The sequence below is a fragment of the Gammaproteobacteria bacterium genome (assembly GCA_017999615.1).
In the GTDB taxonomy this organism is placed as follows: Bacteria; Pseudomonadota; Gammaproteobacteria; order JAABTG01; family JAABTG01; genus JAGNLM01.
The window spans coordinates 345,468-402,795 of sequence record JAGNLM010000001.1 but is presented as its reverse complement, the minus strand read 5'-3'; the positions used below and the strand labels follow the sequence as shown (position 1 = coordinate 402,795).

The following is a 57,328-nucleotide window of genomic DNA, read 5'->3' as shown; positions in this document are numbered from 1 at the left end:
TCAGCGTCGGACCCGCCGCCGGCTCCTGGCCGAAGGTGAAGACGACGGAGAACACTACCACCCCGGCCAGCAGGGAGACGACGGTGTCCATGACCGCAACGACCGCCGTGATGCGGGGGATGCTCTCCCCCCGCGTGAGGTAGCTGCCGTACGTGACCATGGCGCCCATCCCGAGGGACAGGGAGAAGAACGCCTGCCCCGCGGCCTGCAGCGCCGAGGACCAGGTCAGGTCCTCGAAGCGAGGGCTGAACAGGAACGCCACCGCGGGCTCGAAGCCCGGCATCCCGAAGGCTCTCACCACCAGGAAGAGGAGGAGCAGGAACAGCGCCGGCATCATGATCCGGTTGGCCCGCTCGATCCCTCCGGCCACTCCGCGCGCCACGATGACGACGGTGAGCGCCATGAACACCGTGTGCCAGAACACCATCGCCCAGGGGCTGTGGAAGAGCTGCTCCAGGTAGCCGCCGACGGCGCCCGCGTCCCGGCCCGTCAGCTGCCCCCGCAGGGCCTTGACCAGGAAGTCCAGGACCCACCCACCCACCACGCTGTAGAAGGAGAGGATGAGGAAGGCCGTGACCAGGCCGAGCCACCCCGTGACCTTCCAGGGGGAGCGTGGGCGGTCCAGGGCCTCGAACGCCTGGACCACGTTGCGCTGGCTCTCCCGGCCGATGTAGACCTCCGCGATCAGGATCGGCAAGCCGACCCCGAGCACGCAGAGGAGGTACACCAGCACGAAGGCCCCGCCTCCGTTCTCGCCGGTCATGTAGGGGAACTTCCAGATGTTCCCGAGCCCCACGGCGGAGCCCGCCGCGGCCAGGATGAACCCCAACCGGCTGGTCCAGTGCGCACGCGCTGCCACGTTCTCTTCCCCCGATGCGAGCCCTTCTGGCGCCACCCGGGCGGGCGCGCCCCCCAACTACCCTAGCAGGCGGGCGCCAGCGGTCAATTCCCGGCCCTACTCCCCCACGTGGAGCAACAGGTCCCGGTCCCGGGCGACCTGGAAGGCGTGCAGGAAGAGCCCCCAGCCCGCCGCCAGGTACACCGCGCTCAGGACGACCGCCTGCCAGAACAGGTCGACGCGGAAAACCCCGTCGATCAGCACCGCCCTCATCCCCTCGAAGACGCTGCTCGAGGGCAGCGCCCAGGCCAGCGGCTGCAGCCATTCCGGCAGGTTGGAAATGGGGTAGTAGACCCCCGTGACGGGGGCCACCGCGAAGATGATGGCCCAGGCGAGGTTCTCCGCCCCCAGGCCGTAGCGCAGCACGAAAGCCACCACCACCAGACCGACGGCCCAGCCCATGACGAGGAGGTTGGAGAAGAAGGCGAGCAGCGCGAGCCCCATGGAGAACACCGAGTACTGGTACAGCACGGCCGCCAGCACGGACGCCACGCCGACGCCGATGAGCGTGCGCAGCAGGCTGATGACGAGCAGGGCCAGCACCAGTTCGGAGGGCCGCAGCGGGCTCGTGAACAGGTGGCCCAGATTGCGCGAGTACATCTCCTCGAAGAACACCACCGAGACCCCGAGTTGGGCCCGGAACAGCACGTCCCAGAGCAGGACGGCCGCGATGAACAGACCTGCGGCCTGGGCCACCCAGGCGCTCTGCGCGGCCATGAACTGGTTGATGAGGCCCCAGAGGATCATCTGCACGGTCGGCCAGTAGGCCAGCTCCAGCACCCGCGGCCAGGAGCCCCTGAGCAGGTAGCTGTAGCGCAGCACCATCGCGTACACCCGCCCTGCGGAGGCGAGCCCCGGCGTCACGTCCGGTCCTCCCGGCGGGCGATGTCGAGGAAGACCTGTTCCATCGTCCCGAGACCGTAGCGGCCGAGGAGCTCGGCGGGGCTCCCCCGCTCCACGATCCGCCCCTGCTTCATCACCAGCACCTGGTCGCAGAGACGCTCGACCTCGACCATGTTGTGGGAGGCGAGCAGCGCGGTCGCTCCGCTCGCGCTCAGGTAGTCGAGGAGGTAGCCCCGCAGGCGGTCCGCCGAATCCGGGTCGAGGGACGCCGTCGGCTCGTCCAGCAGCAGGAGATCGGGCCGGTTGAGGAGCGCCTTGGCGATCGCCACGCGCGTGCGCTGCCCCGCCGAGAGGGACCCGTAGGTCCTGGTCAGCAGCTCCCCCAGGTCGAGGTCGGCGGCCAGCTCGCCCAGGCGCCGCCTTCGGTCCGGGACCCCGAACAGGCGCGCGTACACCTCCAGGTTCTGGGCAACGGTCAGGCGCTGGGGCAGGTCGACGTAGGGCGAGCTGAAACCGATGCGGGGCAGCACCCGGTAGCGGTCGGCGAGCATATCCACCCCGAGCAGCCGGACCGACCCGGAGGTCGGGAGGAGCAGCCCGAGGAGCATCGAGATGGTGGTGGTCTTGCCGGCGCCGTTGCCCCCCAGGAGGGCGCAGACGGAGCCCCGCGTCACCCGGAAGGAGATGCCGTCCACGGCCGTGACCGCACCGAAACGCCGGGTCAGGCCCTCGACCCGGATCGCATCCTCCGTCTCCGTGCGGCCCTTCGCTGGGACGACACCGCCCTCCCCCGCGGCGGCGTTGGCGGCCCGCCCGGGCGGGGGCAGGGGCTCGACCGCTGCCGGGGACGTCACGAGCGGCGCATGCGCTCCAGGATCTCGACCAGCGCCCGACCGTCCCCCGCCCCCAGGCCGTGCCCGTCCCGGACGTCCACCCGCAGGGAGCGCCCGCGCAACGCAGGCACCTGGTTCATGTCCTGGCTGCCGGTGGGCACGACCATGTCTCCGAGGAAGCTGTCGTCGGAGCGCACGACCGAGACGTAGTGGACGGCCGGGTGAGGCTGGCGGTTGAGCCAGAACAGGATCCCCTGGGGATTCTCCCGGGAGAGGTCACGGTAGAGCGCCTGGGACCGGTTGAGGGTCCCCGCCCCGACCATCGGGGCGAACCAGGCGAGCGGTGTCTGGCCGATGAGGGAGCCGATCTCGGCGGTGTCGGTGCCGAGGTGCGGTGTTGCGATGGTCACCAGCCCGTGGACCCCCGCCTGGGGGTTCTGCACCAGGTACAGGCGGGCCACCAGCCCTCCGGCGGAGTGGCCCACGAGCACCAGCCCCTCGTTGGGGTGCCAGGAGCGCACGTGCCCCAGGTAGGCCGTGAGCACCTGGGCCTGCACGGCGAGCGCGGCCTCCGTGGGCAACGCCACGGTGTAGAAGGTGCGCGGGGCTGCGGCAGGCTCGGGAGGGGGCGTGGGCCCGCGGGGACCCCAGGTCAGGTCGCCACCGTCCCGCCAGCCGGAGCGCGACAGGGCCCCGGTCACGCCGCTCACCCTCCAGTCCTGGGGCCCGCTCAGATAGCCCGGGATCAGGACGACCACTTCGGCCGCCGCGCGTCCCAGGGGAAGGAAGGCGGAGACCACGGCCACCGCCAGCACGAGCCACCCGGCCCGCCAACCCCGCAGCGGCTTCCTGGGCGGGGCCGTGACGATGCGGCCCTCAGGGCGATGGGCGCCGGGGCGCCCCCCTACGGATTCCTCTTGCATGGCTTGACTCCGACCGGTCGTGAACGCGCGTTCCGGCCGGAGGCACACGCAGCCACCGGCCGCAGCCGGCTCGTCCCCGAAGGCACCGGGGCGAGCGAGGGAGACATGATAGCCCAGACGGGGGACCCCCACGTGTATCATGCCGCGACCTCGTGAGCCGGGCCGCCTGGGCGGACCCGGTCGGCCCGTCCCGCGACCCGGAGCACCGCCGATGGAACTGCTGTCCACGCTGCTCGACTTCATCCTGCACCCCGACCACCACCTGAGCTCGCTCCTCACCCAGTACGGGGCCTGGGTCTACGGGATCCTGTTCCTGATCGTCTTCGCCGAGACCGGCCTGGTCGTCACGCCTTTCCTGCCGGGCGACTCGCTGCTGTTCGTGGCGGGCACCCTGACGGGGGCCGGGCAGTTGGACGTGCGGGTGCTGATGGCCGTCCTGTTCCTGGCCGCGGTGACGGGCGACAACCTGAACTACTGGGTGGGACGCTGGGTCGGCCCACGGGTCTTCAGCCAGGGCTCCGGCCGATTCTTCCGCCGGGAGCACCTGGAGAGGACCGAGCGCTTCTACGGGCGCTACGGCGGGCGCACCGTGATCATCGCGCGCTTCGTGCCCATCGTGCGGACCTTCGCGCCCTTCGTGGCCGGGGTCGGACGCATGCCCTACCTCCGATTCCTCGGCTTCAGCCTGGTCGGGACCCTGCTCTGGGTGGGCGGCTTCGTCGGTGCCGGCCACCTCTTCGGCAACCTGCCGATCGTCAAGCAGAACCTGAGCGTCGTGATCCTGGTGATCATCGTGCTCTCGGTGATGCCGGGCGTCGTGGAGTACTGGCGGGCGCGGCGCGCGAAGCCGCAGGCGGCGCCGGCAGGAACCGCGCCGGAGTGAGGGCGCGGGGGCGACGGGGGGCCTCGCCGGGCGAGAAGTCCTGACGAGACCTCTGCCGGTTCCGGAGACCGCGGGGCGTCAGCGCCCCGCCGCCTTCGGCCGCGCCGCCGCGAACTCGATCATCCGCCGGGTCGCACGCAGGGCTCCGCGGCGGACCTCTTCGTCGACCTGCACCTCGTTCTCTCCGGTCTCCAGCACGCGGGCAAGGTTCTGCAGGCCGTTCATGGCCATCCAGGGGCAGTGGGCACAGCTCACGCAGCCCTCCGAGGTGGGCGCCTCCAGGATCCGCTTGCCCGGGGCCGCCTGGCGCATCCGGTAGAAGATGCCATTGTCGGTGGCCACGATGAGCGTGGGGTTTGGCAGGCGAGCTGCCGCCTCGACCAGTTGACTGGTGGAGCCGACGACGTCGGCGAGCGCCACCACGCCCTCCGGCGACTCGGGGTGGACCAGCACCGCAGCCTCCGGGTGCAGCGCCTTCAGGCGAGCCAGCGCCTCGGCGCTGAACTCCTCGTGCACCACGCAGGAGCCCTGCCACACCAGCATGTCCGCCCCCGTGACGCGCTGGATGTAGCTCCCCAGGTACCGGTCGGGGGCCCAGACGACGCGCTCGCCCCGCTCGTGAAGGTGGCGCACCACGTCGACGGCGATGGAGGAAGTCACGACCCAGTCGGCGCGGGCCTTCACCGCGGCGCTCGTGTTGGCGTAGACCACGGCCGTGCGGTCCGGGTGGGCGTCGCAGAAGGACGAGAACTCCTCGGCCGGGCAGCTCAGGTCGAGCGAGCAGTCCGCCTCCAGCGTCGGCATCAGGACCCGCTTCTCGGGGCTCAGGATCTTGGCCGTTTCGCCCATGAACCGGACCCCGGCCACGACCAGCGTCGAGGCGGGGTGGGTGTGCCCGAAACGGGCCATCTCCAGGGAGTCCGCGACCCGGCCACCCGTCTCCTCGGCCAACTGCTGCAGGTCGGGGTCGGTGTAGTAATGGGCGACCAGCACCGCGTCGCGGTCCGCGAGAAGGCGCTTGATCCGCTCCGCCAGCCGCGCCCGCTCGAGCCCCGTCAGACGGGGCGTCGCCGCCAGCACGTCGGCGGTGCGCGGGTGGTCGCGCACGGGGCCGCCCGGAACGATGACTTTCTTGGCCATGGTCAGTCGGGAGTCACCACCTTGGAGTAGACCACCTTGCCGTCCCCGGGGCCGTAGAAGCCCGGCAGGTAGGCCGCCTGCACGAAGCCCATGGACTCGTAGAAGCCCCTCGTGGGCCGGTACTGCCCCCGCGAGGAGGTCTCCGCGTAGAGCGTGCCTCCCCCCGCCGAGCCCACCAGGGCCTCGGTGCGGGACAGGAGGAGCGCGCCGAGCCCGTGGCCCTGCCGACCGGGGGCAACGGCGATCCAGTAGAGGTCCCAGCTTGCGGCAGTCCCGGAGACACGCCCGTAACAGGAGTAGCCCACCAGTTCCCCGCTGTCCTCGGCAAGGACGAACTCGTAGCCCGACACGGGCCCCCGCCGCAGGCGCTCGTCCACGAGCTCCACCGCGATGGCCACCTCCTCCTCCGAGAAGAAGCCCGTGGCCGCGACCAGCGAGCGGACGGACTCAAGGTCCGAAGGGAACAGGGTCTCGCGAAAGCGCACGTCGGGCAACCGCTGGGCCGGTGGCCTCCGGGGGAGTCCGGCGCGAGCTTCCCCCGTGGGGGTGGTGTCCCCGCGGATTGCCGCCGCACCCGAGAATGCGTCCGCCACGATCCGCCCCACGACCTCGTCGTACCCGATGCCGGCCTCCTCCGCCATCGCCGCGAAGCCCGCCTCGGGGGAGATGCAGGGGTTCGCGTTCACCTCCAGGACCCAGGGCCGTCCGGCCTCGTCGACACGGAAATCCACCCGCGCGTGGCCCCGCAGGTCGAACAGGCGCCAGCACGCGAGCGCGATCCGGCGCACGTCCCCCAGAAGGGCCTCGTCCCCGGCCGGGAAGTCGAAGATGCGCGGCGTGTGGCCGTACTCGAACGAGCCTTCGTGCCACTTGGCCGCGTAGCCCACGATGCGCGGTTTCCCGGCAGGCCAGTCCTCGAAGAGGATCTCCCCGATCGGCAGCACCTGCGGGCCACCGGGCCCCGCCAGGAGGGCGACGTTGAGCTCCCGCCCGGCGACGAAGCGCTCGGCGTACCACTCTCCGCCCCGCTCCTGCGCGCGGCGGGAGAGCTGCTCCAGCGCGGCGTGGGCCCCGTCGACGATCGAGTCTTCGTCGATGCCGATCGACCCGTGTTCCCACACCGACTTGACGATCCAGCGCCCCTCACCGTCCGCGGGTGCCCGCCCATCCGGGGTGAGCCAGGCGGGGGTGGGAAGCCCGGCGAGCGCGAGCAGGCGCTTCGCCAGGGCCTTGTGGGAGGTGTTCAGGAGCCCGCCGGTGGCGGCCCCCGTGACCGGAAGACCGAGGGCCTCCGCCAGGCCGACGCCGAAATGGATGAGAGACCCCCGCCCGTCGATGGCCTCGACCAGATTGAACACGAGGTCCGGACGGGATGCCTCGAGCTCGGAGCGGGCCGCACCCAGGTCGAGTGTCAGAGGCAGCGCCCGGGGACGATGCCCCAACGCCGTGAGAGCCCTCATCACCCCTTGTGCCTGGACCAGCGTGTCCTGCTCGTCGAGCGGCGCCCCCGGGGCGACTGCCCCGTGCATCACGACGACCGACAGGCCCCCGGCTACGGGCACCTGACCCGCTCCTGCGCGGACTGCACGATGCGCCCGATGAGTCCCTGATAGCCGAGCCCCACCCGGCGGGCGAGGATGGCCAGGTCGGAGCGCACGGGGTGCAGGCCCGCCAGGGGGTTCACCTCCAGGAAGCAGGGCCGCCCGCCGGCGTCGAAGCGCAGGTCGACCCGTCCCGCGTCGCGCCCCCCGAGGGCCCGCCAGGCAGCGAGCGCCACCTCGCCCGCCGCCCGGGCATCCGCATCTCCGGCGACGCGGTAGTCGACCAGCGCCTCGTAGTGTTCCTTGTTGTGGTACGAGTAGATGCCGCTCTCGGCACCCGGGCCCAGCAGCACCTCGAGCACCCCGAGAACCTCCGCGCGCCGCCCCGTGCCGAGGATACCGACCGTGAGCTCGCGCCCGGGGAGGTACTCCTCGACGAGCACGGGCTGCCCGAAGCGCGCCAGGAGGTCCCGGCACACTGCGCGCAGCGCATCCGGCCCTGTCACGCGCGAGGCCGGGGTCACCCCCTTGCTCGAGCCCTCGGCGACCGGCTTGCAGAAGAGCGGGAACGGCAGGTCGACCCCCTCCACGTCCCTCTCGTCCTCGACCAACCGGAAGTCGGGGGTGGGCACACCCGCGTCGCGCACGACGCGCTTGGTCATGCCCTTGTGCAGCGAGAGGGCGAGCACCAGGGGGTCGGAAAACGTGTACGGGATCCGCCAGGCGTCGAGCAGTGCCGGAACCTGGGATTCGCGCCCGAGGCCGTAGAGGCCCTCGGCGATGTTGAACACCAGGTCCCAGCGCTCCCCGGCCAGCAGCCGCGAGGCCAGGGCCGCCAGGTTCCCGACCCGCACCGGGGTGTGGCCGAGGGCCGCCAGGGCCTGCGCGATGCCGTCGATGGTCTCGGGGCGATCGAACTCGGCCGCCTCCTCCTCGCTGTGCCCGGCGGCCAGGTAGTCGTCCCGGAGGTCGTAGGTCAGCGCGACGCGCATCAGCAGGCCACCGGCAGCGACTGGTCCGGGTAGCGGTAGGCGCGGCCCTCGTAGTTCAGGAGCAGCAGGTCGTCCCCCTCCCTCCCCAGGACGTAGTCGGGGAGCAGGGGCACCTTGCCGCCACCGGCGGGGGCGTCGATGACGTAGGTCGGGACGGCGTAGCCGGTGGTGTGACCGCGCAGGCCGCGGATGATCTCGAGTCCCTTCGCCACCGGTGTGCGGAAATGGGCCGAGCCGCTGATGGGGTCGCACTGATAGAGGTAGTAGGGCCGGACCCGGGTCCGGAGCAGGCCCTGCACCAGCCGGCGCATGGTCTCCACGTCGTCGTTCACGCCCTTCAGCAGCACCGTCTGGCTGCCCAGCGGAATGCCCGCGTCGGCGAGACGCCCGCAGGCCTCCTGCACCTCCGGCGTCAGCTCGTCGGGGTGGGTGAAGTGCAGGCTCATCCACAGCGGGTGGTAGCGGCGCAGCATACGGGCGAGGGCCGGCGTGACCCGCTGGGGCATGACCACGGGCGCCTTGCTCCCGATGCGCACGAACTCCACGTGCGGGATGCTCCGCAGCCGGGACAGGACCCACTCCAGGCGCTCGTCTTCCAGGGTGAGCGGGTCACCGCCCGAGACCAGGACGTCGCGCACCTGCGGCGTCGCCTCGATGTACGCGAGGGCGCGCTCCAGGTCGCTCTTGTGCACGCTCCTCTCGCCGGTCGCGCCCACCATGCGCGAGCGCGTGCAGTACCGGCAGTAGGTCGAGCAGAACCCCGTAACCAGAAAGAGGATGCGGTCGGGGTAACGATGCACGATCCCCGGCACCGGGCTGTGGGCGTCCTCGCCGAGCGGGTCGTCCGCCTCTCCGGGCGTGCGCAGGTACTCGGCGCCGCTCGGCACCACAGTGCGGCGCAGAGGCTGGGCGGGGTCGTCCCCGGACAGCAGTGCCGCGTAGTACGGGGTGATCCCGACCGGCAGGGGGCCCGAGTGGCGGCCGATGGCGTCCGCCTCGTCCGGGGACAGGCGGACGAGGCGAGCCAACTGTTCCGCCGAACGGATCCGGTTGCGATTCTGCCAGTGCCAATCGTTCCACTCGCTCGTCGTCGTCGAGGGGTAGAACCGCTTGCGGAACGCCCGGCTGCGCTCGCTCACCACGAGACGCGGCACGGCCCGCCGCTGGGGAGCGGCGAAGTCCGGAAAGAGTGCGAGCGGAATCGGCGATGCGGGGGACGGGCGGGAGAACTGCGGGGTGCGCGAGAACGCGCAGAGACCGGGAGGCTCTTCGTCCTCTGCCCTCTCTTCCGCACTGCCGAGAGCGATGTGATCGGTCATGGAAATCCCCTCACGGTGCACGAGCCCGAAGCCACCCGGGGTAGCCGCTTTGCGGGCCGGTGGCGGCCTCGCGCGGCGGCCCCTCGCGGGGCCAGGTTGGCGCGAGATATTAGGACCTCCGGAGCAGATAGCAAGGGCTGGGAGAAATTTTTTTTAGCCCCCTCCGAACCGCGGGAATCGAGGGTTCGAGACGCGGCCGTTCCGGCCGTTTCGGGGGCGGGCCGAGGCACCGGAGTCTTGTGACGACGGAGCGTCCGCGTATCATCCAAGCCCCCTTGCGTCGGGATGCGCCGATGACCCCGGAGACCACTGCCCGCCTGCTCATCACCTGCCCGGACCGACCGGGGATCGTGGCCGCCGTCACCACCCTGCTCTACAACCACGGCGCGAACGTCACCGCCCTGGACCAGCACTCGACCGACCCGCAAGGCGGGACGTTCTTCATGCGGCTCGAGTTCCACACCCCGCACCTGGACCTCTCGCGCGCCGCCCTCGAGCGCTCGTTCCACGACCGGGTCGCGAGCCAGTACGAAATGCAGTGGACCGTGACCTACGCGGCCCCGCCGAAGAAACTCGCACTGCTGGCCTCACGCCACGACCACGCGCTCCTCGAGGTGCTCTGGCGGTGGTCCCGCGGCGAGCTCCCGGCGACCGTCACGGGGGTCATCAGCAACCACCCGGACCTCCGCCCGGCGGTGGAGTCCTTCGGCGTCCCCTTCCACCACGTCCCCGTGACCCCCGCCACCAAGCCCGAGGCGGAGTCGAGGGTGCTGGAACTGCTGGACGGTGAGGCGGACCTGGTGGTCCTCGCCCGCTACATGCAGGTCCTCACGCCCGCGTTCGTGGGCCGCTACCCAAACCGGATCATCAACATCCACCACTCGTTCCTGCCGGCCTTCGCGGGCGCCGACCCCTACCGTCAGGCGGGCGACCGCGGTGTCAAGCTGATCGGGGCGACCGCCCACTTCGTCACCCCGCAACTGGACGAGGGCCCCATCATCGAGCAGGACGTCATCCGGGTCTCGCACCGCCACAGCATCTCGGACCTGCGCGAGCTCGGGCGCGACATCGAGCGCACGGTCCTCGCGCGGGCCGTGAAGTGGTTCCTCGAGGACCGCATCATCGTGCACGGGAACAAGACGGTCGTCTTCTCCTGAGGACCGGCACGCCGGGGTGGTGGCATCCCGGTCACAGGCCGTCCTGGCCCCGCCCCCGCCCCCGCCCCCGCCCCCGCGAGCGGTACGCGAGCCCCAGCAGGACCAGGCCGGCGGCGGCCATGGGCAGGCTCAGGAGCTGCCCCATGGTGAGCCAGCCGCCCGCCAGGTACCCCAGGTGGGCGTCGGGCACCCGCACCAGCTCGATCAGGGAGCGGAACAACCCGTAGAGCAGGAGGAAGAGCCCGGAGACCGCCATGGTCGGCCGGGGCCGGCGGGAGAAGGCCCAGAGCACCGCGAACAGCACCAGGCCCTCCAGGAAGGCCTCGTAGAGCTGGGAGGGGTGGCGCGCCACGCCGCCCGCCGCGTCGCCGGGGAACACCACACCCCAGGGCAGGTCCGTCGGCGCGCCCCACAACTCCGCGTTGACGAAGTTGCCGATACGCCCCGCCAGCAGCCCCGGTGGCACCAGGGGCGCCAGGAAGTCGGTGACCCGGAAGAACCCCTGGCCCTGGCGCCGGGCGAACAGCCAGGCGGCGAGGAGTGCCCCGATGAGGCCACCGTGAAAGGACATCCCACCCTGCCACACCTTGAGCGCGTCGAGCGGTGAGGCGGCGTACTGGGGAAGACCGTAGAACAGGATGTATCCGAGCCGCCCCCCGAGAACGGCGCCGAGGGCGCCGTAGAACACCAGGTCGTCGACCATCGCCGGGGTCCAGCCCCGGCGGGGGTCCCGCGCCCGCCACCGGCCGAGGGCCCACGCCGCCCCGAAGCCGACGAGGTACATGAGCCCGTACCAGTGCACGGGGAACGGGCCCAGGCGGAAGGCCACGGGGTCGATGGCGGGAAAGGCAATCAAGGTCGCTCTCCTCCGCGGCCGGGGCTCACTCCCGATAGGCCCTGACCGTCACACACTTCAGGTAGGCAGTCTCGGGGACCGCCGGGTGGATGGGATGGTCCGGCCCCTGATGCCCGTGTTCCAGGATCTGCAGGTTGCGGTCGGCGTGCCGGGCAGCCCGGTAGAGCAGGTCCACCAGGGTCTCCCGGTCCAGGTGATACGAGCAGGAGCAGGAGACCAGGACCGCGTCCGGGGCGAGGACCCGGAGGGCCAGGCGGTTGAGCCGCTGATACGCCTCGAGACCCGCCTCCCGGTCCTTCACCCTCTTGATGAACGCGGGTGGGTCCACCACCACGACGTCGTAGCGCTCACCGGCCTCGCGCAGGTCCTTCAGCCGGTCGAAGGCGTCCCCCTGAAGGGCCTCGACGCGCTCGGCCACGCCGTTCAGCGCGGCGTTCTCGGCCAGACGCTGCAGGGCCTGCGCCGAGGCGTCCACGCAGGTCACCCGGGACGCTCCCGCGCGTGCCGCCTGGACACCCCACGCCCCGTCGTAGCTGAAGACATCCAGCACCCGCGCACCCCGCACGTACGCCGCCAGCCGCGCCCGGTTCTGGCGCTGGTCCCAGAACCAGCCGGTCTTCTGCCCGTGCAGGGGAGAGATGCGGAAGCGCGCCCCGTTCTCCTCGATCGTGTGCCACTCGGGCGCCTGCCCCACGGGCACTTCGACGCTCTGCTCCAGCCCCTCGATCGCCCGCCCGGGAGCGTCGTTGCGCAGGACCACGGCGCGGGCTCGGGTCAACTCCGCGAGCACCGCGACCACGTCCGCCCGCAGCCGGTCCATCCCCGCCGTGCCGAGCTGGGCGACCAACACGTCGCCGTAGCGGTCGGCCACCAGCCCCGGCAGACCGTCCCCCTCGCCGTGAACGAGCCGGTACTGCGGGCTCTCGAAGAGGCGCTCACGCAACGCGAGCGCCCTTGCCACCCGGCGCGCGAGCAGCGCACGGTCGAGCGCCTCGCCCGCGCGACGGCTGTAGACCCGGGCGCTGATCAGGGTGCGCGGATTGACGTAGGCCATGCCGAGGAGATGACCGTCGTTCGCGCGCACCTCGGCCTGCTGCCCCGGCTCGAATACCGCGAGGGGACTGCGCTGCACGTCCACCTCGTTGCTGTAGACCCAGGGGTGACCGGCGCGCAGACGACGGTCCTCGCGCCTTTTGAGGAACAGGGCTGGGAAGCTCAAGGGGAGTCTGCTCGGTGCCGAACGAGGGGGCTGATGGTACCGGAGGGGGCGACGGCTTGTCGAAGCCCCTGACCCCTGCGTCCCGCTAAACCCGGTGACCGGGCTCGCCGATACAGCGGGGAATCGGGGCGGGCCGTGGGCGCTCGGCGCCAGCCTCCTCCGCGGCCGGCGACGCCGGCGCGCCGGCACGTTGGGGAAACAGATCGGGACCAGAATGCACACCGCCCCCGCCATCGACCACGCCGCCGAGCTCGGTTTGCGCGTGCGCCAGCTGAGCGATCTCCCGCCGCTGTCGCACGTGGCCCAACGACTGCTCACGATCCTGGGCAACGACGACGTGGAGGTCGGTGCCCTCGCCCACACCATCGAGCTCGACCCTGGCCTGACCGCCCGGGTCGTCGGCCTGGCCCGCTCGGCCTTCTTCGGCTACACGGGCAACGTGTACACGGTTCGCGAGGCCATCGTGCGCGTCCTCGGCCTCGAGACGGTCAAGAGTCTCGCCCTGAGCCTCGCCCTGTCGGGGCAATTTCACGTCAGCCCCACGATCGGGCTGGACCTGGGCCGCTACTGGGTCACCGCCCTGCTCACCGCGTCGAGCTCCCGCGCCCTGGCCTCCCGGGTGGGCGTCCCCGGAGGCCCCGACCCGAACGCGGCCTACCTCTCCGGATTGCTGCACAACCTGGGGCTCTTGGTCATGGTCCACCTCTTCGAGGCGGACATGGCGCGCGTCTTCTCCCTCGCGCCGGGTGCCACCGACTCGAGCCTGGCGGCGGTGGAGCGCACCGTGGTGGGCGTCGACCACCACCGGGTGGGCGGCTGGCTCGCCGACCGCTGGCACCTGCCGCGGGAGGTCGTCGTGGTCATGCAGCATCACCACGACACCACTTACCGCGGCCTGCACTGGCCCTGCGTGCGGCTCGTGGGGGGCTGCGCACGCCTCTGCCAGTGGTACCTGGACCACCCGACCGAACCGCTCGAGGACGCACACCTGCGCGAGGACCTGGGCATCCGCCCGGACGGACTGGAGGCGCTGAGGTCCCTCATCTCCGAGCGGGCGGACGCCGTCCGGGACCTTGCCGGGACCCTCGCGAGGCCGCACTGAGCCATGGGCTCCGCACCCTTCGTGCACGCCGCCCGGGAGCTGCGCCAGCGCTTCCTGTCGATGCTCGACTCGCTCTCGGCGGTGCGCGCCCTCGCGGAGCTCGACTGCTGCCGGGGCAGCGACGTGGGCCCGCTGCTGGTGGGGGCCCTCGAGGCGCTCATGCAGCACCAGGACTTCGCCCGTTGCTCGGTGTTCCTCCTGCAGGACGGGGCCCTGGTCTGCGCCGCTGGACGGGACTACATGGAGGGGGCGCTGGAGAGCACCGAGGGGCTGCCCCCCGAGCGCAGCTATTCACCCCGAACCTTTCGCATCGGTGAGGGGGTCGTGGGCCTCGCCGCCGAGACGCGCCAGACCCAGGTCTGCTCCGACTGCGCAGCGGACCCCCGCTTCCTGGCGCTGTCGGGCCAGCGGGGAGCCGCCCAGGGCTCGCTGGTCTGCGCGCCCATCCTCGCGGGGAGCCAGGTCCTCGGGGTCGTGAACGTCTTTCACCCCCGGCCGCAGCATTTCCAGGAGTGGCATCTGCAGGTGATCGCGGTGTACTGCGCCGTCCTCGGCCACATGCTCGCTAGCCACCGGGCCATGCACGGCCTCGAGGACGTGGTCGCGGAGCGCACCCGCCAGCTCGAGACCGCGCTGGTGGAGGCCGAGCAGCTCCGGCGACGCTACGAAGAGCTCTCGACCGTCGACGAGCTCACCGGCCTGCACAACCGGCGATTCTTCTTCGCCGAGGCGGAGGCCGCTACGGCGCGCGCCCTGCGTCACCGCCACCCGTTCTGCATGTTGCTGGTCGACCTGGACTTCTTCAAACAGATCAACGACTCGTTCGGTCACGCGATTGGTGACGCCGCCCTGCGCGACCTGGCCGCGGCGCTGCGCCGCCACACCCGCGAGGGCGACATCCTGGCCCGGTTCGGGGGCGAGGAGTTCGTGCTCGCCCTGCCGAACACCGATCTCGAGGGGGCAAGGGTGCTCGCCGAGCGCGTCCGCACCTACGTCCGGGGCCTGCACTGGGAGGCCGAGGGCATCAGCTTCGGCCTGACGGTCAGCATCGGCCTGTCCACCCTCGACCACGACGGCCGCTACCAGGGACGCCCCCTCGTCGACCACCTGCTGCGTCAGGCGGACAAGGCGCTCTATTTCTGCAAGTCCAATGGGCGCGACCAGGTCTCGGCCCACGAGGACATTCCGGAGCGCCAGCGCGCCGTCGCCGGCCGCTGAGCCCACTGGCTCCGGCCCTCAGGCCTCCTCCCGCCCGCTCCGGACGTCGCCGCCCAGCACCCGGGCGAGGTGGCGCCCGGTGTGTGAGCCCGGGTGCCGGGCCACCTCCTCGGGTGTCCCCGCCACCACCACCTCTCCGCCACGAGCCCCTCCCTCGGGCCCGAGGTCGACCACCCAGTCCGCCGTCTTGATGACGTCCAGGTTGTGCTCGATGACCACCAGGGTGTTCCCGTGGTCGCGGAGCCGGCCCAGCACCTCGAGGAGCTGGGCGACGTCGTGGAAGTGCAGCCCCGTCGTCGGCTCGTCCAGGATGTAGAGCGTGCGGCCGGTGTCCCGCCGGGAGAGCTCCCGGGCGAGCTTCACCCGCTGGGCCTCGCCCCCGGAGAGCGTCGTGGCACTCTGCCCGAGCCGGATGTACCCGAGGCCCACCTCCACCAGGGTCTGCAGCTTGCGCGCGACGAAGCTGACGGGCTCGAAGAAGCGCCGGGCCTCCTCCACCGTCATCTCCAGGACCTCGTGGATGTTGCGCCCCTTGTAGCGCACCTCGAGCGTCTCCCGGTCGTAGCGCCTGCCCTTGCAGACGTCGCAGGGGACGTAGACGTCGGGGAGGAAGTGCATCTCCACCTTGATCAGCCCGTCTCCCTGGCAGGCCTCGCAGCGCCCGCCACGCACGTTGAAGCTGAAGCGCCCGGAGGAGTAGCCCCGGGCACGGGCCTCGTGGGTTCCCGCGAAGAGATCGCGGATCGGGGCGAAGAGACCGGTGTAGGTCGCGGGGTTCGAGCGCGGGGTCCTCCCGATGGGGCTCTGGTCGATGGCGACCACCTTGTCCAGCAGCGCGAGCCCCGTGACCTCACGGTAGGGCGCAGGCGACGCGTTGGCGCCGTTCAGCTCCCGCGCGACGATGGGATACAGGGTGTCGTTCAGGAGCGTGGACTTCCCCGAGCCGGAGACCCCGGTGATGCAGGTCATGAGGCCCACCGGGAGACGCACCGTGATGTCCTTGAGGTTGTTGCCCCGGGCGCCGCCCAGGCTCAGCCACTGCGCGGGGTCGGGAGGCGCCCGGCGCGCGGGGACGGGGATGCGCCGGGCCCCGCTGAGGTATTCGCCGGTGAGCGACCCGGGCGTGCGCTCCACCTCGGCGGCGGTGCCCTGGGCCACGACCCACCCGCCGTTCACGCCTGCCCCGGGGCCCATGTCGACGACGTGATCGGCCGCCCGGATGGCCTCCTCGTCGTGCTCCACGACGATCACTGTGTTGCCGAGGTCGCGCAGTTGCTCGAGGCTGTCGAGCAGCCGCCGGTTGTCCCGCGGGTGCAGGCCGATGGAAGGCTCGTCCAGGATGTACGTGACCCCCACCAGGCCGGCCCCGATCTGGCTGGCCAGCCGGATGCGCTGGGCCTCCCCACCCGACAGGGTCTCCGCGGCGCGGTCCAGGGTCAGGTAGTCGAGCCCCACGTCCACCAGGAAGCGCAGCCGGTCGTGGACCTCCTTCAGGATCCGGCCCGCGATCTCGGCCTTCTGCCCGGGGAGCGCCAGGCCCTCGAAGAAACCCCTCGCCCCGGCGATCGCCAGGGAGGTGACGGCGGGCAGCGTCCTGCCGCCCACGAACACGTGCCTTGCCGCCACACCCAGGCGGCTGCCCTGGCAGGCGGGGCAGGAGCGCTCGCTCAAGAACCCGGCCAGCTCCTCGCGGATGACCGCGGACTCGCTCTCGCGGTATCGGCGCTCCATGCTCGGGAGGATTCCCTCGAACGGCTGGGTCTTGTGGTGCGGGCGCCCGCGCAGTCCCTGGAAGGTGAAGGTGAGCACCTCCTCGCCGCTGCCGCGCAGCAGCACCTCCCGGACCCGCTCCGGGAGCTCGCCGAAGGGCAGGTCCAGGTCGAACCCGTAGTGACCGGCCAGGGCCTCGAGCATCTGGTAGTAGTAGGCGTTGCGCCGGTCCCACCCCCGCACGGCACCGCCCGGCAGGCTCAGCTCCGGGTGGGCGACCACCTTCTCGGGGTCGAAGAAGGTCTGGACCCCGAGGCCATCGCAGACCGGGCAGGCCCCCGCCGGGTTGTTGAAGGAGAAGATCCGGGGCTCGAGCTCGGCCAGGCCGTAGCCGCAGACCGGGCACGCATAGCGGGCCGAGAAGACGAGCTCGGGGCGCTCGGGCTCGTCCATCCACGCGACCCGGGCCCGCCCGTCGCCGAGCTCCACGGCGGTCTCGAACGACTCGGCGAGCCGCGCCCGCAGGTCGGCGCGGACACGGAAACGGTCCACCACGACCTCGACCGTGTGCCGGCGCTTGGGGTCGAGGCCAGCGGGGTCGTCGAGCTCGCGCACCTCCCCGTCGACCCGCGCCCGCAGGAATCCCTGGGCGCGCAGGCGCTCCAGCATCTGGGCGTGCTCGCCCTTGCGGTCATCGACCACCGGCGCGAGCAGCATCAACCTGGCCCCTTCGGGGAGACCGAGAACCTGGTCCACCATCTGGCTCACCGTCTGCGCGTCCAACGGGGCCCCGTGCTCCGGGCAGCGGGGCTCGCCGACCCGCGCCCAGAGCAGGCGCAGGTAGTCGTAGACCTCCGTCACCGTGCCCACCGTGGAGCGCGGGTTGTGCGAGGTCGACTTCTGCTCGATGGCGATGGCGGGCGAGAGGCCTTCGATCAGGTCGACGTCCGGCTTCTCCATCACCGACAGGAATTGCCGGGCGTAGGCCGAGAGCGACTCCACGTACCGGCGCTGCCCCTCGGCGTAGATCGTGTCGAAGGCGAGCGAGGACTTGCCCGAGCCCGAGAGTCCGGTGACGACGACGAGCCTGCCCCGGGGCAGGTCCAGGTCGACGTTCTTCAGATTGTGGGTTCGCGCCCCCCGGATGCGGATGGTGTCCATGCGTCTTGCGGCTCTGGGCAAGCTGTTAATATTACCGCCCCCTCGCCCCCCGCGCTCACCATGGAATACTCCGTTCCGAGCCCCACCGCGGCCGCCACCCTCGACGGGCCGGAGCGCCGCGCGGCGTTCAGCCTGGCGGCGATCTACGCCATCCGCATGCTCGGCCTGTTCCTGGTCCTGCCCGTCTTCACCCTCCACGCCCAGGACTACCCGGACTACACGCCACTGCTCGCCGGGCTCGCGATCGGCGCCTACGGGCTCTCCCAGGCCCTGCTGCAAATCCCCTTCGGGGTCCTGTCGGACCGCCTGGGCCGCAAGCCCGTCATCACCGCCGGCCTGCTGCTCTTCGCCCTGGGCAGCGCATGGTCCGCCCTGGCCGGCAGCGTGCTCGGGATCCTGGTCGGCCGGGCCCTCCAGGGGGCGGGCGCCATCGCAGGGCCCGTGCTCGCGCTCGCCGCGGACCTGACGCGCGAGGAGCACCGCACCCGGGTGATGGCCACCATCGGCGCGAGCATCGGCCTGTCGTTCGCCGCGGCGCTGGTCCTCGGGCCGGTGATCAGCCGCCACCTCGGGCTGGCGGGCATCTTCTGGGTGACGGCGGCCCTCGCCCTGGCCTGCCTGGCGCTGTTGCACCTCCTGGTGCCGACCCCGCGCGTGAGCCGCGTGCACGGGAACACCGAGCCGGTGCCCGGGCGGCTCGCGGGAGTCCTGCGCGACCCGGACCTGCTGCGGATCGACGTGGGCATCCTCGCCCTGCACTTCGTCATGACCGCGCTCTTCGTGGCGCTGCCCCTGCAGCTGCGCGACGAGTTGGGGCTGGCCGCGGACCAACACTGGAGGGTCTACCTCGCGGTCCTGGCGCTCTCCATCGCGCTCATGGTGCCCGTCGTGGTCCTCGCCGAGCGGCGCCGGCGCACCCGGGAGGTGTTCCTCGGCGCCATCACCGCCGCCGCGCTCGCGCAACTGGCGCTGCTACTCCCCCATGGTGGCGTGCTCCCGCTCGCCGCCGTGCTGGTCCTCTACTTCGCCGCCTTCAACGTGCTCGAGGCCACCCTGCCGTCCCTCATCGCCCGCATCGCCCCGGCCGAGAGCAAGGGCAGCGCCATGGGTGTCTACGCCACCGCGCAGTTCCTCGGGGCCTTCCTCGGTGGCGCGGGGGGCGGCGCGGCCCTCGGCCTCGGCGGGCCTCCGGCCGTCTTCGCCCTCTCGGCCATGGTCCTCGCGGGGTGGCTCGCCGTGGCCGTGGGGATGCGCGCGCCGCACCGTCTCTAGTCCCGGGCCGCGGAAGACCGCCCCCTCGACTCGGGGCCGATGGGTGATATGCTTGCCTCGCGGCGCGACCGCGGGACATCCACAGGGAAGTCAGAGGAGGATCTGCAATGGCGCGAGGCATCAACAAAGTCATCCTGATCGGAAACCTGGGTGCCGACCCCGAGGTGCGCTTCATGCCGAGCGGGGGGGCGGTGGCCAACGTGCGCGTCGCCACCAACGAGACCTGGAAGGACCGGCAGAGCGGCGAGCAGCAGGAACGCACCGAGTGGCACCGGGTGGTCCTGTTCGGCCAGCTGGGCGAGCTCGCCCAGAAGTACCTACGCAAGGGCAGCCGCATCTACATCGAGGGCCGCCTCCAGACCCGCAAGTGGCAGGGCCAGGACGGACAGGACCGCTACGCGACCGAGATCGTCGCCAACGACATGCAGATGCTCGACCGGCGTGAGGGCGAGCCTGGCGGGGCCGGGTCTCAGACCGGCGGTGAGCCGAACACCTTCGGGGGACCCCCTTCGTACGGGGACGAGGGCACCCCGTCGCCGGCCCGCGAGCCTCGGGGGGGCGGACGCACCCAGTCCCGGGCGCCGGCGAGCGCGCCCCCGCCCGAGACGGACCCGAACGACGACATCCCCTTCTGAGCCCCAGGAGCGCGGTGTGCCCGCGCGGGGCCGACCCCGCGCGGCTCAGCGCACCAGGATGTAAACGGAGGTCGCCCCCCGGCGCATCCCGAGAAGGAGCCCCGACCCGCTCTGGCGCACGAGCCGGGTGAAGTCCTCCAGACCCTCGACCGGCGTGCGGTTCACGCTCGTGATGACGTCCCCCTTGCGCAGCCCGAGCTCGGCCGCGGGGCTGCGCCCCTCTACCCCGAGAACGCCCACCCCCTTCTTGCGTCCCTGCTGGGGCGACTCCAGATCCCCGAAGGTGGCACCCGCCAGGTGCGGGTGCAGCGCGTCCCCGGCAGCGGCCTCACGGCTCGGCTCGGCGACCCGGATGGTGACCGAGCGCACCTTGCCCGCACGCTGGAATTCGACCCGAACCTCCTGCCCGACACGCAGCAGGCCGATGGCGTTGCGCACGTCGGCGGCGTCGCGGACCTCCCTGCCGTTGATGGAGACCAGGGCGTCCCCCGGCTTGAGCCCCGCGCGGGCGGCGGGCGAATCCTTCGCCACGCCGGTCACGACGGCACCCTGTTCCCTGCTGAGGTCGAAGGCGCCCGCGAGGGCCGGCGTCAGGTCCTGCACCGTCACCCCGATCTCGCCCCGGCGCACCGCGCCGTGGGCGACCAGGTGAGCCATCACGTCCCGGGCCATGTTGGCGGGGATGGCGAAACCGATGCCGACGTTCCCCCCGTTCGGCGCCAGGATGGCGGTGTTGAGCCCCACCAGCTCCCCGCGCAGGTCCACCAGGGGCCCACCGGAGTTGCCGGGGTTGATGGAGGCGTCGGTCTGGATGAAGTCCTCGTAGCCCTCGATGCCGAGGCCCCGGCGGCCGAGCGCGCTGACAATCCCCGAGGTCACCGTTTGACCGAGCCCGAAGGGGTTGCCGATGGCGACGACGAAGTCCCCGACCCGCAGCCGGTCGGAGTCCGCGAGGTTCAGAGCCGTGAGGTTCTCGGGCGGCACCTGGACCACCGCGATGTCGGTCTCCGGGTCCGAGCCGACCAGCTTCCCCTCCAGCCGCCGGCCGTCCTGCAGCGTGACGGCGATCTCCTGGGCGTTGTCCACCACGTGGTGGTTGGTGAGGACGTAACCCCTCCGGGCGTCGACGACGACCCCGGAGCCGAGACTCTGGCTGCGCCGCTCCTGGGGCCGGTCGGGCACGTCGAAGAAGCGCCGGAAGAACGGGTCGGAGAGGAGCGGGCTGCGCTGGGCGCGCACGGTGCTCCGGGTCGAGATGTTGACGACGGCCGGGGTGACGCGCTCCAGCATCGGGGCGAGGCTCGGCAGCCTCTCCCCTTCCACCATCGGGGGCAGGGCGGCCGGGACGGACGTGGCGCCCCAGGCCAGGGCGAGCGTAAGCAGCACCCGGGCGAGACGCCGGCCCCGCCCCACCGCGACTCCGCGCATGCCCGTCAGGCGCCGCTGTCGACCTGGATCCGCCGCGCGCGGTACCGGCCGTGCTTGGGCAGCGTGACCTGCAGGACGCCCGCGCGGTAGCGCGCCGCAGCCCGCCCCGCCTCGACGCGGAACGGCAGCGGGATGCGCCGCTCGAAACTGCCGTAGGCGCACTCCATCCGGTGGTAGCGCCCCTGGCGGCTCTCCCGTTCCACCTGCTTCTCGCCGCGCACGACCAGCGTGTCGTCGACCACGGAGATGTCGAAGCCGTCTGCGTCCATGCCGGGGACCTCGAGGCGTACGATCACGGCGTCGTCGGATTCCCGCACCTCTGCCGCGAGGAGCGCCCAGTGGGCGGCATTGACCGCCACCAGGTCACTGGCCGTCTCCACGGAGTCCGCCGACCGCACCGGGGTGAAGTGCGTCACCGCCTCGGCCGCGCGCGCGCGCAGGTGCTGCCAGCCCTCGGCCACCGACTCCCACGCCCGCCCCAGTTGCCCCTTCAGCTGGTCCAGTGTGCTCATCTGCTCTCCTCCGCGTCAGACCCCCATGCCGGCCCGCGGGTCGAAGGGGATCTCTCTGGCCATCCGCTCGTAGAACGCCCGCACGGCATCGCTGTCGGCCGGGGGCACCACGATCTGCAGCACCACGTACTGGTCACCCGGCGGGTCCCCCGGGAGACCCCGGCCCTTCAGCCGCAGCTTGCGCCCGGTCTGCGACCCGGCGGGAACCAGGAGGTCCACCTTGCCGTCCAGGGTCGGCGCGGGTACCCGCGCGCCGAGGGCCGCCTCCCAGGGTGCCACGGGAAGGTTCAGGGAGACGTCCCTGCCCTCGACCCGGAACAACCGGTGGGGAAGGATGTCGACCTCGAGATAGAGGTCCCCGTTCTCGCCGCCGCCGACCCCGGGACCGCCCTGCCCACCCAGCCGGATCTGCTGACCCTGCACGACCCCGGCCGGGATCTTGACCTTGAGCGAGCGGCTGCGGACGCCCCGGCCCCCGAGCGCCGGGTCCGTGACCTGCAGCTGCAGGGCACGGGTGGAACCGCGGAAGGCCTCCTCCAGCGTGACCGCAATCCGGGCCCGCTCGTCGGAACCCCGCACGCGCACGGCGCCCCCCCAGCCGCCCGCGCCCCTGCGGGCGCGACCTGCGCCGCCCGCCGCCGCACCTCCGAAGAGCGACTCGAAGAAATCGCTGAAGCTGCGGGCGCCCCCTTCGCCGAAGCCGGCGCGCCCGAAGTCGAACCCGCCCTCCGAGCCCCACCCTGGCGGAGGCGTGAATTCCTGCCCGGACTTCCAGCTCGAGCCCAGGCGGTCGTAGGCCTCCCGCTTCTTGGGGTCCCTCAGGACCTCGTAGGCCTCGTTGACCTCTTTGAAGCGGGCCTCGGCGTCCGCCTCCTTGCTCACGTCGGGGTGGTATTTTCGGGCGAGCTTGCGGTACGCGCGCTTGACCTCGTCCCCGGTGGCCTCGCGGCCCACAGCGAGGATCTTGTAGTAGTCCTTGAACTCCATGGTCCCCCGCACCGCCGGGCGAGGGGCCCGGCGGTCGAGCACCCGCCGGGCCCTGCCGGATTACTCCGCGACCGATATCTTACGCGGCTGCACGCGCTCGTGCTTGGGGATTGTCACCTCCAGCACCCCGTTCTTCCCGCGTGCGGAGACCCGCTCCGGGTCCGCGCTGTCGGGGAGGCTGAAACGCCGGTAAAACGTTCCCCGCGCGCGCTCCGTGCGCTTGTAACCCTCTCGTTCCTCCTCGCTCTCGAGCTTGCGCTCGCCGCGGATCGTCAGAACGCCGTTCTCCATCGTGACCTCGATGTCCTTCGGGTCGACACCGGGGACGTCGGCGTAGAGCACGAAACGGTCGGTTTCCTCCCGGATGTCCACGGCGGGCATCCAGTGGCTCGTCACGACGGTCGAGCTATCCTCACCCGCCGGACCGACCCGGGATTCGAACAGACGGTTGATCTCGTTCTGGAGTTGGTTGAACAAGCTGCCCGGCTCGTAACGGATGACGGTCATCGCATTCCTCCTTCTTCGCTTCCACCTGTCGCGTCAGCGCGACGCCTGATCCGGAGATGGGGCCCGAGGGACGGGTTTCAAGCCCCCGCCCGGGGGGGTGGGGTCGGCGGCGGGCGCGGCTCCTTGCCAAGGGGATCCATAAATGTCAGACTGCCTGCCGGAACCGTGTGCAGTCCCGGCACCTTTCCGTACCCAACACACGATTACGTGATCTTCGAGATCGGGAGAATTCATGAAGAACTTCGCGAAAGTGGCCGCGCTGGCGGCCGTGCTCGGTGCCGCGGTGCTGCCTCTTCAGTCCCAGGCCTGGGGTGGTCCGTGGGGCGGTGGTGGCCCCTGGGGCAACAGCGGTTACGGCGGTGGCCCCTGGAGCGGCCTGACCGACATGTTCGGTGACATGGACGCCAACGTTTCGTCGCGCGGTTGGGGCCGCGGCTCTGGCTCCGGCTATCCGTATGCCAGTGGCTCTGGCTATGGCTACCCCGGCTACGGCTACGGCGCCCCCTACGGCTACGGCGCCCCCTACGGCGTACCCTACGGCGCGCCCTATGGCATGCCCGCCGCGCCGGTTGCCCCGGCTGCCCCGGCTGCCCCGAGCAAGTAAGTCCTGCTGAACCGCGGGGGCTGGCGGCGACGCCGGCCCCCGTTTTTTTTTCTGAGGCCCGGCTACCCGCCCTGCCCCACCCGCTGCCGCAGGCCCAGTCCCAGCCGGCAGATCGTGTGCGCCAGGAGCTCGCCGGCCACACGGTGCCCCTCCCGATTCCAGTGCCCGATGCCCGGCAGGGAGTTCGGAAAGCCGTGCAGCCAGGCCCCCGAGAGCGTCGCGAGCCCGGCCAACTCCCCCGCGAGCCCCAGCGCCGGGAAACCCTCACGCTCGGCCAGCGTGAGCAGCCGGCGCTCCGGATAGAGCAGGTCCGTGCTGCCGTGGACCCTCGCAAATTCTGCGCGAAACCACGCGTCCGGGTGTACCTGGGCACCCGTGCTCAACGTGGCGAGCAGAAAATCGGCTCCCTCGGCGCGGACCTCCCGTGCCGTCCGGGCGACGAGTGCCTCCGTCACCGCCCAGGCCTCGGCCCACGAGGGGTCCCCCGGCTCCCGGTAGACCCGCTCGTCCACTCCCGGCTCGTCGAACGGACCCTTCGGCCCACCCCCCGTGCCGAGCCGCAGGCGCGCGAGGTCCCAGGCCTTGACGGCGGCCTGTGCCAGGCGGGAGTGCCTCACCAGCCATGACCACGCCTGGCCGGGGGGGGACACGCGCCGGCGGTAGTCGGCGCCTTGCCGGAAACCCTGGTCGAGCGTGAGCTGACTCTGGTCGAGGCGGAAATACGGGCGCAGGGGATCGGCGTCGAGCGCCCGCACGTTCTCCACCAGGTCGTTGCCCGGGAAGAAGGCCAGAACCACCAGGTCCGGCCGGAAGGAGCGCGCTCGCGACCGGAAGGTCAGCAATTCCTGGGCCGTTCCGTAGCCGCTCACCCCGAAATTGATCACCTCCACCGTACGGCCCTCGAGGGCCTCGCAGCCGGACAGGGCCCGCTCCAGCACCGCGGGAAAGGTGTCCTCCAGAGCCACCTGCACGGCCTCGGCGAACGAGTCCCCGAGCACCGCGACGCGCAGGCTGCCCGCCGGCTTCTCCTGAGGGCGCTCCGGACTCCGCAGGCCGGCTCCGTTGATCCGCACGAGCGCACGGCCTTCCACGTCCTGCCACGCCACCGCCCCCGCAGGCGGCGCCCAGCCCGTCACCGGGTGCGGGTGCCGCGCCAGGGCCCAGTAGTAGGAGAAGTCCGCCGCCCGAAGCAGACCCTCGCCCACCGCCAGCCCGACCGAGAGCGAGAGCGCGACAAGCGCGGCGGGCACCGCCCAGCCGGTCCGCGGCGTTTCAGGACTGTCCTGGCTTGTGGCGTTCATGGGCGACACCGGCCGCCGGTCGCGCCCACACCCGGTAGGGCTGCCGGACCAGGGAAACGTTGTAGTACCGGGGGTCGTGCGAGACCTCCTCGCCCAGCCAGGGTGGCCGCTCGAAGGGCTCGTCCGGCGTCCCGAGCTCGATCTCGGCCACCACGAGGCCGGCGTTCTCGCCCTCGAAGACGTCCACCTCCCAGAGGTGGCGCCCGTGGGGCACGTGGTGGCGCGTCTTCTCGATCAGCGGACGCTCGCAGAGCAGGTCCAGGATCTCCTCGGCGTCCTCGAGCGCAATGGGGACCTCGTACTCCCTGCGGCTCACGTCCAGCGTCGCGCTCTTGATGTTGAGCCAGGCCCGTTCATCGGCAACCCGCACGCGCACCGACGCGGTCTCGATCCCCGGCAGGTACCCCTGGCGCATGCGCACGGCATCGCGCACGCCGGCGCGCCAGGCCTCGCTCGTCACCAGGAACTTGCGTTCGACCTCCGTCCCCATAGCCACCCCTTCACGCTCTCGCGGCGTCCCCGGAGGAGGATAACGCGAACGGGACGCGGCCCGCGCCCCGGTCAGCCGCGCTCCGGTGGACGGCACACCCCTCCCGTCAACCCCACGCCCGCCAGCCGAACACCCGTCAACCGCACGTCTTGCCGTCGCGCCGTCGCCCCACTACATTGGCGCACCCGTCGCGGGCCGTCCCGGTCCGCGCACCGCGCCGAGGCGCCCTCCACCGAGCCAGACCCGCCGTGAGCACGGCCGCCGTCTCCCGCCCCCGGGGCTTCCGACTGCCCGCTTCCCTGCGTGGATGGGACGGTGCGAGCCGGGCCCTCCTGCTGCTCGTCCTCGCCGTCGTCCTGGTCACCTTCACCGATTACGGCGTCACCTGGGACGAGCCCCGGCAGAACCGCTACGGTGAGCTCGCGCTCGGGTACTACTGCAGCCGAGGGGCGGACCACGCCGTCTTCTCCTACTTCGATCTCTACCTCTACGGCGCAGCGTTCGACCTGCTCGCGGCGCTGGTCAACACCGTCTCTCCGCTCGAGGTCTACGAGACCCGCCACCTCCTGAACGCCCTGGTGGGCATCGCCGGCCTCGCCGGGACCTGGCGGCTGGCTCGCGAGCTGGCGGGACCGCGCGTCGGCTTCCTCGCCCTGACCCTGCTCACGGTCACGCCCGACTGGTACGGGCACATGTACAACAACCCGAAGGACATCCCGTTCGCCGCCGCGATGACCTGGGGAACCTTCGTCCTGCTGCGCCTCGCGCGCCAGCTTCCGCGGCCTGCTCTGGGGGCGGCGCTCGGCTTCGGAGCGCTCACTGGGCTCGCCGTGGCCACCCGGGTCGTGGGCGGGCTGCTCATCGTCTATGCCGCGGTCGTGCTCGGCGCGTGGGCGGCCGGCCGCGTCCGAGCCGATGGCTGGGGGCCAGCCGCACGCTCGGTCGGCAGAGCGGCACTCCCCTTCGCCCCCGCCGCGGTCCTCGCCTGGGGCGTGGTCCTCGTCTTCTGGCCCTGGGTCCAGCAGGCACCCATCGCGAACCCGCTGCTCGCCGTACGCACGTTCTCCCACTTCCCTCACAACACGACCTTCCTCTACGCGGGGGAGCTGGTCCGCAGCACCGACCTCCCCTGGCACTACCTGCCGGGGATGTTGCTGGTGCGCCTGCCGCTGCCGGTGTTGGCAGGGCTTGCGCTCGCCCCCCTGGCCGCCTGGCTGCGCCGGCACGACGACGACGTCCCCTGGGCGGGGTGGGCCCTCCTCACCCTTGCCGTCGTCCTCCCGCTCGCCCTAGTGATCGGCACCGAAACCGTGCTCTACGACGGGCTGCGGCACTTCCTGTTCCTGGTGCCGTTGATGGTAGTCGGCGCCGCGGCTTCGCTCGACTCCCTCTGGCAGAGGGTCCCCAGGCGGCGGGTCCGCGGTGGACTGGTCGGACTCGCCGTCGCGTGGCTTGCCTTCCAGGTCGGGGAGTTCGTGCACGTACACCCGAACCAGTACATCCTCTACAACCCTGTCGCCGGGGGCATCACGGGGGCGGTAGGGCGCTTCGAGCTCGATTTCTGGGGCAGCTCGCTCAAGGAGACCACCGAGCGCCTGGTCGAAGAGGTCGTCGCCGCACAAGGCGAGGCGGTGCTGGACCGTCCCCTGGCCGTGGTCGTCTGCGGCCCCGTCGACAGCGTGCGGCCGTACGTGCCGGAGACCTGGGAGGTGCTGGACGCTCGCAGCGCCCGGTCGGGAGACCTGTTCGTCGCGCTCGCCAAGGTGAGCTGCCGCCTGCACGGCCACGCCAGGGTCCTGGTACGCACGGAAGAGGAGGGCGCGGTCCTCTCCATCGCCGGCACGCTCGATTAGCGCCCGGCCACTCTCCGGTCTCTCCGGCACTACCTGCACCGGGCGCCTCCCGGCCTACAATCTCCTCATGATGCCTAGACCCTCCCGCCTGGCCGATGGACTGCTCACCGGCGCGGCCCTCGCGACCCTGGCGCTCTGGCTCGTGCGGGCGGTCGTGCGGGTCGACCAGAGCTGGGACACCTGGATGTACCACCTTCCTTTCGGCGCCCGCCTCTGGGGCGTCGTCCCCGAGGCCGCCTTCGGCATGCCGGCCTACCTGGAGGACCGGTACGACGGGGTACCCCTGCTCGGCGAGTGGGTGCAGGGGCTGCTGCTCTGGGGCACCGGACGCCCGGAGACGGCGAGCCTGCCCGCCCTCGTGGGCCTGCTCCTGTTCCTCGCCTTCCTGCGGCGGCACCTAGGGGTCCCCTGGCACCTCGCCCTCCTCGGGCTCGCAGCCATCCCGCTGGTCCACGTCCACGCAACCGCCGGGTACGTGGACCTGCCGTCCAATCTGGCCTTCTCCGTGCTGGTCCTGGGGACCTGGCTTCTCTACGTGCGCCCCGGGTACGCGACGCGGCGAAATGTCACCCTGCTGGCACTCGCCGCGGCCCTCGCCGGAAACATCAAGTTCCAGCTCGTTCCCCTGCTGCCCATCCCCCTCGCGCTCATCGGGGTGCGCCTGCTCTGGCTCGCCCGGGAGGACGTGCGCGGGGGGGTGGCAGCCGCCGGCGGTGCGGGGCGCGTCGCCGCCGCAGCGGGACTCGCCCTCGCCCTCGCCTTCGCGGTCCCCCTGAAGAACCTGCTCGTGCACGGCAACCCGGTGTACCCCATCCGGATGCAGGTGATGGGCATCACCCTGGAGGGGCCCGAGGTGCTGCCGGCAGAAAAGGAAATGGCCTCGATCCACTTCGTGCCGGTGTACCTGGAGGAGGCGCCGCCCGCGCAGCGCTGGCTCTACTCCCTCTTCGAGGTCGGCATTCGCCCCCTCACCGACCCCCGGCGCTGGACCGTGGACCAGTTCATGCCCCACGGGTCGACAGGAACCATGATGGGGGGCTATTCGGCGCCCTACGTGGGCTTCAGCCTCGCCCTCCTCGCCTACCTCGTGCTCCGGCTGCGAACGCGGGAGGCCTGGGGCGCGGCGGCCGTGATGCTGATCGCCTCCCCGGTCGCCGCCCTCGTGCCCCAGTCGCACGAGCTGCGCTACACGATGTTCTGGATGATCGTGCTCGTCTCCCTGAACCTCCACCTGGTGGGCCGCCTGGAGGCCTCGGCACCCGGTGCCCGGGTCAGCCCGCGCAGCGTCGGCCTCGTTCTGCTCGCGGCCTTCGCCCTGACGGTGGCGGTCACGCGCGGGGCGTACCTCGACCCGCGTCCCTACCCGGTCGAGCGCCTGGTGGAGGTGAAGGTGGACAAGGCGATCCTGGCCAAGATCGGCGACGGAGACCGGGTCTGCTTCAGCCACGAGCCCTGGACGTTCCTGTACACGGCCCACTTCCACCCGCCCCGTCACTACGCGCTGCGGGAACGCTCCCGGGCCGAGGACTGTGGCGGTTACCGCCAGCTAGGCCTGGCGAAGTTCGGACCGGACTGAGGGACACGAGAGTCCGCTCGGCGTGGGGGCGTTCCCCTCGATAGGCTGGCCGCAAGAGACCGGAGGTGAGCACACGTGAGGAGATCTCCATGGCCTGCCGCGGTCGCGGCGGGCGTCGGCGTAGCCGGGGCCTGGCTCGCGCTGGCCTTCTTCGTGCGCTTTCGCTACATCGAGGCCCAGGGGCTCGTCGCCCACTGCGTGGCGAGCCCGGGCGAGGCCGTCTGCCTGTTCCGGGAGGCGATGGGGAAGGCGATGCACTTCAACGTGCTGGGGCGCACCGCGCTCGCCCTCGCGGTCCCCGCGCTGCTGCTCCCCGGGCGTACGGGCCGGGGGCTCGCTTGGCTCGCGCTCCTGGCGGCGCTGGTCGCGCTGGTCTTCTACAACGCGAGCCTGGGGGCGCCGGCCGCGGTCCTCGCGGTGCTCAGGTTGGCGCGGGCGAGCGCCGCCCCGGCCATAGCAGCGCCAGGGCCAGCAGCAGGCTGACCGCGACCCACGCCATCGCAGGTCCGTTCACGAAGGTCTCCCGGTACACCACGACGGGGGCGGCGAGGGCCAGCAGGGCCCCCAGCCAGCGCAGTGGGGGCCGCGCCGGTCCCGTGCCACCGGCCATCCTCGAGGACAGGAACCCGAGCGCGGGCACCAGATAGACCGCGAAGGGAAAGTCCCGGTAGCGCGGCTCGAAGGCGAGCTGCAGCGCCACCACCGCGGCCGTGAATCCCAGCGCGAGGAGAAGGCGGCCGGCGTAGCGCTCCGCCAGGCCGAGGAACGCGGCGCGACGGACACCCGCCGGCGCGACCAGGCGGAGGACGAAGAGCAGGGTCGCCGCGAGGGACAGCGCCGCCTCGGCACCGACCCACGCCCACTCGGCGCCGTTGCGCGCCGCCACCGTGCCGTACTGGAGGTGATAGGCCACGAGCCCCCCGCCGGCGGCCGCGAGCAGCGGTGCGAGCGTCCCCCAGGGCGAGCGTGGCGGTCCAGCCAGCAAGAGGAGTCCCGCCGCCAGCACGCCCGACAGCGCGAGCCAACCCCGCCAGCCCGGCAGGTTGCTGACCGGGCCGGAGAGAACCCCCTTGTCGACCCTCTCAGCGTCAAACAGCCCCCAGTAACCCCCGACAGCCCCCTCCTTCTCCCGCTTCCAGGGCTGGTCGAAGGCCTCGATCAGGTTGTACGACCAGACTTCGGCCTCGGCCATGGCCACCAACCCCCGCACGAAGCGGGCCTGGTTCTCCCGGCTCGGACGCGCCGTCTCGCGCTGGCGCCCCTCGCTGGGCCACCCGGTCTCGCCGATCAGGATGGGCTTGCCCGCGAAGCGCCGGCCCATCTCCTCGCGCACCCGGCGGACCTGGGACAACGCGCGGTCGATGCCCGAGGGCTCGTCTTCCCAGTACGGCAACAGGTGGATGGTGACGAAGTCCACCGCCGGTGCGACCTCCGGGTGGGCGTTCCAGAACTCCCAGACGTCGGCGTAGGTCACGGGCTGGGGCACCCGCGCCTTGACCTGGCGCAGGAGCTCTACCATCTGCTCCCCGGTGCGCTCACGGCGCAGCAGCACCTCGTTGCCCACGATCACCGCCGACACCGTGTCCGGGTACCGGTTCGCGAGCGCCACGAGCCCCTCCACCTCCCGCGCGCTCGCCTCACGGTCCGGGCCGATCCAGGCCCCCAGGAGCACCTCGAGGCCCTGCTCGGCCGCCACCTCCGGGATCAACTCGAGGCCGGCGACCGAGTAGGTGCGCACGCACCGGAAGTACCTCGAGAGCAGCGCGAAGTCCCGGGCGACCTGCTCGCGGCTGATCACGAAGGGCTCCAGCGGGGACTGGTGGCGCAGGAACGGCGTGTAGGAGACGCACTGCATCTTGCCGTCCGGGAGGGCCGCGTCGGGCACGCCCAAGGGGCGGCCGAGGCCGTACCAGGCCAGGGCTGCCAAGCCAGCCGCAACGACTACGGCGAGTGCGTAGGCCGTGGCGAGTCGCCTTCCCCGGGTCGAGAGCCCCACGGAGGCCAGTGCGCCGGACGACGTACTCATGACCAGTTCCTCGCACCGACCCGCACACCCGCCCCCGCTCGGGGCACCCCTGAGCCCCAGTATCCCGAAACCGCACCGGCGCGAGAAGCCCCGGTCCCGGACGCGACGCCCTCCCGGGACCGGCCGTGGGTCAACGCAGTTGACGGTCCAGCAGCACGACGGGGTGGAGCACCTCGGCCGGCTCGCCCCGGCCGGCGACCCCGGCGGCCAGATGCAGCGCACAACCCACGTTCGCGGTGACCACGAGGTCTGCGGGCGCCCGGCCGAGCGCATCCAGCTTCTCCCCCCGGAGCTGATCGGCGACCTCGGGCCGGGCGACCATGTAGGTCCCAGCGGCGCCGCAGCAGCGGTCGTTCCCGGGGAGCGGCAGGACCTCGAGCCCGGGGATTCGCGCGAGCAAGCGGTACGGCGCCTCGGCGCGGCGCAGCACGTTGCGCAACGAGCAGGGCTCGTGCACCGCCACCCGCAGCGGGAGGGGGGCAACCGTCACCTCCGCCGGCCATTCCAGGCGCGTCATCAGGTCGGTCACCTCGGCCACCCGGCGCGTGAATCCTCGGGCCTCGTCCGCGACCTCGGCCTCCCCCTGCGCGAGACGCCCGTACTCGAGCAGTGCCGCGGCACAGCCACTCGCGGTGACGACGACCGGACCGGCCGTGCCGGAGAAGGCCCTCAAATTGCGCTTCGCCAGTCTCAGCGCCTCGCCCTCGTCGCCCCCGTGCAGATGCATCGCGCCGCAACAGCCCTGCCCTGCAGGCACGCGCACCCCGAGCCCGAGCCGATTGAGGACGCGGACCGAGGCCTCGAGGGTCGGGCGGTCCACCTCGCGTGCTACACACCCAAGGAACAGGGCGACCTCGCCCCGGGGCTCGCCGACCGGCGGGTAGTACGGCTCCCAGGCCGGAGCGGGTGCGAGGCGAGGGACGTAGCGCGCCAGTCGGGCGAGACGCGGCCACACGCGTTCCAGCACCCGCTCGATGGAGGGCCTCACGGCGCTCAGGGAGTAGGCGCGAAGCGCGGCCATGGCGGCTCGCCACCACGCAGGGCGCTCGACCGGGGCCCGTGCCGCCACCCGCAGGGCCCAGCGTGCAGCTGCTCCCGGGGGACGCCGCTCGGCGAGGAGGCCGCGGGCGGCCTCGATGATGCGCCCGTAGGGAACCCCGGCGGGACATACGGCCTCGCAGGCGCGGCAGGCCAAACAGCTACCCAGGTGCTCCGCGAGGCGGCCGGTCACCGGCAGTGCGCCGCCGGCGAGTCCCTGACCGAGCGCGATCCGCCCCCGGGGCGACTCCCCCTCGTCCCGGGACAGGGCGTAGGTCGGACAGCGCGGCAGACACAGCCCGCACTTCACGCACAGGTCGGCCTCCGCCAGGAGACGGACGGCGCGAGGGGAGACGGTGCCGGGACCGGGCGAGCTCACCCGGGCGTTATACCCGGAGCACCTGCCCGCTCCAAGCGGACCGGAGACGGCCCGGAAGGACGACCCGACCCCTCCTGCGGTCACCCTGCCGGGTTGCCCTATTCGTCCCGGCGCGCGCAGTCCCCTGATTGCGCCGGGAAGACCGGGGTTGACAAGCAAATAAGAATATCAGAGGATAGTAATTGAGAGCGCGGGGCGACCCGGGTTCTCGACTCCTCCATCCATCCTCCTTTGGTGGTTCGGCGCGGCTCTCGCCGCGCCTTTTTTTTCGTGCAGCGGGTGCCGCGCGCCGTTGACACACCCTCCACCGGCCAGTAGGATCCCGCAGCTTTAGCGCCCAAGGCACGCGCCGGCGCGGGATGGGATTCAGCGCCGTTCGGCCGCATGGAGTTTGACCAGAATGAGCACCTTCACAGCGAAGCCCGAGACCGTAGAGCGGGCGTGGTTCGTGGTCGACGCGACCAACAAGGTCCTGGGGCGCCTCGCCACCGAGGTGGCGCGACGGCTGCGGGGCAAGCACAAGCCCGAGTACACGCCGCACGTCGACACCGGGGATTACATCATCGTGGTCAACGCAGAGAAGGTCGCGGTGACCGGTAACAAGCGGACCCAGAAGTTCTACTACCACCACAGCAGCTATCCCGGCGGGATCAAGTCCATCCGCTTCGACAAGCAGGTCGACCACGCCCCCCATCGGATCATCGAGCACGCAGTGAAGGGTATGCTGCCCAAGGGCCCCCTGGGCCGGGCGATGTACCGCAAGCTCAAGGTGTACGCGGGCCCCGAGCACAAGCACACGGCCCAGCAGCCGCAGCCCCTGGAAATCTGACGCAAGCGAGCGAAAGGCAGAATGGCAACCGAGACGAACTACGGCACCGGACGGCGCAAGACGGCGACCGCCCGAGTCTTCGTGAGGCCCGGCACCGGGCAGATCACCATCAACGAGCGCTCCCTGGAGAACTACTTCGGGCGCGAGACCTCCCGGATGCTGGTCCGCCAGCCCCTCGAGCTGTCCCAACTGGCCGAACGGGTCGACGTAGTGGTCACGGTCGCGGGCGGGGGAAGCAACGGCCAGGCCGGCGCCATTCGGCACGGAATCACGCGCGCCCTCATGGAGTACGACGAGGGACTGCGCCGCCCGCTGCGCCAGGCGGGTTACGTCACCCGCGACTCGCGCGCGGTCGAGCGCAAGAAGGTCGGTTTGCACAAGGCCCGCAAGCGCCCGCAGTACTCCAAGCGCTGATCCCGGGCCGCTGTCCGCACTCCTGGGGGATCGTCTAACGGCAGGACAGCGGACTCTGACTCCGTCAATCTAGGTTCGAATCCTAGTCCCCCAGCCATGATCGAGGGCCTGCACCCGGGTGCAGGCCCTTTTTCGTTTTCATAGTCTTCAGATAGTTGCGCGAAACTGTTCAAGGGATCATAGTGTCAGTCGCTAGGGCAGGTGATGCGTTTCGGGCACTGGGCCCGCCGCGCGCCCGGGCTGAGGGAGGGAGGCCACCGGGCTACGACTCCCCTGGAGTCGCGGCAGGTGGCGCAAGCCGATGAAGATCCGCGACAGAGCACGTCCGAGCTCGTTGCACCACACCCCTGCCGCAGCCGTGCCCGCGGCGCACCGGGGCTCCATCCTTCGCCCGGTCGCGGCGAGCATTCGAAGCGCCGCCTTCACTACCGGGTCTCTCGCGGTCCTGGGGCTGACACCGCTCGGCGCCCTCGCCCTCGGCCTGGGCGAGCTCACCGTAGAGTCCCGCCTGGGCGCGCCCTTTTCCGCGAGTACGGTGATTCGCGCGGGCGCCGACGAGACCGTCGAGCCCGGGTGCGTCTCCGTGAAGGCGGCACCGGCGGACAGCGGCATCCCCGGCATCCCCAGGGCCCGGGTGGCACTCGAGCCCCGGGACGGCGGCTACCTGCTCCGGGTCCGCACCCAACGCGCGGTGCTCGAGCCAGTGGTCGCGTTCGTCCTCGCGGCCGACTGCCCCGGCGCGGCACCCGTGCGTCGCGAGTACACCCTCCTGCTCGACCCACCGGCCTCCGTGTGGGCCGGGCGCCTCCCCGCCCAGGCGGCGCCTTCCCGGGCAGAGCCGGCCCCGCCACGGGCCCGGACGGCCCCTCCCGCCGCCACGGGCGCGGCCGACACGGCCGCCTCGCGGACCCCGGCCCGCAACCGGCCCCGGGCCGCGCCCACCGAGGCGACCGTCTTCGGTGCCCGGACCGTGCGCGTGCAGCGCGGCGACACGCTCTACGGGATCGTCTCCCGGCTGTACCCCGAGGCGAACCGCCCCGAGCGCTGGCGCGTGGTGGAGACCGTGGTCGCCGCGAATCCCGACGTCTTCCCCCAGGGGGACGCGAACCGGCTTCCCCTCGGCGCATCCATCCGCGTGCCCGACGCCCTTCCCGCCGTCGCGGCGGCGGGGGAACGAGCCAGGAACGAGTCCCCAACCGTCCCCCCTCCCGGCGAGGCCACGCCGCGCGGGGGCCTCCGGATCCTCTCCGCCGAGGAGGAGGACGGGGTAGGCCCCCAGGGCAGCCCCCTCGCCGCCTCGACGCGAAAGGACGCCGCCCCGGCGAAGGGCACCGTGCCCCTGCCCGCAGGGGAGTCGCCAGCCCGGGCGCCCCTGGCCCCGACGGCCGAGGCCGCCCCCGCAGAAACGGGGCTCGCCGCCAGGCAGGCCGAAGCCGGCGCATCCCAGGGCGCGTCGATCGCCGAGTTGAACGAGCAGCTCACGTCGGCCCAGACACGCATCCGGGAGCTGACCGAAAAGGTCGCGCAGTTGGACGCGCAGGTGACCGAAACACGCGCCGCCGCCGTCTCCGTGCCCACCGCGGCGCCGACACCGCCGCCACCACCACCGCCCGCCAACCCTGGGACTGCGCAGACGGGCTTCGACGCCAGCTCGTGGTATCCGCTCGGCCTGCTGGCCATTGCCGGGGTTCCGCTCGCGTATCTGCTCGGACGCTCGGGCCGGCGTCGCCCGGAGACCTCCGACGAGGCGTTCCCGATTCCGGCCATGACCGCCGGAGGAGTCCGGACCCGGTCTCGCGCCGCAGCCGCTCCGACCCTGGGTCACGGGGAGCCCTCGAGCATCCGCCGGGCCACGCGCTCCCAGGAGCCTTCGAGCAAGCGCCAGGCGACTCCCTCACCCGAGCCCACCTCCCGGCTCTCGGTGCCGGACGCGCTGCCCGTGGCGTCGGCAGGCGCAGCGGCACCGCCAGCGGACGCCGCTCCGCCGACAACCCCGTCGGCGGTTGCCACGGACGATGGCCAGGGGCCCGTGCACCGGCTGCTGCTCGAGGCCGAGCTCCACCTGCTCTTCGATCAGCGCGAGGAGGCCCGTTACGTCCTGGATCAGGCGGTGGGCATGGACGACGCCGCCCGGCCCGACCTGAGGCCGTGGACGATGCTCTTCGACCTCCTGCGGGCGATGGGAGACCGCGACACCTTCGAGCGGCAAGGGAACCGCTTCCAGCAGCGCTACAACGTCTCCGCTCCCCGGTGGGACCGAGCCCCGCAGGCAGGGGACGGACTGGCAGGGCGATTCCCCCACGTCATGGACCGCATCGTCGAGCTCTGGGGCACACGCGAAGGACTGCGCATGCTGAATGCCCTGCTGCTCGACGATCGGGGCGGTAACCGCAAGGGATTCGACTTCGAGATCGGAGAGGAGATCGGCTTCCTGCGCGACCTCCTCGACCGGCGTGGTCTCGACCCGGTGTCGAGCCCCGCGGGCGACGACCGCTGGGCGACGACCACCCTCAACCTGGCCCAGTAGGGCCAGGTCGAGCAGGCCGGTTCAGCCGAGAAGGAGCCGGCGCAGTTCCATGATCTCCTGCTGCGCCTCGCGCAGCATCTGAGAGACGTCGCCGACCGGCATGGTGGAGAGGCCGAGGGCCGCGTACGCCGGCACGCTCTCGAAGGCCGGGAGCCCCGCAGGTGCGCTCTCGCGCGTGCTCAGGGCGTAGAGCTGCGCGATCAGCACGACGTCGCAGGGCTCGGGCGGGGTCGAGGGCTGTCGCTGCCAGGACTCGGCCTCGCGCGCGGCCGTGAGCAGGTCATCCTCGAACCCCCAACGGGACAGCGCCAGAACCCCGATCTCGCCCCCCAGGGCGCCCACGACCCGGTCCATTTTCACGGGGTCGTCCGCGAGCTCGGGCCAACGCCCCGCGTGGGTGATGAGGACCGCTGCGCCGATGTCGTGGAGGAGACCCGCGAGCAGCGCTCGCTCGGCGTCCATTCCCTTCAGGCGGCGTGCGAGCGCGAAGGTAACCGCCGCCACGTGGGTGCTGTGGCGCCAGAGCTCCAGGAGCCGCCGGCGCAGCGCCGCGTGGGCGTTGGAGAAGAGTTGCTGCATCGTGACCGCGACCACCAGGTCGCGGGTCGGCTGCAGGCCGAGGCGCACGACCGCCTCGCGCAGGTTTCGCGCGGGAGCCTTGCCGGCATAGGCCGCGCTGTTCGCCACCCGCACCACCCGCGCCGCCACGGCGGGGTCGGCCTGCACGACGCGGGCGACCTCCGCCGCGCCGTTCGAGGCGTCGTCCACCGCGCGCCGGATGCGCTCGGCCAACTCGGGCACCGCCGGGATTTCCAGCTGATTGTCGGCGTATGCCTGATAGATCTCGAAGAGGAGCCGGTTCTCGACATCCTCGTCGTCCGGGCGGAATTCCTGGACCACGTAACCGGAGGCGTCGCCCCCGAAGCGGGCGTTATCGCTCCACCGCTGTACTGGCTGCGCCGCAGACATCGATCCCCCTGAGCTGAGCTCGCTCGACCTCACGGGTTAGCGGCCCGGCCAGGCCAGGATTTACCGCGGGAGGGCCAGACCCCGGTCTCCGTCTCAGCGGCAGTCGGTGTCGACGACCTTCACCTGGGGGAACGCAGCGCGAAACACCTCGCGCGGCGGCTCTTTCGGCTCGGAGAAGGTCGCGTCGAGCCACGTCTCGCGGACCTCCTTGAACCGGGTCTCCACCTCTGCGGCGTATCCGGCACGCTTGAGCTCGCTGACCCGCTGGTCGGCGGCGGCACGCCGGTTGTAGAGCCCGAGGGAAATCGCGTTCGCCTTCGCCCCGGCGGTGACGCGCATGACGTCCTTCACCCCCTCGGCCTGCAGGCGGTCGGCCGCTTCCCGGGCGGCCTGAGGCGAGGGTGCAGGCGGGAGATGGACCCAGAAGCTGCGCGGCTCCTGGCGTTGCTCCACACGGCTCTCCACCTCGCCACCGTGCTGCACGAGCCAGGTCCGCACGGGATCGACGGGAGCGTCCTCCGCCAGGGGCCCCACGCGGTAGCAGCGGCGAGTCTGGGCAACTTCCGTCACGGTCGGGGCCGGCGCCGGGGGCCCCGCTCGGTCCAGCGCAGCCTCCCCGGGGGGGAGACCCGCAGACTCCCCCGTTGAGGGCGGTGACGAGGCCGGGGCCGCCGGCACCACAGGCGGGGCTGCAGCGGGCTCCACGGAGGGCGCTGGGCCGGCGAGGACCGACGCCGTGACTGGCGCCGGGGCCGGAAGCGGAGCCGTCACGGGAGACGCCGCCACGCGAGACACCTCCACGGGCGTCGCTGGCGCCGAAGTGGCCGCCGGTGGAGGAAGGACCTCGCCGGCCGGTGCCGGGGCAGCCGCGCCCCCGGCGCTGCGAGGCGCAGCAGGCGCACCAGCGTCTACCACTGGGGACACCGGGGCGGGAACCTCCCGCACCCCGGAGACACCGTCGGGCTTCGGCTCCTCGGCTGGACTCGCTGGCGCGGGCCGCGCCTCGGCCCTCTCCAACACCCCCGGGGCTTCTGGCTCCCCGCCTCTCTCCGGCGCCTCGGAGAGCAGGACGAGGCGCGTCACGTAGGCCGGACGGGCGGCCTCCCTCGCCTCGGAGGCAGCCCTGACCGCCGCCCGGAGTTGATACTGCCAGGCGAAGAAGGCCGCGTTAGCGAGGACGAGCAGGTACAGGATCCACTTCATGGTTCAGTCCCCGGCGCCGGCCAGGACCGCAAGCCCCCGGAGCACCAGCTCCGGCTCGTGCCTCCAGCGCCGGCCCAGCAAGGGTAACAGCAAGGCGGCGTCCCCGCCGGTCAGGAACAACTCGACCTTCCCGTCGATCTCCGCCGAGACGTCGGCCGCGATCCGGTCGACGGCAGCCACCAGGGCGTAGAGCGTGCCCGCCAGGACGGCCCCGGAGGTGTTGCGCGCGAGGAGAGCCACGTCCGCCGCCCCGCTGGGTCGCACCTCGGCCGTCCCGGCGAGGAGGCTGCGGCGCATCAGGACGAGCCCGGGGAGGATGAGCCCCCCCAGGTGCTCCCCCTGGGCCGAGAGGGCGTCCGCAGTCACGGCAGTGCCACAGTCCACGACACAGGCGGCATCCGGGGACAGCGACCGCGCCCCGACCAGCGCCGCCCAGCGGTCGGCGCCCAACCGCTCGGGCTCCGGGTAGGCGTTGCGCACGCCCGCCGCGGCCTCGCCCGCCACCACGAACTCCGGCTCGAGGCCCCAACGCGCGAGCACCCAGCCGGTCACCACCCCGGCGGCCACCTCCCCGGCCACGTTGGCCACGACCACGCGGGAGGGTGCCCTCAGCCGCCCCCAGGCGTCCTCGAGGGTCCGGGCCAGACCCGCGGTCTGGTGCTCGGCGGCACCCGCGTCCTGGAGCCCTTCGGCCCCGGCGATCGCCCACTTCAGGCGGGAATTGCCGATGTCGGCGACCAGGGTCACGCCGGCAGCCTCAGGCTGACCTCACCGGAGAGGTAACGCCCCGTTCGCCCCTGGCTCTCGACCAGGAGGGCGCCGCTGTCGTCGAGGCCGAGGCAGGTGCCGGCCACCCTCCCCTCACCGAGCGTCATCACCACCGGGCGCCCGCGGGCGAGGTCCAGCCGGTCCCAAGCGCCGCGGAACGGGGCGAAGCCCTCCCGGGAGAACCGGTCGAGGCCGCCGGAGAGCCGCTCCAGCAGGCGCGACGCCAGGACGTTGCGGTCCACGGGACCTCCGAGGATCGTGCTCAGGTCGACCCAGGGCTGGTCGATGGCGTCGCCCGCTGCGGGGGGCAGATGGACGTTCACTCCGAGGCCGATGACGACCTGGGCAGGGCCGGTCGCCTCCCCCGCCACCTCGGTCAGGACGCCGGCAAGCTTGCGCCCCCGCCACAGCAGGTCGTTCGGCCACTTGAGGCCGCCACCCTCTACCCCCAGGTCCTCCAGGGCCTCGGCGACAAGCACCCCCACGGCGACGCTGAGCGGCCCGAGGGCGGCAGGGGCCAGGGGAAAGCGCCAGAGCAGTGAGAGATAGAGGGCCGCGCCGAAGGGCGAGACCCACGTCCGGCCACGCCGCCCCCGTCCGGCGGACTGGTGCTCCGCGAGGCACACCGTCCCGGAGGGCACACCGGAAGCGCCGAGCGACTGCAGGAAGCGATTGGTGGAATCGACCGTCGGCAGGACCTCGACCCGCCCCAGGCGCTCCCGCGCCCCCAGGTCGACGTCGGACAGGATCCGCTCCCCGTCGAGAGGCTCGAAGGCTTGCCCCAGGCGGTACCCGCGCCCCGGCACGGCGGACACCTCCACCCCCAGGTCCGCGAGCGACTGCACCAGTTTCCACACCCCCGCGCGGCTCAGGTCGAGCGCCGCACCGAGCGCCTCCCCGGAGTGGAAATGGCCGTCCGCGAGCAAGCCGAGCAGGCGAAAACGTGGGTGCATGGGCGACGCGGCAGGGACTTCGCGGGTCCCGCTGGGGTGGGCCGGCCGGTACGCTAGCGGCTTTGCGGGGCAGGCGCAAGCTGCCCCGGGGACGGGCCCGGCGCCGGGGCCGCGGGCGTGCCGCTGTCGAATCCCCAGGGTGCGCTGCGGATGTGGATGTCCCGCTGGGGGAACGGGATCTCGATGCCTTCCTGCCGCAGGGCCCGTTCCACGGCGACGTGGATGTCGTTCACGATCGGCAGGCGGTCGGCCAGTTCGCTCGCGAAGACATAGACGTCGAAGTCGAGCGCGCTGTCTCCGAAGCCCATGAAGAACACCCGCGGCTCGGGCTCCGAGCGCACCTTGGGCACCGATCGCACCGCCGACAGGACCACGCGCAGCGCCTTCTCCGGGTCCGAGCCATAGGCCACCCCCACCTGCACCCGTACGCGGGTGATGGCGTCGGTGAGCGTCCAGTTCACGACCCGCTCGGTGATGAAGGACTTGTTGGGGACGATGATCTCCTTGCGGTCGAAGTCGGTGATGGTCGTCGCGCGGATCCGGATGCGCGACACCGTGCCGTTGAGCTCCCCCACCGTCACCGTGTCGCCGACCCGCACCGGGCGCTCGAAGAGGATGATCAGGCCCGAGATGAAGTTGGCGAAGATCTCCTGCAGTCCGAAACCGAGACCGACGCCGAGGGCCGCCACCAGCCACTGAACCTGCGACCAGCTGAGGCCGAGCACCCCGGATACGAGAATGGCGCCGGCGGCGGCGATGGCGTACCCGGTCGCCTTGGAGATCGCGTAGCGAACCCCGGGCTCCAGGGAGGCGTGCCGGAAGATGGCGAGGTCGAGCAGCCCCGGCAGGTTGCGTGCCGCGGCGGTCGCCACGATCCCCACCAGCAGGGCGAGGAACAGGCTCTGCAGGGTGACGGGCACGACCTTCTCCTGCCCGTCGACGATGAGCGTCTGGTGCCAGAGCTCGACCCGCTCGAGGACATTCAGGGCCGGCAGCACGTCCGCCCAGATGAGCCAGAGTCCCACCGGGAGCGCCAGCAGGATGACGGTGCGCAGCAGCTTGCGGGTCTGGGCGTCGACCGCCGCCAGGTCGACCCCAAAGCCCTCCGAGGGCGCCGGCGCAGACTCCTCTCCGCCCGCCTTCGCCTCCCGGGCTGCCAGCGCCGCCTCCCGGCGCTCACGCGCCAACTGCAGCGCGAGCCGGCTGCGGGTCAGGGTCAGCCAGCGCACCACCAGGCTCTGCACGACCGCGGCCCCCATGAAGAGCCAGACGGTGTCGACCATCCGCCTCGCGAGGTGGCCCGCGCTGTAGTAGTAACCCACCGCCGCCATGAGGGCGAGCGCCAGGGACATCCCGACCGCCAGGTGCGGCCAGAGGCGCCGCAGCCGGAACAACCAGCCGTTCGGGTGCGCCGTGAAGTAGCTCTGCATCAGTGCGCCGTCGGGCCGCAGCAGTCGCTGCAGGATGACCGCGAACAGGACCATCATCCCCATGAAGGCCACCCGGCTCAGCCCGGCGCGGTATGCCTCGCTCGTGGAGGTGCCGAAGGTCGCGGCGAGCAGCGCGAGCGGCAGGCCGATCGTCACGATCGAGCGGAGCTGGACGCGCAACTGGCGCAACAACGCGTCCGGCCAGCGGAAGTGCACCGCGGCCACCCCGCCCGGGGAACACAGGCGCAGGAAGACGCTCGTGTTCAGCAGGAACGGCGCCCCGCCCCGGAGTCCGGACCCGACCGCCTGCGTGAAATCCGTGGCCTCGGGCGAGAACTGCAGCGCCCTCCCCGTCAGCCACATCAGCAGGGGCAGCGGCAGCGCGAGCATCAGCGTGTCGAGAAGCCCTTCGACGGTGTAGACGAACCGGTCGGCGTTCGGCTTGCCCACGAGGGCGGAGTGCTCGGCGACCCGCCGGCGCAGGGCGAGCCCACCCCACACGAGCACCCCGATCCCGAAGGCCGTGAACGCGGCCAGGGCGGGCGCCGCCGCGAGCTCGTGGCCGACCACCACCAGGAGGCCCCACCAGTTCTCGACGGAAAAGAGCCAGCCCACAGCCGCCAGCAGGTCGCCCGGCGTGCGCGCGCCCAGCGGGTGCTGGCTCGGGATCCAGAGCAGGTGCTCGTCCAGGAACTGGCGGAAGGCGGCGCTCGTATCTCCGAGCCGCTTCTGAGCGAACTCGAGCTCCCCGAGCTCGCGCAGGTAGTCCCCCTGGGCCGTGCCGAGTTGCTGCAGCAACTGCTGGCGGTCCTTCAGGAGCCGCGTAAGCTCCTCCCGGATCGCCTCGCGCTGGGCGTTCTCGCGGACCTCGGTCACCTGCTCGGTGAGGGTCCGCTCGACCGCTCGGCCCACGTCGGCGATCTGCCGGCGCTCGTCCGCGACCTGCACCTGCTCGAGGCCCACCTCCCCGAGCCGGCGCTGGCGCTCGTGCGCCAAGGTGAGCGGGGGTGCCTCGTCCCGCAGCAGGCGGCGCTGGTCCGGCAGGCGGTTGCGCTGCTCCATGAGCACCTTGCCGAGGGCCTGACTGAGGCCGGCCACCTCGAGCTTCTGCCGGGCGCTCTGGAAGTCCTGCTCGAGCTGGGCGACCCGGGTCTCGGTCGCCTCGCGCAGGGCGTTGACCTCCTCCGCCTCGCTGGTCAGGGCCGCGAGCGCCGCCCCGGATTGGGTGTTGGCCTCGGCGAGCCGACGGATCGCGGGGTGCTTGGCCTCCGCGGCCTGCTCCGCGCGGGCGGTCTGCTGCACCGCGATGGCGGCCGCGGCCCGGCGGCCCTGATTGACCAGCTCGTCGAGCCGGCGGACCGCGTCCTGGGCGGCACTGGACTCCCGGGCCACCTGGTCCCGCTGGGCGGTCAGGAGCTCGAGCCGCACGGGATAGCTGGCAAGCTCCTGCTCGAGCCGCACGATCTCCGCGTTGCGTGCAGCGAGACGGGTCTGGTGGAGCGCCTTGCGGGCGTCGGTGGCCACGGCCGATTCCCCCGCCGGCACCGACGCCCGGTCCTCCTGACCCAACGCTTCGAGGGCCCGCCGGGCCTCGGCCAGCTCCTGGCGGACGGCCGCCGGTCGCCCCTGCTGCTCCTGCAGTTGTTTCTCGAGGGCCGCGAGGCGCGATTCCACGCTCGCGACGTCCACCTTCTGCCGCGCCAACCGCTGCTCGAGCTCCGGGAGGGGCGTATCGGGCCCCACCCCCGCGGGCAGGGGCGATTTGTCCGCCGGCGCCGGCTTCGCCAGCGCATCCCGGATCGCGCGGGTCTCCCGGGGGGCGCTATCCACCGCCGCCCGATAGCTCCCGGCGAGCGACTCGCTCTTCTTGGCCGCCTCGAGCTGCGAGAGGGCCTGGCGGTAGAGCTCCCCGAGCTTTCCCCGCTGCGCGTCGTCGAGCCCGGTCTGGCCCTCGACCTCCTTGATTCGGGACTCGATCTGCTCCGCGGAGAGCGCCGCGGACTCCGCAGCGCGTGCCCCGGCCGGGGTCACCAGGCCGAGAAGGAGGGGCAGGAGAAGGAACGCGAGCGATGCGGCGCGCTCACCGCGTCTGGGGCTGGGCACGGGCTCGGGGCCTCCGGTCGGTCTCGGACCCTGGGAGACGCTATCGTACACCGCTTCGCCGGGGCGCTTCTTAACTTCCGCGGGGCCTTGTGGTAGAGAGAGTCATGAGTCGAATTCCGCCCCACGCCCGCTGCGTCTTCAGCGGGGTCCTCTTCGACGTCTTCCAGTGGGAGCAGGAGCTGTTCGACGGCAGCACCGCGACCTTCGAAGCCGTCCGCCGCCTGCCCTCGGTCCAGATCCTCGCGACCACCCCCGATGACCGGGTGGTCCTGCTGCGCGAGGAGCAGCCCTTCGTCGGCCGCTTCGTCGCCGTGCCCGGCGGACGCATCGACCGGGGACAAACCCCCGGGGAGACGGTGCTGCGGGAGCTGCGCGAGGAGCTCGGCATGGCGCCGGAGGGCGTCGAGCCCTGGCAGACCGAGACCTTCGGCTCGAACATCCAGTGGACCACCCACGACTTCATCGCGCGGCGCTGTCGGCAGGTCGCCGCGCCCGAGCGCGAGGCGGGAGAGCGCATCGAGCCCTACCTCGTCACCTTCGAGCGGTTCCTCGAAGAGAGTGAGCGGCCCGACTTCCGCAACAAGGCGCTCGCCAACCGGCTCTTCCGCATGCGCCACACCCCCGGGGCCACCGAGTCATTTCGTGAGCGGCTGTTCGGCCGCTGAGGGAGAGCCATGGAATTCCTGAACGTCTACCGGCGCGTGCTCGCGCTGCTCGCCCGCGAGCGCCGCCTTGCGGTGACGCTGGCGCTCGCGAACCTCGCGCTGGCCAGTCTCCACTTCGCCGAGCCGGTCCTGTTCGGCAAGGTCGTGGACGTCCTCGCGGGCATCGCCGGCCGGCCCCGGGGGGAGGTCTGGCACGACACCCTCCTTCTGCTCACCCTCTGGGGGGTCGTGGGGCTGACCGGGATCGTCGCGAACATCCTGGTCGCGCTCTTCGCCGATCGCCTGGCCCACCGCAACCGTCTGGGCGCCATGCAGCGCTTCTTCGAGCACGTGCTGGCGCTGCCTCTCGCCTTCCACGGGGACATCCACTCCGGACGCCTCCTGAAGGTGATGCTGCAGGGCGCGGACCACCTGTTCGGGCTCTGGCTCGCGTTCTTCCGGGAGCACCTGGAGACCTTCGTCACCCTGCTGGTGCTGCTGCCTCTCACGCTGTTCCTGAACTGGCGCCTCGCGCTCCTGCTGATCGCGCTCGTGGTCCTCTTCGCGCTCATGACGACGCTGGTCATCCGGCGCACGGAGCGGGCGCAATCCGAAGTGGAATCCCAGCACTCCCAGCTCGCCGCCTCGGCGAGCGACGCGCTGGCCAACGTGGTCGTGGTCCAGAGCTTCGTGCGCCACGAGGCCGAGACCAGGAACTTCTCGGACATCTCGAGGAAGGTGCTGCGCGCCCAGTTCCCGGTGCTGAACTGGTGGGCCCTGGTGAGCGTGATGACGCGCGCGGCGAGCACCCTCGCGGTCATCTCCATCTTCGCGCTCGGGACCTGGCTCACGCTCGCCGGTGAGGCGACCGTCGGCGAGGTGGTGAGCTTCATGGGCTTCGCCAACCTGCTCATCGGGCGCCTGGAGCACGCGATGGGGTTCGCCTCGCGCCTGTTCTTCCAGCTCCCCGCCCTGCGCGAGTTCTTCCAGGTTCTGGACACCCGCTCGAACGTCGCCGAGCGCCCGGGCGCCGCGGCGCTGCCCCGGGTGCGCGGGGACGTGGCCTTCGAGGGGGTGTCCTTCGCCTACGGCAGCGGGCGGCTCACGCTCGCGGACGTGGACATGCAGGTGCCCGCGGGGAGCACCGTCGCCCTGGTGGGGCACACCGGGGCGGGGAAGACGACGGCCCTCTCCCTGCTGCACCGGGTCTGGGACCCGACGGCGGGCCGCATCCTCGTCGACGGCGTCGACATCCGCGAGGTCACGCTGGCGAGCCTGCGCCAGAACATCGGTGTAGTGTTCCAGGAGAGCCTGCTGTTCAACCGATCGATCGCGGAGAACCTGCGGGTAGGCAAACCCGACGCGACCAACGCGGAGCTCGAGGCGGCGGCGCGGCTCGCCGAGGCCCACGACTTCATCCTGCGCCAGCCCCGGGGCTACGAGACCCTGGTGGGTGAGCGCGGCTCCACGCTCTCGGGCGGCGAGCGCCAGCGCCTCGCCATCGCCCGCGCGTTGCTGAAGGACCCCCCCATCCTGATCCTGGACGAGGCCACCTCCGCGCTCGACGCCGCCACCGAGGCGCGGGTGCAAAAGGCACTGAAGGCGCTGACGCGCAACCGCACGACGTTCATCATCGCCCACCGCCTGTCGACGGTCCGGGAAGCCACCCGGATCCTGGTCTTCGACCAGGGACGCATCGTGGAGCGCGGCACCTTCGCGGAGTTGGTCACGCGTGGCGGGGTCTTCGCGGGCCTGGTGGCCACGCAGCTGGCGGCAGCACCCTAGCCCGCCACCCCTCGCGGCGGCCTCACACCTCCCGGTACAGCTTCGCCCCCTGCTCCACGAACTCCCGGGCCTTGTCCCGCATCCCCTGCTCGGCGGCCGCCGCGTCGTCGTCGGCCTCGCGGCGCTCGGCGTACTCACGCACGTCCTGCGTGATCTTCATGGAGCAGAACTGCGGCCCGCACATGGAGCAGAAGTGCGCCAGCTTGTGCACCTCCTTCGGCAGGGTCGCGTCGTGGTACTCACGCGCCCGGTCGGGGTCGAGGGACAGGCTGAACTGGTCCTCCCACCGGAACTCGAACCGGGCCTTGGAGAGCGCGTTGTCGCGCAACTGCGCCGCCGGGTGGCCCTTCGCCAGGTCGGCGGCGTGCGCGGCGATCTTGTAGGCGATGATCCCTTCCTTGACGTCCTGCTTGTCCGGAAGCCCCAGGTGCTCCTTGGGCGTCACGTAACAGAGCATCGCCGTGCCGAGCCAGCCGATCATCGCCGCGCCGATGGCGCTCGTGATGTGGTCGTAGCCGGGCGCGATGTCGGTCGTGAGCGGGCCCAGCGTGTAGAACGGGGCCTCGAGGCAGTCCCGCAGCTCCCGGTCCATGTTCTCGCCGATGAGCTGCATCGGCACGTGGCCCGGACCCTCGATCATCACCTGCACGTCGTGCTTCCAGGCGACGCGCGTGAGCTCCCCCAGGGTCTCGAGCTCCCCGAACTGGGCCTCGTCGTTGGCGTCGGCGATGGAGCCCGGGCGCAGCCCGTCGCCGAGCGAGACGCCCACGTCATAGGCCGCCAGGATCTCGCAGATCTCCTCGAAGTGGGTGTACAGGAAGTTCTCCCGGTGGTGGGCGAGACACCACTTCGCGAGGATCGAGCCCCCGCGCGAGACGATCCCGGTCAACCGGCGGGCCGTGAGCGGCACGTGGTGGAGCAGCAGGCCGGCGTGGATGGTGACGTAGTCCACCCCCTGCTCGGCCTGCTCGAGAAGGGTGTCCCGGAACATCTCCCAGGTCAGCTCCTGCGCCCGGCCCTCGACCTTCTCGAGGGCCTGGTAGATCGGTACGGTGCCGATGGGGACCGGGCTGTTGCGGATGATCCACTCGCGGGTCTCGTGGATGTGGGGCCCGGTCGAGAGGTCCATCACCGTGTCCGCGCCCCAGCGGATGGCCCAGGTCATCTTCTCGACCTCCTCCTCGATCGAGGAGGACAGCGCGGAGTTGCCCAGGTTGGCGTTGATCTTCACCAGGAAATTGCGCCCGATGATCATGGGCTCGCTCTCCGGGTGGTTCACGTTCGCGGGGAGGATCGCCCGCCCGCTCGCCAGTTCCGCACGCACGAACTCGGGTGTGATCTCGTCCGGGATCCGCGCGCCGAGCCCCTGTCCCGGGTGGCGCCGCGCGAGGAGCCCCCGGTCGCGGTACTCCGCGAGACGCACGTTCTCCCGGATCGCCACGAACTCCATCTCCGGCGTGACGATCCCCTGCCGGGCGTAGTGCATCTGGGTGACGGTGCGCCCCGGCCGGGCCCGCCGGGGCTGGTGCGGTGCGGCGAAACGCAGGTGCGCGAGCGCCGGATCGGCCGCTCTCTCCCGCCCGTACCCCGAGCTGGGGCCCGGGAGCGCTTGCGTGTCCCCGCGCCCCTCGACCCAGGCGGCCCTGAGCCGCGGCAATCCGTTCCGGACGTCGATCGGGGCGGCCGGGTCGGTGTACGGGCCGGAGGTGTCGTAGACGGTGACCGGGGCATTCTTCTCCGCCCCGAGCACCGAGGGGGTGTCGCCGAGCGCGATCTCGCGCATGGGCACGCGCAGGTCAGGCCGGCTGCCCTGCACGTAGACCTTGCGCGAGCGCGGGAACGGGTGCATCGCCGCCGGGTCCACGCGGGCGGTGCGGCTGAGGAAATTCTCGGGGACAGCGCTCATGGCACCACCTCACAGAGGGTCGGAGGACGGGGGACAGACACCCCGGCGCGGGAGGCTGCGCAGGGACCGCTTCAGAAGCGGGGTGTAATTTCCTGAAAAAACGCGTTGTTTCTGCCTAGCCCTGCTCTTGCCCAACGCTATATACTGTACTGCGGGTTCGCAGGGGAAGGCACGAATGCGGCGCTTCACGGCCCGCCAGCTTCAGGACTATCTCGAAAAGGTCGCTACAAGGCCGCTGCTCCTGGACGTTCGCGAGCCTTGGGAATACCAGATCTGCAGGCTGCCGGACAGCCGGCTCGTGCCCATGCGGCAGTTGCCGGCGGCCATCGAAGGGCTTGACCCGGGACGGGAGGTCGTGGTGACCTGCCACCACGGGATGCGCAGCCTCGCCGTCGCCCGTTACCTCGAGCAGGCCGGCTTCACGAACATCATCAACCTGGACGGCGGAGTGGCGGCTTGGGCCAGGGACGTCGACCCCACGATGCCGACTTATTGACCGGGAGCGCCGGATGAAAAACAGAATGCACCTCCCCTCGGTGATCGCGCTGACGGTGAGCCTCGCGCTCGGCCTGCCCAACGCGGCGGGGGCGATCGACCTGGTCGAGACCTACAAGCTCGCTCTCGACAACGACGCCGACTTCGCCGCAGCGGTCGCCGGAAACAAGGCCGCCCAGGAATTCAAGCCCCAGGCCCGCGCTGCGCTGCTGCCCAACATCTCCCTGGAGGCCTGGACCGCGTACAACGACGGCCGGCGCAAGGCCCGGGGCCGCACCGGCATGGTCGCCGATGACGCCCGCTACAACACCAACGGCTACGGCCTCAGCCTGACCCAACCCGTCTTCCGCTGGGACCGCTGGGTCCAGCTGGAACAGGCCGACAACCGGGTGAAGCAGGCCAACGCGGAGCTGGACTCCGCGGCCCAGGATCTGATCGTGAGCGCCGCGGCGCGCTACTTCGAGGTGCTCGCGGCCGAGGACAACCTGGAGTTCCGCATCACCACCAAAGACGCATTCTTCTCCCAGTACAACCAGGCCCTGCAGCGCTTCGAGGTCGGGCTCATCGCCATCACCGACGTGGAGGAGGCGAAGGCCGGCCACGACCTCGCAGTAGCCGAGGAGATCCGCGCCCGCAACGCCCTGGAGAACGCCCGCGAGGCCCTGCGCGAGCTGGTGGGGGAGTACTACGAGCAGCTGGCCCCGCTGGCGAAGGAGGTGCCCCTCCTCAAGCCCGACCCGGACAGCGCGGAGCGCTGGGTGGAAAAGGCGCTCGCCGAGAACCGGCAGGTCGCGGCCGCGACCTACGCGTCGAAGGTCGCCCAGGAGGAGATCAAGCGGCGCGCCTCCGGACACCTGCCGACCCTGGACCTGGTCGCAGGACGGAACTACTCCGCCCAGTCGGAGAGCCCCAAGCTGACCGACCTCAGCATCGGCGGCCCGAGCCGAAACTACACCGACGCCATCGGACTGCAGGTCACACTGCCCATCTTCAGCGGCGGCCTCACGTACTCCCAGACCGAGCAGGCCCGCCACCAGTACCAGCAGGCCCTGGAGCAGCTCGAGTCCGCACGCCGGGGCACGCACCGCCAGGCGCGCCAGTCCTACAACGGCGTCATCGACAGCATCTCCGGCGTCGCCGCCCTGCGTCAGGCCCTGGCCTCGACCCAGAAGGCGTTGGAGGCGATCGAGGCCGGCTTCCAGGTGGGCACCCGCACCTCGGTGGACGTCCTGAACGCCCAGCGCAACACCTACGAATCCCAGCGCGACTACAAGAACGCCCAGTACACCTACATCCTGGGCGGTCTGCGCCTGAAACAGGCCGCCGGCACGCTCTCCCCCGACGACCTGGTGCCCATCAACGGCTGGTTGAAGCACTGACGGGGGCCGCGCTCGGGGCGCTCCCGCGCCCCGAGCCGGCGAGGAGCCCCAGGCGGGGCTCCAGAACGGCCATCAGCCGCTCGAGGGCGCCGCGGTTCTCCACGACGGCCTCACGGGCGCTCTCCCCCATGGCGTGGCGCCGATCGGGGTCCTGGAAGAGCTCACAGACCAGCGCCGCGAGCTCCCGCGCACCGCCCACCTGGCGGCCTGCCCCGCGCTCCACGAGCATGCCGCTCACTTCGGCGAAGTTGAAGACGTGCGGGCCGAAGAGCACCGGGACGCCCAGGGCCGCAGGCTCGAGCAGGTTGTGGCCCCCGGTGGGCACGAGGCTACCCCCGACGAAGGCGACGTCCGCGGCCGCGAAGAACAGCGGCAGCTCGCCCATGGTGTCCCCGAGGAAGACCTGGGCCTGCGTGGCGTCCTCGCCCGCACGGGTGCGCTGAACGACCCGGAACCCCATCCGGCGCGCCAGGGCGAGCACCCGTGCGAACCGCTCCGGGTGCCGCGGGACGAGCACCAGGAGACTGTCCGGGCAGTGCTGCAGCAGGCGGTCGAAGGCCTCCAGGACCCGCTTCTCCTCGCCCTCGTGGGTGCTCGCCGCCACCCAGACGCTGCGGTCCGCCCCCCACTGGCGCCGGAGCGCCTCGGCCTGCTCCCGCAGGCTCGCGGGGAGCGGCACGTCGAACTTCAAGCTGCCCGTGACCTGCACCCGCTCCCCGGGGACCCCGAGGGCGAGGAACCGATCCGCATCCGGCCGGGCCTGGGCCGCGATGGCGCCGATCCGCCCGAGCATGGGCCCGACCACCCCGGGGAAGCGGGCGTACCCCCGGGCCGAGCGCTCGGAGAGCCGCGCGTTGGCCAACACCACCGGGATTGCGCGCTCGGCGCAGAGCCGCAGGGTGTTGGGCCAGAGCTCGGTCTCCATGAACACGGCGAGTCGGGGCCGCACGCGGTCGAGAAAGCGCCCGACCGCCCCGGGCAGGTCGTAGGCCGCGTACACGTGCTCGACCTCGGTACCGAACGCGGCGCGCACGCGCTCGGACCCGGTAGGCGTCGTCGTCGTGACCAGCACCCGAAGCCCCGGGTAACGCTCCAGGACCCGGCGCACGAGGGGCACGGCCGCCTGCACCTCGCCCACCGAGACCGCGTGGATCCACACCGGGCAGTCCTCGGGCAGCGCGCCGCGCCCGAAGCGCTCGCCCCAGCGCCGCCAGTAGGCGCGGTTGCGAAGGCCGCGCCGGGCGAGGTTGAGGAGAACCAGCGGCGCGGCCCCAACGATGAGCGCCGTGTAGAGCCGCTCGGCAGGAGTGTGAGGCATCGGCGCCCCTGCAGGGCCGGTTGAGCCCACCGCGCCCGCTCAGCCTGCCTCGTGACGAGGCAGATTCGCGCCCAGGATGGCCTCGACGACCTCGCTCGTGGAACACCCCGGCAGGTAGCCGAGCACCACCACCTGACCACCCCGGGCGCGCACACAGGCGCTCCCCGCGATGGCCTCGGGCCGGTAGTCCCCACCCTTGACCAGCACGTCCGGTCCGAGCGCGCAGACGAGCCGCTCCGGGGTGTCCTCGGAAAACGGCACCACCCAGTCCACCGCAGCCAGCGCCGCCAGCACGGCCATCCGGCGCTCGAGGGGGTTGATGGGACGGTCGCGGCCCTTGAGCCGCTGGACCGAGGCGTCGTCGTTCACCGCGACCACCAGCCGGTCACCCAGGGCCCGGGCCTCGGTCAGGTAGCGCACGTGGCCGGCGTGCAGGATGTCGAAACAGCCATTGGTCATGACGATGCGCTCGCCCCGCCCCCGCGCCACGGCGACCCGCTCGAGGAGCTCCGCCTCGCCGACGACGCCGCCCACCACCGGGGACGCAGGGGTCAGCGACGCGGCCAACTCGGCGGCCGTGACGCTCGCCGTCCCCAACCGGGCGACGACCAGCCCGGCCGCTCGGTTCGCGAGCGTGGTGGCCTCCTCCAGGGGGCTGCCAGCGGCGAGCGCCGCAGCCAGAACCCCGACCACCGTGTCACCGGCGCCGGTGACGTCGTAGACCTCGCGTGCGTTGGCGGCGAGATGCAGCGGCGCTGCGCCTGCGCGCAGCAGGGTCATGCCGTGCTCACTGCGGGTGACGAGCAGGGTGTCGAGCGAGAGGTCTTCTCGCAGGCGCTCGCCCCTCGCGACCAGCTCACCGAGGTCCCGGCAGCCTCCCACCACGGCCTCGAGCTCCGCGAGGTTCGGCGTGACCACGGTGGCAGCGCGGTAGCGTGCGAAGTCCCGCCCCTTGGGGTCCACCACCACCGGTCGGCCCAGGCGCCGGGCCGCGGCGATCAGCGGTTGCGGGTCGGCGAGCGTGCCCTTGCCGTAGTCCGAGAGGACGAGCACCCCCGTCCGGCCCAGGAGGGTGGACAACACGTCCTCCGCCACGGTGATGCCCTCACCCGTGACCCGCTCCTCGAAGTCGAGGCGGATCAGCTGCTGGTGGCGGCTCAGCACCCGCAGCTTGGTCACCGTGGGCCGGCCGGCGCGCCGCTCCAGGCGGGCATCCACCCCCCGCGCCGCCACGAGCGCGGCGAGCGTGCGGGCCGCCTCGTCGTCGCCGGTCAACCCCGCGAGGGTGACCGCAGCGCCGAGGCTCGCCGCGTTGAGGGCGACGTTGGCCGCCCCACCCGGACGGTCTTCCACGTCCTGCACGTGGACCACCGGGACAGGAGCCTCGGGAGAGATCCTCTCGGTCGCGCCGTACCAGTAGCGGTCGAGCATGACGTCGCCCACCACCACCACGCGGGCACGCGAGAAATCAGGCAGAGGGGAGGACGCAGGGGCCAAGGTGCGCTCGGGCGACGGTCTAGCCTTCGGGCACCGGGCAGTGTAGCAGACCCGGTCCCATTGATTCCGGCCCCGCTCTGCGCGTTCAATGGGGTGCGCCGGGAACGGGCCGGGCACCGTGAGAGGAGTGAAGCGCGTTGGCGATGGAATCGGGCGGAAGCTTGAACAGACGTTGGCGGTGGGCGCTGGCGGTCGTGCTCAGCCTGGGCGCGGGGGCCTCGCTGGCGAATACCTCGGGCCTGCCCGAGCGGTTCTCGGCCACCTACGACGTCATCGCCTACGGCGTGACCGTCGGTGAGACCCGCTGGACGCTCGAGCCGGAGTCGGCCGGGCGCTCCCGGTTCCAGTCCCAGACCCGGCCCGTGGGGCTCGCCTCGCTCGTCCTCGACGGGGAGCGCCGGGAGCACAGCGTGTTCACGCTCGACGACTCGGGCCGTCCCCAGCCCCTGCAGTACCGCTTCGAGCGCAGCGGCCCACGGGCACGCAAGGCAGCCATCGATTTCGACTGGACGGCACTCAAGGCGGTGAGCAGGTACCGCGACCGCACGGTCGAACTGACGCTCGCTCCGGGCACCCTCGACGGGATGGTCTACGTCCTGGCGCTGATGCAGGAACTGGCCGCGAATCGCCCCGAGATCCGGCTGCAGCTCGCCGAGCGGGGAAAGATCAAGACCTACGTCGTGAAGCGCGAGGGCCAGGAGCGGGTCGAGACCGCGCTCGGGAAGCTCGATACGGTCCGCATCTCCCGGTCCGCGGGCGACGACCGCAAGACCACCGTCTGGGCCGCGCCCGAGCTTCGGTATCTGCCGGCGCGCATCGAGCACCGGGACTCCGACGACACCCCCATTACCCTGCGCCTGCGCTCGGCGCAGCTCGCCCCCTGACCCCGGGGGCCGCACACCCGCCGCCTCGTCAGGCGGCGGGGCGCGGCCCCGGAGCGGACGTCACTTGCCGGCCTTGGGGGCCTGCTGGGCCTTGGCCGACTGGAGCGCCTGCACCAGGCGGGCCGCCGGCACATAGCCCGGCACGATCCGGCCGTCGTCCAGGACGAGGGTCGGCGTGCCGTTGATGCCCAGCATCTGCCCCATCGTGTAGTGGTCTTCCACCGGGTTCTCGCAGGACTTCTCGGGCACGGGCTTGCCGCTCTTGGCGTCCGTGAGGGCCTGGTTGCGGTCGGGCGCACACCAGACCGAGACGGTCTTGCGGTACCCGGCCGAGTTGAGACCCGCGCGCGGGTAGGCCAGGTAGCGCACCTTGACCCCCTGCCGGTTCAACTCCGCGACCTCCTGGTGCAGCTTCACGCAGTACGGGCAGTCGATGTCGGTGAAGACGGTGACCGTGTGCTTCGCGTCCTTCGGGCCGAACACGATCATGCTGGACTCGCCGAGGTCTTCCAGGGCCTGCAGGCGCGCCCCCGATCGCCGGTCCTCGGTGAGATTGTCCTGAGTCTTCACGTCGATCAGGTCGCCCTTCACGAGGTGGGCGCCGTCGGCGGTGATGTAGACCACCTCCGGACCGTAGACCACCTCGTAGAGTCCGGCCGCGGGGGCTGGCCGCACACTCGTCGGCGCCATTCCCGGCACCAGGTTGACGAGCGCCTGGGTGATGGCGGGGGGCACCACGTCCTGGGCGGAGAGGGCTGCCGGCAGGCAGGCGAGCAGCGAGAGCGCGAGCGTGTGGCGCAGGTTCATCGGCGTGGGACTCCTCGGCGTAGCGGTGTTGAGTGGAGCGCAGAGGCTAGAGGCTCACCCGGTCCGGATCAATGGGGCCTGTGGGAGCAGGACCCGGCACGGTCCCGGCGGTGCCGGTGGTTCCGGTGGTTCCGGTGGATCCGGAGGCCCCCCGGAGGTGCTCCGGAGGTCCCCCGGAGGTGCCCGGTACGGCCTCGCGGGACACGCCGTGAATACATCCCTGTAGGCTCGTATGCCGCCGTCCAGGCGGCATACGGTCCCGCGAAACCGCACCGGGACCTCCGGGCACCTTGGCAAGGCCCACGCCGACACCGGCTCACTCGCTGGGTGGCGGCTCCACCGGGTCGTCCGCCGAGACCACGGCGAACACCTCCTGCGGGGTGGTGAAGCCGGCCTTCACCTTGAGCGCGCCGCTCATGCGCAGGGGCCGCATCCCCTCGCGCAGCGCCTCGGCGCGCAGCGCGGGCAGGTCGGTCGAGGCCGTCACCAGGCGGCGCAGACCGTCGCTCATGGTGAGGATCTCGTAGAGCCCGCTGCGCCCGCGGAAGCCCGTGCGCCGGCACTCGTCGCAGCCGACCGGGCCGAAGCCCGTCTCGGGGCGCCGGGCCTTGAGCGGCGTGACCAGGGCCTGCCACTCGTTGGGGTCGATCGGCGCGGGCCGCTTGCAGTGCGGGCAGAGCGTGCGCACGAGGCGCTGGGCGACCACCCCGAGCAGCGCCGCGTTGATGAGATAGGGCGGCACGCCGAGGTCGAGCAGGCGCGTGAGCGCCGAGGGCGCGTCGTTGGTGTGCAGGGTGGAGAGCACCAGGTGGCCGGTGAGGGCCGCCTGGATGGTCGTCTCGGCGGTCTCCAGGTCCCGGATCTCGCCGACCATGATGATGTCGGGGTCCTGGCGCAGCAGGGTGCGCACCCCGGCCGCGAAGTCGAGCCCGATGTTGTGCTGGACCTGCATCTGGTTCAGCGCCGGGTCCACCATCTCGATCGGGTCCTCGATGGTGCAGACGTTGTACTCGGGGCGGGCCAGCTGTTTCAGCGCCGAGTACAGCGTCGTGGTCTTGCCGCTGCCGGTCGGCCCGGTCACCAGGATCAGTCCGTGGGGCTGGGAGACCATCGAGTCCCAGCGCCGCCGGTCGTGGTCGGAGAACCCCAGGCGCGCGAAGCCGCGGACCAGCACCTCGGGGTCGAAGATCCGGGCGACCAGCTTCTCGCCGAAGGTCGTCGGCATGGTCGAGAGCCGGAGCTCGATCTCCTTGCCGTCGGGGGACTTGGTCTTGACCCGCCCGTCCTGGGGCCGGCGACGCTCGACCACGTCCATCCGGCCAATGGCCTTCAGGCGGCTCGTCACCGCCGCCAGCACGGGCGGCGGCAACTCGTGCACCAGGTGCAGCACACCGTCGATGCGCAGCCGGATCCGGCCCGCGTCGCGCCGCGGCTCCAGGTGGATGTCGCTCGCACGCTGCTCGAAGGCGTACTTCAAGAGCCAGTCCACCACCCGCACCACGTGCTGGTCGTTGGCGTCGGGCTCGCCGCCCTTGCCGAGCTCCACCAGCTGCTCGAAGTTTCCGATGGTGGTCAGCGGCGCGGCCGCGCCGCTGCGGGTTGCGCCGGTGATGGACCGGCTCAGGCGGTAGAACTCGTCCCGGTAGCGTGCGACGTCGAGGGGGTTGGTGACGACCCGGTCGACCTCCATGCGCAGGATCCGTGCGAGCTCGTCAATCCAGCGGGTGACGAACGGCTCGGCGGTGGCCACCGTCAGCCGACCGTTGCGCACGCCCACGGGTAGGAAGTGAAACCGGCTCGCGTAGGCGAGTGAGACGACCTCGGTCACCACGCCCACGTCAATCTTCAGGGGGTCGATGCGCAGGTAGGGCAGGCCGACCTTTTCCGCGAGCCAGCGCGTGAGGTGCTCGAGGTCGAGTTTCACCGGGGGAGAGGCCGGGCTCGTCCATCCCTGCTCGGAGATGACCACCAGAGGGTGGGTCTCCTCCGCGGCCGAGCGCTGGGCGGCGTACACCAGCTGGTCGAACTGGGCCCGGCTGATGAGGCCGTCGGCGTGCAGCTCCGCGAGCACCCACCCGAGCTTCAGGCGCGCCTCGGGGACAGCGGGGTGGGGCGGGCTGGGGCCTTTGGGGGCGGTCATCGGTGTCCTCGGACCTTCCGGACTATAGAAGCCGCCCCCTTGCCCGGCAAGACTCCGTGGGGACGGACCGGCCGGATCGCCAAGCAGCGAGTGGGCCGACGCGCCCGGAGGTCCCGGTGCGGTTTCGCGGGACCGTATGCCGCCTGGACGGCGGCATACGAGCCTACAGGGACGTATTCACGGCGTGTCCCGCGAGGCCGTACCGGGAACCTCCGGCGGGACCTCCGGGACCTCCGGCACCGTGGCCGACCTGGTGTCCCGCCGCGCGGCCCTAACCTCTCGGGTGATGTTTCGCGTGGAGCTGGCGCAGACGCTCGCGGGCCACGTGGGTGTAGATCTGGGTGGTCGAGATGTCCCGGTGCCCGAGGAGGAGCTGCACCACGCGCAGGTCAGCACCGTGGTTCAGGAGGTGCGTGGCGAAGGAGTGCCGGAGCGTGTGGGGAGAGAGGCGCTTGCGGAGCCCGGCCTCGCGCGCGTAGCGCTTGATCCGGTACCAGAACGCCTGACGGGTCATCCCGCCGCCGCGCTCGGTGACGAAGAGCGCCTCGCTCTCCCGTCCCCCGAGCAGTTCTTCTCGCGCCGTGCCCAGGTAGCGCTCGATCCACTCGCTCGCCTCTTCGCCGAAGGGCACCAGGCGCTCCTTGCTCCCCTTCCCCATGACCCGGACCACCCCCTGCCGGAGGTTGACGCGCAGCCGATGCAGCCCGACCAGCTCGGATACGCGCAGTCCGGTGGCGTAGAGGAGCTCGAGCATGGTCCGGTCGCGGACCCCCAGGGCCGTGGCGACGTCCGGGGCACCGAGCAGCGCCTCGACCTCGGTCTCGGTGAGGGCGTCGGGCAGCGGGCGGCCGAGACGCGGGCCCTCGATGAGGGC

48 protein-coding genes, 1 tRNA gene and 1 pseudogene (2 of these 50 only partly in view) are annotated in these 57,328 nt (G+C 71.8%); 20 read left to right on the top strand and 30 right to left on the bottom strand.

Features of this window, described 5'->3' with window-relative positions; genetic code table 11:
- The 4 genes from KA217_01750 to KA217_01735 all read right to left on the bottom strand — a co-directional run.
- Positions 1–859, bottom strand: the 5' portion of a protein-coding gene (locus KA217_01750) for a sodium-dependent transporter (GenBank protein MBP7711178.1). It extends 488 nt beyond the left edge of the window; the window shows 859 of its 1,347 coding nt (coding positions 1–859); it begins with the start codon at positions 857–859; its stop codon lies beyond the left edge, outside the window.
- Between the two features lie 96 nt (positions 860–955).
- Entirely contained in the window at positions 956–1,723 is a 768-nt protein-coding gene (locus KA217_01745) for an ABC transporter permease (GenBank protein ID MBP7711177.1), read from the bottom strand.
- A 35-nt stretch (positions 1,724–1,758) separates the two neighbouring features.
- Positions 1,759–2,568 carry an ABC transporter ATP-binding protein gene (locus KA217_01740; protein ID MBP7711176.1) on the bottom strand — a complete coding sequence of 270 codons (810 nt, stop codon included), beginning with the start codon at positions 2,566–2,568 and terminating at the stop codon, positions 1,759–1,761.
- A gap of 23 nt (positions 2,569–2,591) precedes the next feature.
- Positions 2,592–3,497 (bottom strand): hypothetical protein, encoded by a 906-nt coding sequence (locus tag KA217_01735; protein MBP7711175.1) that lies wholly within the window; start codon positions 3,495–3,497, stop codon positions 2,592–2,594.
- A 211-nt stretch (positions 3,498–3,708) separates the two neighbouring features.
- Here KA217_01735 and KA217_01730 point away from each other — a divergent pair, with 211 nt between their 5' ends.
- Complete coding sequence (locus KA217_01730; protein MBP7711174.1) at positions 3,709–4,380, top strand: DedA family protein; 672 nt, start codon at positions 3,709–3,711, stop codon at positions 4,378–4,380.
- Between the two features lie 78 nt (positions 4,381–4,458).
- On the opposite strand, the gene nadA is transcribed toward KA217_01730, so the two are convergent.
- The 4 genes and pseudogenes from nadA to KA217_01710 all read right to left on the bottom strand — a co-directional run bounded on the left by nadA (position 4,459) and on the right by KA217_01710 (position 9,372).
- Entirely contained in the window at positions 4,459–5,520 is a 1,062-nt protein-coding gene (gene nadA / locus KA217_01725) for a quinolinate synthase NadA (GenBank protein ID MBP7711173.1), read from the bottom strand.
- A 590-nt stretch (positions 5,521–6,110) separates the two neighbouring features.
- A pseudogene (locus KA217_01720) lies at positions 6,111–7,049 on the bottom strand (D-alanine--D-alanine ligase).
- Positions 7,050–7,072: 23 nt separating this feature from the next.
- Positions 7,073–8,053, bottom strand: coding sequence for a D-alanine--D-alanine ligase (locus tag KA217_01715; GenBank protein MBP7711172.1), 981 nt, complete (start codon positions 8,051–8,053; stop codon positions 7,073–7,075).
- A complete protein-coding gene (locus KA217_01710) occupies positions 8,053–9,372 on the bottom strand; it encodes a KamA family radical SAM protein (GenBank protein ID MBP7711171.1) in 1,320 nt (439 codons plus the stop codon). Before KA217_01710 ends, KA217_01715 begins: the two co-directional genes overlap by 1 nt.
- A 293-nt stretch (positions 9,373–9,665) precedes the next feature.
- Between KA217_01710 and purU the strand changes: the two genes are divergently transcribed.
- Entirely contained in the window at positions 9,666–10,529 is an 864-nt protein-coding gene (gene purU, locus KA217_01705) for a formyltetrahydrofolate deformylase (protein MBP7711170.1), read from the top strand.
- A gap of 31 nt (positions 10,530–10,560) precedes the next feature.
- On the opposite strand, the gene KA217_01700 is transcribed toward purU, so the two are convergent.
- Positions 10,561–11,385, bottom strand: coding sequence for a prolipoprotein diacylglyceryl transferase (locus KA217_01700; protein ID MBP7711169.1), 825 nt, complete (start codon positions 11,383–11,385; stop codon positions 10,561–10,563).
- 25 nt (positions 11,386–11,410) lie between these two features.
- Positions 11,411–12,838, bottom strand: a complete 1,428-nt coding sequence (locus tag KA217_01695; protein ID MBP7711168.1) for a class I SAM-dependent rRNA methyltransferase — start codon at positions 12,836–12,838, stop codon at positions 11,411–11,413.
- Here KA217_01695 and KA217_01690 point away from each other — a divergent pair.
- Both KA217_01690 and KA217_01685 read left to right on the top strand, forming a co-directional pair.
- Complete coding sequence (locus KA217_01690) at positions 12,819–13,706, top strand: HDOD domain-containing protein (GenBank protein ID MBP7711167.1); 888 nt, start codon at positions 12,819–12,821, stop codon at positions 13,704–13,706. The two genes, KA217_01695 and KA217_01690, sit on opposite strands and share 20 nt — an antisense overlap.
- A gap of 3 nt (positions 13,707–13,709) precedes the next feature.
- Positions 13,710–14,924: a diguanylate cyclase gene (locus tag KA217_01685; protein MBP7711166.1), complete on the top strand. Its 1,215-nt coding sequence runs from the start codon at positions 13,710–13,712 to the stop codon at positions 14,922–14,924.
- A gap of 18 nt (positions 14,925–14,942) precedes the next feature.
- On the opposite strand, the gene uvrA is transcribed toward KA217_01685, so the two are convergent.
- Entirely contained in the window at positions 14,943–17,795 is a 2,853-nt protein-coding gene (gene uvrA, locus KA217_01680) for an excinuclease ABC subunit UvrA (GenBank protein MBP7711165.1), read from the bottom strand.
- A gap of 60 nt (positions 17,796–17,855) precedes the next feature.
- Between uvrA and KA217_01675 the strand changes: the two genes are divergently transcribed.
- The gene (locus tag KA217_01675; protein MBP7711164.1) at positions 17,856–19,067 is read left to right on the top strand and encodes an MFS transporter; all 1,212 of its coding nucleotides are present in this window, start codon (positions 17,856–17,858) and stop codon (positions 19,065–19,067) included.
- Positions 19,068–19,174: 107 nt separating this feature from the next.
- Positions 19,175–19,702, top strand: a complete 528-nt coding sequence (ssb, locus tag KA217_01670; GenBank protein MBP7711163.1) for a single-stranded DNA-binding protein — start codon at positions 19,175–19,177, stop codon at positions 19,700–19,702.
- 45 nt (positions 19,703–19,747) lie between these two features.
- On the opposite strand, the gene KA217_01665 is transcribed toward ssb, so the two are convergent.
- The 4 genes from KA217_01665 to KA217_01650 are packed head-to-tail and all read right to left on the bottom strand — an operon-like array spanning position 19,748 to position 23,136.
- The gene (locus tag KA217_01665; protein ID MBP7711162.1) at positions 19,748–21,130 is read right to left on the bottom strand and encodes a DegQ family serine endoprotease; all 1,383 of its coding nucleotides are present in this window, start codon (positions 21,128–21,130) and stop codon (positions 19,748–19,750) included.
- Between the two features lie 5 nt (positions 21,131–21,135).
- Positions 21,136–21,642 carry an Hsp20/alpha crystallin family protein gene (locus KA217_01660; protein MBP7711161.1) on the bottom strand — a complete coding sequence of 169 codons (507 nt, stop codon included), beginning with the start codon at positions 21,640–21,642 and terminating at the stop codon, positions 21,136–21,138.
- A gap of 15 nt (positions 21,643–21,657) precedes the next feature.
- Positions 21,658–22,629, bottom strand: a complete 972-nt coding sequence (locus tag KA217_01655; GenBank protein MBP7711160.1) for a DnaJ domain-containing protein — start codon at positions 22,627–22,629, stop codon at positions 21,658–21,660.
- 60 nt (positions 22,630–22,689) lie between these two features.
- Complete coding sequence (locus KA217_01650; protein MBP7711159.1) at positions 22,690–23,136, bottom strand: Hsp20/alpha crystallin family protein; 447 nt, start codon at positions 23,134–23,136, stop codon at positions 22,690–22,692.
- Between the two features lie 232 nt (positions 23,137–23,368).
- Between KA217_01650 and KA217_01645 the strand changes: the two genes are divergently transcribed.
- Positions 23,369–23,740, top strand: coding sequence for a sulfur globule protein CV1 (locus tag KA217_01645; protein ID MBP7711158.1), 372 nt, complete (start codon positions 23,369–23,371; stop codon positions 23,738–23,740).
- Between the two features lie 62 nt (positions 23,741–23,802).
- Here the strand turns inward: KA217_01645 and KA217_01640 are convergent, their stop codons facing one another.
- The gene (locus KA217_01640) at positions 23,803–25,041 is read right to left on the bottom strand and encodes an SGNH/GDSL hydrolase family protein (protein MBP7711157.1); all 1,239 of its coding nucleotides are present in this window, start codon (positions 25,039–25,041) and stop codon (positions 23,803–23,805) included.
- Complete coding sequence (locus KA217_01635) at positions 25,013–25,531, bottom strand: CYTH domain-containing protein (GenBank protein ID MBP7711156.1); 519 nt, start codon at positions 25,529–25,531, stop codon at positions 25,013–25,015. Before KA217_01635 ends, KA217_01640 begins: the two co-directional genes overlap by 29 nt.
- 248 nt (positions 25,532–25,779) lie before the next feature.
- On the opposite strand from KA217_01635, the gene KA217_01630 reads away from it, so the two are divergent.
- The 3 genes from KA217_01630 (at position 25,780) to KA217_01620 (ending at position 29,443) form a co-directional block, all read left to right on the top strand.
- Positions 25,780–27,384 carry a glycosyltransferase family 39 protein gene (locus KA217_01630; protein MBP7711155.1) on the top strand — a complete coding sequence of 535 codons (1,605 nt, stop codon included), beginning with the start codon at positions 25,780–25,782 and terminating at the stop codon, positions 27,382–27,384.
- Positions 27,385–27,451: 67 nt separating this feature from the next.
- The gene (locus tag KA217_01625; protein ID MBP7711154.1) at positions 27,452–28,960 is read left to right on the top strand and encodes a hypothetical protein; all 1,509 of its coding nucleotides are present in this window, start codon (positions 27,452–27,454) and stop codon (positions 28,958–28,960) included.
- A gap of 75 nt (positions 28,961–29,035) precedes the next feature.
- Positions 29,036–29,443 (top strand): hypothetical protein, encoded by a 408-nt coding sequence (locus KA217_01620; GenBank protein ID MBP7711153.1) that lies wholly within the window; start codon positions 29,036–29,038, stop codon positions 29,441–29,443.
- Here KA217_01620 and KA217_01615 read toward each other — a convergent pair.
- Both KA217_01615 and KA217_01610 read right to left on the bottom strand, forming a co-directional pair.
- A complete protein-coding gene (locus tag KA217_01615; protein MBP7711152.1) occupies positions 29,382–30,956 on the bottom strand; it encodes a beta (1-6) glucans synthase in 1,575 nt (524 codons plus the stop codon). The two genes, KA217_01620 and KA217_01615, sit on opposite strands and share 62 nt — an antisense overlap.
- A 160-nt stretch (positions 30,957–31,116) precedes the next feature.
- A complete protein-coding gene (locus KA217_01610; GenBank protein MBP7711151.1) occupies positions 31,117–32,403 on the bottom strand; it encodes a 4Fe-4S dicluster domain-containing protein in 1,287 nt (428 codons plus the stop codon).
- 175 nt (positions 32,404–32,578) lie between these two features.
- Between KA217_01610 and KA217_01605 the strand changes: the two genes are divergently transcribed.
- The 5 genes from KA217_01605 (at position 32,579) to KA217_01585 (ending at position 36,173) form a co-directional block, all read left to right on the top strand.
- The gene (locus KA217_01605; protein ID MBP7711150.1) at positions 32,579–32,737 is read left to right on the top strand and encodes a hypothetical protein; all 159 of its coding nucleotides are present in this window, start codon (positions 32,579–32,581) and stop codon (positions 32,735–32,737) included.
- A gap of 66 nt (positions 32,738–32,803) precedes the next feature.
- A complete protein-coding gene (gene rplM / locus KA217_01600) occupies positions 32,804–33,232 on the top strand; it encodes a 50S ribosomal protein L13 (protein ID MBP7711149.1) in 429 nt (142 codons plus the stop codon).
- Positions 33,233–33,253: 21 nt separating this feature from the next.
- The gene (gene rpsI, locus KA217_01595; GenBank protein MBP7711148.1) at positions 33,254–33,646 is read left to right on the top strand and encodes a 30S ribosomal protein S9; all 393 of its coding nucleotides are present in this window, start codon (positions 33,254–33,256) and stop codon (positions 33,644–33,646) included.
- Positions 33,647–33,669: 23 nt separating this feature from the next.
- Positions 33,670–33,743, top strand: a tRNA-Gln gene (locus tag KA217_01590).
- A gap of 204 nt (positions 33,744–33,947) precedes the next feature.
- Positions 33,948–36,173, top strand: coding sequence for a hypothetical protein (locus tag KA217_01585; GenBank protein MBP7711147.1), 2,226 nt, complete (start codon positions 33,948–33,950; stop codon positions 36,171–36,173).
- A 21-nt stretch (positions 36,174–36,194) separates the two neighbouring features.
- Here KA217_01585 and KA217_01580 read toward each other — a convergent pair whose 3' ends face one another.
- From KA217_01580 to KA217_01560, 5 genes are all read right to left on the bottom strand, one after another.
- Positions 36,195–37,142 (bottom strand): HDOD domain-containing protein, encoded by a 948-nt coding sequence (locus KA217_01580; GenBank protein MBP7711146.1) that lies wholly within the window; start codon positions 37,140–37,142, stop codon positions 36,195–36,197.
- A 93-nt stretch (positions 37,143–37,235) separates the two neighbouring features.
- Positions 37,236–37,712 (bottom strand): SPOR domain-containing protein, encoded by a 477-nt coding sequence (locus KA217_01575; protein MBP7711145.1) that lies wholly within the window; start codon positions 37,710–37,712, stop codon positions 37,236–37,238.
- A gap of 636 nt (positions 37,713–38,348) precedes the next feature.
- Complete coding sequence (locus tag KA217_01570) at positions 38,349–39,092, bottom strand: type III pantothenate kinase (GenBank protein ID MBP7711144.1); 744 nt, start codon at positions 39,090–39,092, stop codon at positions 38,349–38,351.
- Positions 39,089–40,066: a bifunctional biotin--[acetyl-CoA-carboxylase] ligase/biotin operon repressor BirA gene (birA, locus tag KA217_01565; protein ID MBP7711143.1), complete on the bottom strand. Its 978-nt coding sequence runs from the start codon at positions 40,064–40,066 to the stop codon at positions 39,089–39,091. Before birA ends, KA217_01570 begins: the two co-directional genes overlap by 4 nt.
- Before the next feature lie 53 nt (positions 40,067–40,119).
- Entirely contained in the window at positions 40,120–43,599 is a 3,480-nt protein-coding gene (locus KA217_01560) for a mechanosensitive ion channel (GenBank protein ID MBP7711142.1), read from the bottom strand.
- Positions 43,600–43,703: 104 nt separating this feature from the next.
- Between KA217_01560 and KA217_01555 the strand changes: the two genes are divergently transcribed.
- Both KA217_01555 and KA217_01550 read left to right on the top strand, forming a co-directional pair.
- Positions 43,704–44,264: an NUDIX domain-containing protein gene (locus tag KA217_01555; GenBank protein MBP7711141.1), complete on the top strand. Its 561-nt coding sequence runs from the start codon at positions 43,704–43,706 to the stop codon at positions 44,262–44,264.
- A gap of 9 nt (positions 44,265–44,273) precedes the next feature.
- The gene (locus KA217_01550) at positions 44,274–46,028 is read left to right on the top strand and encodes a glucan ABC transporter ATP-binding protein/ permease (GenBank protein ID MBP7711140.1); all 1,755 of its coding nucleotides are present in this window, start codon (positions 44,274–44,276) and stop codon (positions 46,026–46,028) included.
- 22 nt (positions 46,029–46,050) lie between these two features.
- Here the strand turns inward: KA217_01550 and thiC are convergent, their stop codons facing one another.
- On the bottom strand, positions 46,051–47,934 hold the full coding sequence (thiC, locus tag KA217_01545) for a phosphomethylpyrimidine synthase ThiC (GenBank protein MBP7711139.1): 1,884 nt from the start codon (positions 47,932–47,934) through the stop codon (positions 46,051–46,053).
- A 175-nt stretch (positions 47,935–48,109) separates the two neighbouring features.
- On the opposite strand from thiC, the gene KA217_01540 reads away from it, so the two are divergent.
- Together KA217_01540 and KA217_01535 are read left to right on the top strand one after the other, a co-directional pair.
- On the top strand, positions 48,110–48,430 hold the full coding sequence (locus KA217_01540) for a sulfurtransferase (protein ID MBP7711138.1): 321 nt from the start codon (positions 48,110–48,112) through the stop codon (positions 48,428–48,430).
- Positions 48,431–48,443: 13 nt separating this feature from the next.
- Entirely contained in the window at positions 48,444–49,808 is a 1,365-nt protein-coding gene (locus KA217_01535) for a TolC family outer membrane protein (GenBank protein MBP7711137.1), read from the top strand.
- Here KA217_01535 and waaA read toward each other — a convergent pair.
- Together waaA and hldE are read right to left on the bottom strand one after the other, a co-directional pair.
- Positions 49,786–51,126: a lipid IV(A) 3-deoxy-D-manno-octulosonic acid transferase gene (waaA, locus tag KA217_01530; protein ID MBP7711136.1), complete on the bottom strand. Its 1,341-nt coding sequence runs from the start codon at positions 51,124–51,126 to the stop codon at positions 49,786–49,788. The genes KA217_01535 and waaA overlap by 23 nt on opposite strands.
- 39 nt (positions 51,127–51,165) lie before the next feature.
- Complete coding sequence (gene hldE / locus KA217_01525) at positions 51,166–52,623, bottom strand: bifunctional D-glycero-beta-D-manno-heptose-7-phosphate kinase/D-glycero-beta-D-manno-heptose 1-phosphate adenylyltransferase HldE (protein ID MBP7711135.1); 1,458 nt, start codon at positions 52,621–52,623, stop codon at positions 51,166–51,168.
- Positions 52,624–52,784: 161 nt separating this feature from the next.
- On the opposite strand from hldE, the gene KA217_01520 reads away from it, so the two are divergent.
- Positions 52,785–53,507, top strand: a complete 723-nt coding sequence (locus KA217_01520) for a DUF3108 domain-containing protein (GenBank protein MBP7711134.1) — start codon at positions 52,785–52,787, stop codon at positions 53,505–53,507.
- A gap of 60 nt (positions 53,508–53,567) precedes the next feature.
- Here the strand turns inward: KA217_01520 and KA217_01515 are convergent, their stop codons facing one another.
- From KA217_01515 to xerD, 3 genes are all read right to left on the bottom strand, one after another.
- A complete protein-coding gene (locus KA217_01515; GenBank protein MBP7711133.1) occupies positions 53,568–54,314 on the bottom strand; it encodes a DsbC family protein in 747 nt (248 codons plus the stop codon).
- 316 nt (positions 54,315–54,630) lie between these two features.
- Positions 54,631–56,454 (bottom strand): Flp pilus assembly complex ATPase component TadA, encoded by a 1,824-nt coding sequence (gene tadA, locus KA217_01510; protein ID MBP7711132.1) that lies wholly within the window; start codon positions 56,452–56,454, stop codon positions 54,631–54,633.
- Positions 56,455–56,725: 271 nt separating this feature from the next.
- Positions 56,726–57,328: the 3' portion of a site-specific tyrosine recombinase XerD gene (xerD, locus tag KA217_01505; GenBank protein MBP7711131.1), read on the bottom strand. The gene runs 237 nt beyond the window's last position; the window shows 603 of its 840 coding nt (coding positions 238–840); its start codon lies off the right edge, out of view — the gene reads right to left on this strand; its stop codon occupies positions 56,726–56,728.

Bases quoted from the DNA above. Each gene is read 5' to 3' on its own strand.
- KA217_01745 (MBP7711177.1), bottom strand. From the start codon at position 1,723: ATGGTGCTGCGCTACAGCTACCTGCTCAGGGGCTCCTGGCCGCGGGTG.
- KA217_01735 (MBP7711175.1), bottom strand. From the start codon at position 3,497: ATGCAAGAGGAATCCGTAGGGGGGCGCCCCGGCGCCCATCGCCCTGAG.
- KA217_01730 (MBP7711174.1), top strand. From the start codon at position 3,709: ATGGAACTGCTGTCCACGCTGCTCGACTTCATCCTGCACCCCGACCAC.
- nadA (MBP7711173.1), bottom strand. From the start codon at position 5,520: ATGGCCAAGAAAGTCATCGTTCCGGGCGGCCCCGTGCGCGACCACCCG.
- KA217_01715 (MBP7711172.1), bottom strand. From the start codon at position 8,053: ATGCGCGTCGCGCTGACCTACGACCTCCGGGACGACTACCTGGCCGCC.
- KA217_01710 (MBP7711171.1), bottom strand. From the start codon at position 9,372: ATGACCGATCACATCGCTCTCGGCAGTGCGGAAGAGAGGGCAGAGGAC.
- purU (MBP7711170.1), top strand. From the start codon at position 9,666: ATGACCCCGGAGACCACTGCCCGCCTGCTCATCACCTGCCCGGACCGA.
- KA217_01690 (MBP7711167.1), top strand. From the start codon at position 12,819: ATGCACACCGCCCCCGCCATCGACCACGCCGCCGAGCTCGGTTTGCGC.
- KA217_01695 (MBP7711168.1), bottom strand. From the start codon at position 12,838: ATGGCGGGGGCGGTGTGCATTCTGGTCCCGATCTGTTTCCCCAACGTG.
- KA217_01685 (MBP7711166.1), top strand. From the start codon at position 13,710: ATGGGCTCCGCACCCTTCGTGCACGCCGCCCGGGAGCTGCGCCAGCGC.
- uvrA (MBP7711165.1), bottom strand. From the start codon at position 17,795: ATGGACACCATCCGCATCCGGGGGGCGCGAACCCACAATCTGAAGAAC.
- KA217_01675 (MBP7711164.1), top strand. From the start codon at position 17,856: ATGGAATACTCCGTTCCGAGCCCCACCGCGGCCGCCACCCTCGACGGG.
- ssb (MBP7711163.1), top strand. From the start codon at position 19,175: ATGGCGCGAGGCATCAACAAAGTCATCCTGATCGGAAACCTGGGTGCC.
- KA217_01665 (MBP7711162.1), bottom strand. From the start codon at position 21,130: ATGCGCGGAGTCGCGGTGGGGCGGGGCCGGCGTCTCGCCCGGGTGCTG.
- KA217_01660 (MBP7711161.1), bottom strand. From the start codon at position 21,642: ATGAGCACACTGGACCAGCTGAAGGGGCAACTGGGGCGGGCGTGGGAG.
- KA217_01655 (MBP7711160.1), bottom strand. From the start codon at position 22,629: ATGGAGTTCAAGGACTACTACAAGATCCTCGCTGTGGGCCGCGAGGCC.
- KA217_01650 (MBP7711159.1), bottom strand. From the start codon at position 23,136: ATGACCGTCATCCGTTACGAGCCGGGCAGCTTGTTCAACCAACTCCAG.
- KA217_01645 (MBP7711158.1), top strand. From the start codon at position 23,369: ATGAAGAACTTCGCGAAAGTGGCCGCGCTGGCGGCCGTGCTCGGTGCC.
- KA217_01640 (MBP7711157.1), bottom strand. From the start codon at position 25,041: ATGAACGCCACAAGCCAGGACAGTCCTGAAACGCCGCGGACCGGCTGG.
- KA217_01635 (MBP7711156.1), bottom strand. From the start codon at position 25,531: ATGGGGACGGAGGTCGAACGCAAGTTCCTGGTGACGAGCGAGGCCTGG.
- KA217_01625 (MBP7711154.1), top strand. From the start codon at position 27,452: ATGATGCCTAGACCCTCCCGCCTGGCCGATGGACTGCTCACCGGCGCG.
- rplM (MBP7711149.1), top strand. From the start codon at position 32,804: ATGAGCACCTTCACAGCGAAGCCCGAGACCGTAGAGCGGGCGTGGTTC.
- rpsI (MBP7711148.1), top strand. From the start codon at position 33,254: ATGGCAACCGAGACGAACTACGGCACCGGACGGCGCAAGACGGCGACC.
- KA217_01585 (MBP7711147.1), top strand. From the start codon at position 33,948: ATGAAGATCCGCGACAGAGCACGTCCGAGCTCGTTGCACCACACCCCT.
- KA217_01580 (MBP7711146.1), bottom strand. From the start codon at position 37,142: ATGTCTGCGGCGCAGCCAGTACAGCGGTGGAGCGATAACGCCCGCTTC.
- birA (MBP7711143.1), bottom strand. From the start codon at position 40,066: ATGCACCCACGTTTTCGCCTGCTCGGCTTGCTCGCGGACGGCCATTTC.
- KA217_01555 (MBP7711141.1), top strand. From the start codon at position 43,704: ATGAGTCGAATTCCGCCCCACGCCCGCTGCGTCTTCAGCGGGGTCCTC.
- KA217_01550 (MBP7711140.1), top strand. From the start codon at position 44,274: ATGGAATTCCTGAACGTCTACCGGCGCGTGCTCGCGCTGCTCGCCCGC.
- thiC (MBP7711139.1), bottom strand. From the start codon at position 47,934: ATGAGCGCTGTCCCCGAGAATTTCCTCAGCCGCACCGCCCGCGTGGAC.
- KA217_01540 (MBP7711138.1), top strand. From the start codon at position 48,110: ATGCGGCGCTTCACGGCCCGCCAGCTTCAGGACTATCTCGAAAAGGTC.
- KA217_01535 (MBP7711137.1), top strand. From the start codon at position 48,444: ATGAAAAACAGAATGCACCTCCCCTCGGTGATCGCGCTGACGGTGAGC.
- waaA (MBP7711136.1), bottom strand. From the start codon at position 51,126: ATGCCTCACACTCCTGCCGAGCGGCTCTACACGGCGCTCATCGTTGGG.
- KA217_01515 (MBP7711133.1), bottom strand. From the start codon at position 54,314: ATGAACCTGCGCCACACGCTCGCGCTCTCGCTGCTCGCCTGCCTGCCG.
- tadA (MBP7711132.1), bottom strand. From the start codon at position 56,454: ATGACCGCCCCCAAAGGCCCCAGCCCGCCCCACCCCGCTGTCCCCGAG.